50 protein-coding genes are annotated in these 57671 nt (G+C 64.3%); 30 read left to right on the top strand and 20 right to left on the bottom strand.

Annotated features, from left to right (window positions below):
- Window positions 1–1627: CoA-transferase (locus Q0L57_RS33320; RefSeq protein ID WP_296747389.1), on the top strand; the 1627-nt coding region annotated here is incomplete at its 5' end.
- 3 nt (window positions 1628–1630) lie between these two features.
- On the top strand, window positions 1631–2467 hold the full coding sequence (locus Q0L57_RS33325; protein WP_296747391.1) for an SMP-30/gluconolactonase/LRE family protein: 837 nt from the start codon (window positions 1631–1633) through the stop codon (window positions 2465–2467).
- A 108-nt stretch (window positions 2468–2575) separates the two neighbouring features.
- On the opposite strand, the gene Q0L57_RS33330 is transcribed toward Q0L57_RS33325, so the two are convergent.
- The 7 genes from Q0L57_RS33330 to Q0L57_RS33360 all read right to left on the bottom strand — a co-directional run bounded on the left by Q0L57_RS33330 (window position 2576) and on the right by Q0L57_RS33360 (window position 9485).
- Window positions 2576–3526: a DUF5996 family protein gene (locus Q0L57_RS33330; RefSeq protein WP_296747393.1), complete on the bottom strand. Its 951-nt coding sequence runs from the start codon at window positions 3524–3526 to the stop codon at window positions 2576–2578.
- Between the two features lie 260 nt (window positions 3527–3786).
- Window positions 3787–4722, bottom strand: coding sequence for a 3-hydroxyacyl-CoA dehydrogenase NAD-binding domain-containing protein (locus tag Q0L57_RS33335; RefSeq protein ID WP_296747395.1), 936 nt, complete (start codon window positions 4720–4722; stop codon window positions 3787–3789).
- Window positions 4723–5493, bottom strand: a complete 771-nt coding sequence (locus Q0L57_RS33340; RefSeq protein WP_296747397.1) for an SDR family oxidoreductase — start codon at window positions 5491–5493, stop codon at window positions 4723–4725.
- Between the two features lie 14 nt (window positions 5494–5507).
- A complete protein-coding gene (locus Q0L57_RS33345; RefSeq protein WP_296747399.1) occupies window positions 5508–6437 on the bottom strand; it encodes a 3-keto-5-aminohexanoate cleavage protein in 930 nt (309 codons plus the stop codon).
- 3 nt (window positions 6438–6440) lie between these two features.
- Window positions 6441–7241 (bottom strand): SDR family NAD(P)-dependent oxidoreductase, encoded by an 801-nt coding sequence (locus Q0L57_RS33350; protein WP_296747401.1) that lies wholly within the window; start codon window positions 7239–7241, stop codon window positions 6441–6443.
- On the bottom strand, window positions 7238–8377 hold the full coding sequence (locus tag Q0L57_RS33355) for a ring-hydroxylating oxygenase subunit alpha (protein ID WP_296747403.1): 1140 nt from the start codon (window positions 8375–8377) through the stop codon (window positions 7238–7240). Before Q0L57_RS33355 ends, Q0L57_RS33350 begins: the two co-directional genes overlap by 4 nt.
- Before the next feature lie 118 nt (window positions 8378–8495).
- Window positions 8496–9485 carry a GlxA family transcriptional regulator gene (locus tag Q0L57_RS33360; protein WP_296747405.1) on the bottom strand — a complete coding sequence of 330 codons (990 nt, stop codon included), beginning with the start codon at window positions 9483–9485 and terminating at the stop codon, window positions 8496–8498.
- A gap of 211 nt (window positions 9486–9696) precedes the next feature.
- Here Q0L57_RS33360 and Q0L57_RS33365 point away from each other — a divergent pair, with 211 nt between their 5' ends.
- The 3 genes from Q0L57_RS33365 to Q0L57_RS33375 all read left to right on the top strand — a co-directional run bounded on the left by Q0L57_RS33365 (window position 9697) and on the right by Q0L57_RS33375 (window position 12222).
- The gene (locus Q0L57_RS33365) at window positions 9697–10464 is read left to right on the top strand and encodes an SDR family NAD(P)-dependent oxidoreductase (protein ID WP_296747407.1); all 768 of its coding nucleotides are present in this window, start codon (window positions 9697–9699) and stop codon (window positions 10462–10464) included.
- An 8-nt stretch (window positions 10465–10472) separates the two neighbouring features.
- On the top strand, window positions 10473–11063 hold the full coding sequence (locus Q0L57_RS33370; RefSeq protein ID WP_296747409.1) for an SDR family oxidoreductase: 591 nt from the start codon (window positions 10473–10475) through the stop codon (window positions 11061–11063).
- Window positions 11064–11190: 127 nt separating this feature from the next.
- Window positions 11191–12222 (top strand): LacI family DNA-binding transcriptional regulator, encoded by a 1032-nt coding sequence (locus Q0L57_RS33375; protein WP_296747410.1) that lies wholly within the window; start codon window positions 11191–11193, stop codon window positions 12220–12222.
- Here the strand turns inward: Q0L57_RS33375 and Q0L57_RS33380 are convergent, their stop codons facing one another.
- From Q0L57_RS33380 to Q0L57_RS33395, 4 genes are read right to left on the bottom strand one after another with little or no spacing between them, the layout of a single operon-like run.
- On the bottom strand, window positions 12223–13407 hold the full coding sequence (locus Q0L57_RS33380; RefSeq protein WP_296747412.1) for a mandelate racemase/muconate lactonizing enzyme family protein: 1185 nt from the start codon (window positions 13405–13407) through the stop codon (window positions 12223–12225). It abuts the gene before it with no gap.
- 8 nt (window positions 13408–13415) lie between these two features.
- Window positions 13416–14405: a transketolase C-terminal domain-containing protein gene (locus Q0L57_RS33385; RefSeq protein ID WP_296747414.1), complete on the bottom strand. Its 990-nt coding sequence runs from the start codon at window positions 14403–14405 to the stop codon at window positions 13416–13418.
- Window positions 14402–15250, bottom strand: coding sequence for a transketolase (locus Q0L57_RS33390; RefSeq protein WP_296747416.1), 849 nt, complete (start codon window positions 15248–15250; stop codon window positions 14402–14404). Before Q0L57_RS33390 ends, Q0L57_RS33385 begins: the two co-directional genes overlap by 4 nt.
- 6 nt (window positions 15251–15256) lie before the next feature.
- The gene (locus tag Q0L57_RS33395; protein ID WP_296747418.1) at window positions 15257–16051 is read right to left on the bottom strand and encodes an SDR family oxidoreductase; all 795 of its coding nucleotides are present in this window, start codon (window positions 16049–16051) and stop codon (window positions 15257–15259) included.
- Window positions 16052–16169: 118 nt separating this feature from the next.
- Between Q0L57_RS33395 and Q0L57_RS33400 the strand changes: the two genes are divergently transcribed.
- The 12 genes from Q0L57_RS33400 (at window position 16170) to Q0L57_RS33455 (ending at window position 30591) form a co-directional block, all read left to right on the top strand.
- Window positions 16170–17390: a mandelate racemase/muconate lactonizing enzyme family protein gene (locus Q0L57_RS33400; protein WP_296747420.1), complete on the top strand. Its 1221-nt coding sequence runs from the start codon at window positions 16170–16172 to the stop codon at window positions 17388–17390.
- 129 nt (window positions 17391–17519) lie between these two features.
- Window positions 17520–19916 (top strand): thiamine pyrophosphate-dependent enzyme, encoded by a 2397-nt coding sequence (locus tag Q0L57_RS33405; protein ID WP_296747422.1) that lies wholly within the window; start codon window positions 17520–17522, stop codon window positions 19914–19916.
- A gap of 22 nt (window positions 19917–19938) precedes the next feature.
- The gene (locus Q0L57_RS33410) at window positions 19939–20949 is read left to right on the top strand and encodes a C-terminal binding protein (protein WP_296747423.1); all 1011 of its coding nucleotides are present in this window, start codon (window positions 19939–19941) and stop codon (window positions 20947–20949) included.
- Window positions 20946–21653, top strand: coding sequence for an E3 binding domain-containing protein (locus tag Q0L57_RS33415; RefSeq protein ID WP_296747426.1), 708 nt, complete (start codon window positions 20946–20948; stop codon window positions 21651–21653). Before Q0L57_RS33410 ends, Q0L57_RS33415 begins: the two co-directional genes overlap by 4 nt.
- An 81-nt stretch (window positions 21654–21734) precedes the next feature.
- Entirely contained in the window at window positions 21735–22505 is a 771-nt protein-coding gene (locus tag Q0L57_RS33420) for a GntR family transcriptional regulator (RefSeq protein WP_296747428.1), read from the top strand.
- A gap of 262 nt (window positions 22506–22767) precedes the next feature.
- A complete protein-coding gene (locus Q0L57_RS33425; RefSeq protein WP_296747430.1) occupies window positions 22768–23832 on the top strand; it encodes a substrate-binding domain-containing protein in 1065 nt (354 codons plus the stop codon).
- 67 nt (window positions 23833–23899) lie between these two features.
- Window positions 23900–24967, top strand: coding sequence for a substrate-binding domain-containing protein (locus tag Q0L57_RS33430; protein ID WP_296747432.1), 1068 nt, complete (start codon window positions 23900–23902; stop codon window positions 24965–24967).
- A gap of 68 nt (window positions 24968–25035) precedes the next feature.
- The gene (locus Q0L57_RS33435) at window positions 25036–26538 is read left to right on the top strand and encodes a sugar ABC transporter ATP-binding protein (protein WP_296747434.1); all 1503 of its coding nucleotides are present in this window, start codon (window positions 25036–25038) and stop codon (window positions 26536–26538) included.
- A gap of 3 nt (window positions 26539–26541) precedes the next feature.
- Window positions 26542–27573 carry an ABC transporter permease gene (locus Q0L57_RS33440; protein WP_296747436.1) on the top strand — a complete coding sequence of 344 codons (1032 nt, stop codon included), beginning with the start codon at window positions 26542–26544 and terminating at the stop codon, window positions 27571–27573.
- Entirely contained in the window at window positions 27570–28538 is a 969-nt protein-coding gene (locus Q0L57_RS33445) for an ABC transporter permease (protein WP_296747437.1), read from the top strand. The genes Q0L57_RS33440 and Q0L57_RS33445 overlap by 4 nt, the downstream gene beginning before the upstream one ends.
- 1 nt (window position 28539) lies before the next feature.
- Window positions 28540–29421, top strand: coding sequence for an SMP-30/gluconolactonase/LRE family protein (locus Q0L57_RS33450; protein WP_296747439.1), 882 nt, complete (start codon window positions 28540–28542; stop codon window positions 29419–29421).
- A gap of 426 nt (window positions 29422–29847) precedes the next feature.
- Window positions 29848–30591: a hypothetical protein gene (locus tag Q0L57_RS33455; protein WP_296747441.1), complete on the top strand. Its 744-nt coding sequence runs from the start codon at window positions 29848–29850 to the stop codon at window positions 30589–30591.
- 36 nt (window positions 30592–30627) lie between these two features.
- On the opposite strand, the gene Q0L57_RS33460 is transcribed toward Q0L57_RS33455, so the two are convergent.
- Genes Q0L57_RS33460 through Q0L57_RS33470 form a run of 3 tightly spaced genes read right to left on the bottom strand, consistent with a single transcriptional unit; the run spans window position 30628 to window position 35480 of the window.
- Window positions 30628–32133 carry a hypothetical protein gene (locus tag Q0L57_RS33460; RefSeq protein ID WP_296747443.1) on the bottom strand — a complete coding sequence of 502 codons (1506 nt, stop codon included), beginning with the start codon at window positions 32131–32133 and terminating at the stop codon, window positions 30628–30630.
- A 51-nt stretch (window positions 32134–32184) separates the two neighbouring features.
- On the bottom strand, window positions 32185–33342 hold the full coding sequence (locus Q0L57_RS33465) for a cellulase family glycosylhydrolase (RefSeq protein ID WP_296747445.1): 1158 nt from the start codon (window positions 33340–33342) through the stop codon (window positions 32185–32187).
- On the bottom strand, window positions 33315–35480 hold the full coding sequence (locus Q0L57_RS33470; protein WP_296747447.1) for a GumC family protein: 2166 nt from the start codon (window positions 35478–35480) through the stop codon (window positions 33315–33317). The genes Q0L57_RS33465 and Q0L57_RS33470 overlap by 28 nt, the downstream gene beginning before the upstream one ends.
- A 241-nt stretch (window positions 35481–35721) precedes the next feature.
- On the opposite strand from Q0L57_RS33470, the gene Q0L57_RS33475 reads away from it, so the two are divergent.
- Together Q0L57_RS33475 and Q0L57_RS33480 are read left to right on the top strand one after the other, a co-directional pair.
- On the top strand, window positions 35722–37131 hold the full coding sequence (locus Q0L57_RS33475; protein ID WP_296747449.1) for a lipopolysaccharide biosynthesis protein: 1410 nt from the start codon (window positions 35722–35724) through the stop codon (window positions 37129–37131).
- Window positions 37128–38222 (top strand): glycosyltransferase family 4 protein, encoded by a 1095-nt coding sequence (locus Q0L57_RS33480; protein ID WP_296747451.1) that lies wholly within the window; start codon window positions 37128–37130, stop codon window positions 38220–38222. The genes Q0L57_RS33475 and Q0L57_RS33480 overlap by 4 nt, the downstream gene beginning before the upstream one ends.
- 302 nt (window positions 38223–38524) lie before the next feature.
- Here the strand turns inward: Q0L57_RS33480 and Q0L57_RS34340 are convergent, their stop codons facing one another.
- Window positions 38525–38614 (bottom strand): MYXO-CTERM sorting domain-containing protein, encoded by a 90-nt coding sequence (locus Q0L57_RS34340; protein WP_366940975.1) that lies wholly within the window; start codon window positions 38612–38614, stop codon window positions 38525–38527.
- Window positions 38615–39959: 1345 nt separating this feature from the next.
- Between Q0L57_RS34340 and Q0L57_RS33490 the strand changes: the two genes are divergently transcribed.
- A complete protein-coding gene (locus Q0L57_RS33490) occupies window positions 39960–41117 on the top strand; it encodes a GNAT family N-acetyltransferase (RefSeq protein ID WP_296747455.1) in 1158 nt (385 codons plus the stop codon).
- Between the two features lie 50 nt (window positions 41118–41167).
- Here the strand turns inward: Q0L57_RS33490 and Q0L57_RS33495 are convergent, their stop codons facing one another.
- Together Q0L57_RS33495 and Q0L57_RS33500 are read right to left on the bottom strand one after the other, a co-directional pair.
- Entirely contained in the window at window positions 41168–42394 is a 1227-nt protein-coding gene (locus tag Q0L57_RS33495; RefSeq protein ID WP_296747457.1) for an NAD(P)/FAD-dependent oxidoreductase, read from the bottom strand.
- Complete coding sequence (locus Q0L57_RS33500) at window positions 42391–43353, bottom strand: WecB/TagA/CpsF family glycosyltransferase (protein WP_296747459.1); 963 nt, start codon at window positions 43351–43353, stop codon at window positions 42391–42393. Before Q0L57_RS33500 ends, Q0L57_RS33495 begins: the two co-directional genes overlap by 4 nt.
- A gap of 377 nt (window positions 43354–43730) precedes the next feature.
- Between Q0L57_RS33500 and Q0L57_RS33505 the strand changes: the two genes are divergently transcribed.
- Entirely contained in the window at window positions 43731–45182 is a 1452-nt protein-coding gene (locus Q0L57_RS33505; RefSeq protein ID WP_296747461.1) for a DHA2 family efflux MFS transporter permease subunit, read from the top strand.
- 18 nt (window positions 45183–45200) lie between these two features.
- Here the strand turns inward: Q0L57_RS33505 and Q0L57_RS33510 are convergent, their stop codons facing one another.
- Window positions 45201–46193, bottom strand: a complete 993-nt coding sequence (locus tag Q0L57_RS33510) for a dihydrodipicolinate synthase family protein (RefSeq protein ID WP_296747463.1) — start codon at window positions 46191–46193, stop codon at window positions 45201–45203.
- 175 nt (window positions 46194–46368) lie between these two features.
- On the opposite strand from Q0L57_RS33510, the gene dctP reads away from it, so the two are divergent.
- The 5 genes from dctP to Q0L57_RS33535 all read left to right on the top strand — a co-directional run bounded on the left by dctP (window position 46369) and on the right by Q0L57_RS33535 (window position 51823).
- Window positions 46369–47394, top strand: a complete 1026-nt coding sequence (gene dctP, locus Q0L57_RS33515) for a TRAP transporter substrate-binding protein DctP (protein WP_296747465.1) — start codon at window positions 46369–46371, stop codon at window positions 47392–47394.
- Between the two features lie 51 nt (window positions 47395–47445).
- Complete coding sequence (locus Q0L57_RS33520; RefSeq protein ID WP_296747467.1) at window positions 47446–47883, top strand: TRAP transporter small permease subunit; 438 nt, start codon at window positions 47446–47448, stop codon at window positions 47881–47883.
- 9 nt (window positions 47884–47892) lie between these two features.
- On the top strand, window positions 47893–49200 hold the full coding sequence (locus tag Q0L57_RS33525; RefSeq protein ID WP_296747469.1) for a TRAP transporter large permease: 1308 nt from the start codon (window positions 47893–47895) through the stop codon (window positions 49198–49200).
- Between the two features lie 25 nt (window positions 49201–49225).
- Window positions 49226–50695, top strand: a complete 1470-nt coding sequence (aldA, locus tag Q0L57_RS33530) for an aldehyde dehydrogenase (RefSeq protein WP_296747471.1) — start codon at window positions 49226–49228, stop codon at window positions 50693–50695.
- Between the two features lie 90 nt (window positions 50696–50785).
- Window positions 50786–51823, top strand: a complete 1038-nt coding sequence (locus Q0L57_RS33535) for a hypothetical protein (RefSeq protein ID WP_296747473.1) — start codon at window positions 50786–50788, stop codon at window positions 51821–51823.
- Window positions 51824–51856: 33 nt separating this feature from the next.
- Here the strand turns inward: Q0L57_RS33535 and Q0L57_RS33540 are convergent, their stop codons facing one another.
- Window positions 51857–52558 carry a GntR family transcriptional regulator gene (locus tag Q0L57_RS33540; RefSeq protein WP_296747474.1) on the bottom strand — a complete coding sequence of 234 codons (702 nt, stop codon included), beginning with the start codon at window positions 52556–52558 and terminating at the stop codon, window positions 51857–51859.
- A 201-nt stretch (window positions 52559–52759) separates the two neighbouring features.
- Here Q0L57_RS33540 and Q0L57_RS33545 point away from each other — a divergent pair, with 201 nt between their 5' ends.
- The 3 genes from Q0L57_RS33545 to Q0L57_RS33555 all read left to right on the top strand — a co-directional run bounded on the left by Q0L57_RS33545 (window position 52760) and on the right by Q0L57_RS33555 (window position 55485).
- Window positions 52760–54292: a UxaA family hydrolase gene (locus Q0L57_RS33545; RefSeq protein WP_296747476.1), complete on the top strand. Its 1533-nt coding sequence runs from the start codon at window positions 52760–52762 to the stop codon at window positions 54290–54292.
- Between the two features lie 15 nt (window positions 54293–54307).
- The gene (locus tag Q0L57_RS33550; protein WP_296747478.1) at window positions 54308–54493 is read left to right on the top strand and encodes a 4-oxalocrotonate tautomerase; all 186 of its coding nucleotides are present in this window, start codon (window positions 54308–54310) and stop codon (window positions 54491–54493) included.
- 98 nt (window positions 54494–54591) lie between these two features.
- Window positions 54592–55485, top strand: a complete 894-nt coding sequence (locus Q0L57_RS33555; RefSeq protein WP_296747480.1) for a dihydrodipicolinate synthase family protein — start codon at window positions 54592–54594, stop codon at window positions 55483–55485.
- Window positions 55486–55550: 65 nt separating this feature from the next.
- Here the strand turns inward: Q0L57_RS33555 and hutH are convergent, their stop codons facing one another.
- A complete protein-coding gene (gene hutH / locus Q0L57_RS33560) occupies window positions 55551–57047 on the bottom strand; it encodes a histidine ammonia-lyase (protein ID WP_296747482.1) in 1497 nt (498 codons plus the stop codon).
- Window positions 57048–57290: 243 nt separating this feature from the next.
- Between hutH and Q0L57_RS33565 the strand changes: the two genes are divergently transcribed.
- Window positions 57291–57563 carry a hypothetical protein gene (locus Q0L57_RS33565; RefSeq protein ID WP_296747483.1) on the top strand — a complete coding sequence of 91 codons (273 nt, stop codon included), beginning with the start codon at window positions 57291–57293 and terminating at the stop codon, window positions 57561–57563.
- Window positions 57564–57671 lie beyond the last annotated feature (108 nt).

Consider the following 57671-nt stretch of genomic DNA (forward strand, 5'->3'; position numbering starts at 1 on the left):
CGTCAAGAACCTGCGCTACGTCTGCTGGGCCGGCGGGCTGCCGCTCGAACTGTTGCTGGAGGCGGGCACGGTCGCCGAGATCGACCTCTGCTTTTCCAGCCTCGATATTTTCGGACTGCCGCCGAGATTCCGAGCCGCCGCCGAGAGCGGCGCAATCCCCGTTCGCGACTGGACGGCACTGGCCATGATCCAGGCGCTGCGGGCGGCGCAGCAGAACCTGCCCTCGATGCCGTTCCAGCTTCCTCAAGGGTCCGACATGCTGGCGCGCGTGCCAACTGTGGTCGCCAGGCCCGATCCGATTGCCGGGACCGACACCGGGTTTGTCCCGCCGCTCAGGCTGGATACATTCGTCGTCCACGCCCAGCGCGCCGATGAAAGCGGCAACGTGCAGATCATCGGACCACGCGCGCTGGACTTCGCCATGGCTGGCGCGGCGCGCCAGGCGCTGGTCACGGTCGAGGAAATCGTCCCGGTCGGCGCGCTTCGGCAAGATGGTCGCCAGGGCATCCTCACCCGCAACCAGGTGTCGGCCATAGCCCTGGCGCCGGGCGGCGCCTATCCGGCTTCCTGCCTGCCATTCTATGTCACGGACTACTGGAAATTGTCCGAGGCTTTCGCGAACCGCGAAACGCCGCTGGCGAACAGTCTGGGCCTGCCTTCCGAAGGCGTGCCGCCGCGACTGCGAAAAGCCGCCAATGTGCGCGCAGCGACGGTTGTCGCCATCCCTGCGATTTCGCGTGGCGAAGACAAGGCCTCGATCGATGAGATCATCGCCGCGCGCATCGCGGCCGAACTCGACAATGAGAGCTTCACCAGCGCCGGCGCGGTGTCGCCGCTTGCCAACGTCGCTTACCGGCTTGCCAAGGCAACGCACGCGCCGGACATGATCATCGCGACGATGAGCTGCGGCCATCTCGACATCGCCCCGAGCCCGATGGTCCTGTCGCTGATCGAAAGCCTGGACTGCGAGACCGCCGTCGCGCATGCCGGTGGTGACGATACTTACTCGACCTATTATCAGGCGGGGGCGGTGACGCACGAAATCGTCGGTGCCGCGCAGGTCGACCGGCGCGGCCGCGTCAACACCATCGCGCTGCGCAAGCCGAGTGGCGGCCTGATCCGGTTGCCGGGGCAGGGCGGCATGGCCGATGTCGCCAACATGCACCGCGACTACCTGCTCTATGTCCCGCGCCATTCCGTGCAGTCGCTGGTGGACGAGGTCGAGATCGTCAGCTCCGCTCGCGGGCTGCTGACGCCGGCCGAACGCGAGCCGATGGGCTACCGCACCGGCAAGGCGCTGGTATTCACCGACCTCTGTGTTTTCCGGCTAGATCAGACATCCAGCGAATTGATCGTCATCGAAACCATGCCGGGCGTTGCCCGGCAGCAGATCCGCGATGCGACAGGTTTTGCAGTGGCGTTCGACGCCGACTGTCGGGAGGTGTCGCTGCCTTCAGACGACACGCTCTCGGTGCTGCGCAATCGCATCGACCCGCTCGGCCTGCGCCGACTGGAATTCGTCAGCGCCAAGGAACGCGGCGCGCTCATTGCCGAGATACTCGCCGCCGACCGTGCCATGGTCGAGCGCTGCATCGCCGCGCAGGGACTGGACATCGCAAGGAGCTGATTCATGGCAAAGCCGTTGCTCGACATGTCCGCCGCCCGCGTCTTCTTCGACGGCATCTTCACCAATCCGCGCGTCGCGCATCCTGAGGGCGTGGCCGTCCACCGCGACGGATCGATCTGGTGCGGCACCGAAACCGGCGACCTCCTGAGGCTGGCCGCCGACGGCGGTTCGGTCGAGCGTATGGGCGGCACCGACGGCTTCTTGCTCGGCATTGCCTTCGACAGCGCCGGCAATTGCTTCGCCTGCGATCTCAGGCATGCCGCCATCTTCCGCTGGGACTTAGCGACAGGGCACATGCAGCGCTTCGCTTCGTCCGGCATCCGCGTGCCGAACTATCCGATCGTCGACGAGGCGAGGGGCTGGCTCTACGTGTCGGACAGCGTCGGCCAGGACAAGCGCTCGGGTATTTTCCGATACGACCTGAGGACGGGCGAGGGCGGCCTATGGTGCCGGGAAGCGATGTCCTTCGCCAACGGCATGGCCATGGCGCCGGACGGCAACGGGCTCTACGTTGTGGAGAGCGATGCGCCCTGCATTAGCTACGTGCCGATCCTGGCCGATGGTGCGGCCGGACCGCGCCAAGTCGTCATCGAAGGCGTGCAGAATGTTCCCGACGGCGTCGCCTTCGCGCCCGACGGCTCGCTGTTCATCTCATGCTATGAGCCAAGCCGCATCTATCGCTGGCGTCAGGATCGCGGTCTCGAAGTGCTGATCGAGGATCCGGCGGCCACGACGCTAGCCCACCCCACCAACATCGCCTTCAAGGGCGACAAGCTCTACACCGCCAATCTCGGTCGCTGGCACATTACCGAGATCGATTTGACGCTCGTCGCTCGATAAGGCGAGGAACGGTGTGAAATACGGATTGCGACGGCTGCAAACAGGGCACACCGTCCGCGCGGATTGTCGTGGCCCAGCGCCTTCTCAATGCCTTGATGGGCGGCTCGACTAAAAGGGCCGAGGCCGGCAAGGCGTTCCATAAGGGCATTCGAGCGTTGCGCGATCCCATTTGCCGAGATCAGCCGCCGCCGTGTAGGTGCTGTCCAGGAATGCCATGAGCATGGCTTCTGGGTCGCGCGCGGTGCGCACGGCTTCGTAAGGCAGAAGGAATTCTCCGAAGTCCTGCGAGAAGAATGCCTGTGACGGCTGGACGGGTGCCGAGGCAAACCCATCCGGTGTCGGATAGGCATAGGAATAGAAGGCCGCATAATCGATCGGCCCGCCGCCCGGCCAAAAACCAGCGCTGCTCACTTCATGCGAGTAGGCTTCGCGGGTTACCATGTCGGATAGCTGGGGAATGCCACCAGGGTGCAGCGGCGCGCGCCTGCCGGAAAAACGTGTCACCGCGAGGTCGAAGCCGCCCCAGAAGAAATGCACCGGGCTGACCTTGCCGAGAAAGCCCGTGCGGAACCGTGACAGCACCTCATGCGTCGACAGCAGGATGCGCCAGAAGCGATTGGCATGATCACGATCGTAGGAGCCGTGGAGCGTATCCTGGTCGAAGGGGATGCCACCGGCGATCTCTGACGGTAGCGCGGTGATTGGGGTTTCGAGCCCGAGTTCGACCAGTGCCTCCATCACCTCCCCATAGAATTCAGCCACTGTTTTCGGGGCTAGCAGAACCTGGCGGGAGTGGTCGTCACTCGTCTTCACCCAAAGCAGGTGGTCGATGAAGTCGAAATCGATCTGGAATGCCCGCCCGCCGGCTGGCATGGGCGACGTCGTCAGGCCGCGCGCGGTTACATAGAGCGGCACGTGCCAGGAATGGTTCAGCCAGGGTTCGCGCATGAGCCGGATCTTGCCGACGATCTGTGTCCATAAATGCAGGGTCTCATAGGTGGGCTTCCACGCGGCATAGGGCAGATCGGGCCAGCGTTGCGCATGAGAGGCAGACAACATTGTTTCCTCCAGTCACATAGCTTCGGACATATGGGCTTTGCCCAGCGAAGGGCATTATCGGGAGATGGTTCGACCGGTAGTATCGAGCTTGAAGTATCGCATAGCAAGGCGACGGTGGGTGCTTGCTGCTCGTTCGATGCCGAACCGCATGTCTGCGGATGTCCCGAAGGTCCGCAATTGGTTGAAGCGGCGAACCCCGTCTGTCCACACCGACGGAGCGGCACCTGTCTAGCCGAGCATTTACACCGGCGCCTGCCTGCTTAGCGCGCTCGCAGCGGAGCCATCGCCTTCAACGTAGCAGTGATCAAGGCATCGCGACGGTTCGACAGATCCGACACCGGCTTGCCTTGCGCTTCCTCGGTGACGCCATCGACCAGTTTCGCCGAGGTTTCCGGATCGAGATGGAGAACGCCGAGATCGTCCCACCAACGATTGAAGCTGTCTGTATAGCGTTGGCAGAAGGCGGCCAGGCCGCCTTCGCCCGCGCCGAGATGGAAGAGCATGGTCGGACCCATCGCAGCCCAGCGCAGGCCGGGCCCCGCCCACATGGCCTTGTCGACATCCTCGACGCTGGCGACGCCTGTCTTCATCAGGTGGATCGCCTCGCGCCACACCGCTGCCTGCAGCCGGTTGGCTACATGGCCGGGCACCTCGCGGTTGACGCGGATGGTGACTTTCCCGGCGCTGGCGTAGAAACGTTCGGCCAGCGTCACCACGCCGTCGGCCGTGCGCTCGTTTCCCATGACCTCCACCAGCGGGATGAGGTGAGGGGGATTGAAGGGATGTCCAAGTACGAACCGGCCAGGGTTCTTCCAGCCAGCCTGCATTTCGCTCAGCGTGAGGCCCGATGCCGATGACGCCACGACCGCGTCCGGAGCCAGCGCGGGCTCGATAGCGGCAAACAGCTCATGCTTTATGTTGAGCCGTTCCGGAACGCTTTCCTGGACGAAATGCGCACCGTCGACGGCTTCGGCGGGGGATTTGTGGAAGCTCACGCGATCGGGATTGCCTCTTTCAGTGAGGCCCAATTCCTTCAGAACCGGCCAAGCCTGCTCGACGTAGTTGCGGACCTGCGCTTCAGCCGCGTCGGAAACGTCGAACACCGAGACGCTGTAACCGGAGGCAAGGAACAGCGCCGTCCAACTCGCGCCGATGACGCCTGCGCCGAGCACAGCTGTGTGATTGACGTCCGTCATCTAGAACAATCCTGGTTGCAAGGGAGACGCGGCGGTCAGCCCGCCGTCGAGAACGAAACACTGGCCGGTCGCGAATGCCGCCTGGTCTGAGACCAGCCATGCGACGGCGTTGGCGATGTCGGCCGGCGCGCCGAGCCTGCCGATCGGGTGCCTGGCGATGGCGTCGGCCTTGGCGCGTGCCGGATCGTGGGCGAGGTCGAAGCCGTCCGACGCCATCTCGGTCATGATCCAGCCAGGGCAGATGGCGTTGCATCGAACCTTCGGTCCATGGTCGACCGCGATCGATCGCGTCAGGCCATGCACGAAGGCTTTCGAGGCATTGTAGATCGCCATTTTCGGATCGGCGACGTTGCCGGAGATCGAGCCGATATTGACGATGGTCCCGCCGTGCGCCGCCATGAGCGGCAGCACCTCGCGGCACATGTTGAACATGCCCTTGCAATTCGCTCCGACAACCAGATCCCAATCGTCGTCGGTGGTCTCCACGACGGTCTTTGTCAGCTGTACGCCCGCATTGTTCACGAGGATTGTAGGCTCGCCGAAAGCCTTGAGGGTCGAGTCCACGATGGCTCTGGCGTCGGCGGATATGCCGACATCGGCCTGAACCCAGACGACCTCGGCAGGAAGATTATCAGGCCGAGTGCTACGGCCGCAGGTTAGGACGCTCGCTCCGTCGGCGACGAGCCTGTCGACAATCGAGCGGCCAATGCCGCGCCCGCCGCCGGTGACGATCGCCGTTCGTCCTCGCAGGTAGTGCCCTCGGGAGACCACGCCTTTCCCCTCACTCAAAACGCGACACTGTTGGCGCCCTTGAGAGCCAGACGCGTGCGCGCCTCGTCGGGCGTGGCAATGGTGCGGCCGAGATTCTCGACGATCGAACGGATCTTCCTCACCTGCTCGGCGCTCGACGTCGCTTTCTGCCCAGGCCCGATATAGAGGCTGTCCTCCATGCCGACACGCAAGTTGCCGCCGAGCAGAGCCGCCTGGGTGGTGAACGGGAGTTGGTGCCGGCCAGCCGCGAGCACCGACCATTCATAATCGTTGCCGAACAGCTTCTCGGCGATCGTGTGCATGTGCACCAGATTGTCGAGGTCGGCGCCGACGCCGCCAAGAATGCCGAACACCATCTGGACGAAGAAGGGCGGCTTGACCCAGCCCTGGTCGACGACCCAGGCAAGGTTGTAGAGGTGCCCCAGATCGTAGCATTCGAACTCGAAGCGCGTCCCGTGCGCCTCGCCGAGCTCACGCAGCGAATACTCGATGTCGCCGAAGGTGTTGCGGAAGATGAAGTCCCGCGTCATCGCCAGGAACTCCGGCTCCCAGTCGTGTTTCCAGTTCGAGTATTTGTCGAGCATCGGGAAGATGCCGAAATTCATCGACCCCATGTTCATGGACGCCATTTCGGGACTGACGGCGCTGGCGGCGCGGAGCCGTTCCTCGCGGGTCATGCCGAGCCCTCCGCCGGTGGTGATGTTCAACACCGCGTTGCAGGATTGCTTGATGCGCGGAAGGAAGTCCTGGAACAGCTCCGGTCGCGGATCGGGCTTACCGGTCTCCGGGTTGCGGGCATGGAGATGGATGATCGCGGCGCCAGCTTCGGCCGCGTCGATGCTGGCCTTTGCAATCTCGCTCGGCGTGATCGGCAGGTGCTCCGACATTGTCGGCGTATGGATGCCGCCCGTCGGCGCGCATGTGATGATGACGGGTTTACTCATTCTCTAAAGTCTCATCTGTTGAACCTGGGCCGAAAGGCCGCCGTCGAGAATCCAGAGCTGGCCGCTCGCATAGCGCGCTTCGTCGCTCGCGAGCCAGTTGACCAGGTTGGCGACGTCAGCCGGAGTGCCGTAGTTGCGGATAGGGTGGACGTTGCGCACGGCATCGCGCAGCGTTTCGATCGTGCGGCCGCCGCCGCCCGATCCCGCGCCGGCAAAGAAGGACTGCAGCATCGGCGTGTCCACATAACCGGGGCAGATCGCGTTGACCCGGATGCCCTCGGGCCCGTGATCGCAGGCCATGGCGCGCGTCAGGGCATGCACCGCGCCCTTGCTTGCGCAATAGGCGGCCAGGCCCGGATCGGCGATGAAGCCGTCATAGCTGCCGAAATTGATGATCGAGGCGGTGTTGCCGCTGCTGACGGCGTTGCGCATCAGCGGCAGGGCGTATTTGCAGGTGAGGAACATGCCGGTGACGTTGACCGCGAAACAGCGGTTCCATTCCTCGAGCGTCGTGTGCTCGATGGTCTTCTCGATCTCGATCCCGGCTGCGTTCACCAACACATCGAGCCTGCCAATCGTCGCCTCGACCTTGGCCATGGCGGCTTTCACCTGGTTTTCCGAGGTCACGTCCAGTTCCACGAACACTGCCGACCCCTGAGGCGAGGAACCCAGACTGCCCGTGTCGCTCAGGTCGCCCGCGAAAACCGTTGCGCCTTCCGCGAGAAAGCGCTCGCAAATCGCGCGGCCGATCCCGCCGCGCCCGCCGGTCACCAGCGCTACCTTGCCCCGGAGTTTTCCAGTCATGCCGAGCATCGCGCGTAGGCGTCGAGGACCAGCCCGTGGAAGTGATGCACGGCATGCTCCGACTGCCCTGAACCGTCGGGATCGTTGACGATGCGCCCTTGGGTGAAGGCCGGAGTGTTCATGCCTTTCTGCACGCTCTCGACGATGTTGATATCTTCGACCTGCAGCACCTCGTCGAGATACTTGATCGATTGCAATTCCGTCTCGTCCGGCTCTTTGGATTCGAGGAAGAAATCATAGGTCTCGAAGGTCCGGTCCGGCCCCGCCGGGATGATGTTGAGGACGATCATCGAGGATCGTCCGGGGTAGCGCATCAGGCAGGTATTCGGCCAAAGCCACCACACGGCGTGGGTGCGGACGGTCGCGTTGGAGACGTCATAGGCCGAATTTGAGGATTTCCCGGCGTCCGCCATGTGGCTTGAATAGATGCCGTGGGTGGTCACCTTGTAGGTGCTCATGTCGACCAGCGTGCAGAAATCCTTGTGCGCTGTCGGGCAGTGGTAGCACTCGAGGAAATTGTCGACGACGTTCTTCCAGTTCGACTTGATGTCATAGGTCAGCCGATGCGCGAAGGTCAGCTGGTCGATATCGGGCGCCCAGTGCTTGATCTCGGTCGCGAGGTCGCCGGTCTGGGAAGCAAGCGACTGCGCCGAAGGATCGAGATTGACGTAGACGAAACCGCAGAACTCCTCGACCTTGACCTGGTCCAGGCAGATGTCCTGTGTGTGGAAATCCTCCAGCGTCTCGGTATGCGGCGCGCGCACCAACTGGCCGTCCAGCCGGTAGATCCACGCGTGGTAGGGGCACATGATCTTGTTCGAGTTGCCCTCACCGGAGAGCAGCGCGTGGGCCCGGTGCTTGCACACATTGTAGAAGGCGCGCAAAACGCCTTCGCGGTCCCGGACGACCGCAACAGGCCGCCCGGCGATCTCGACCGCGATGTAGTCGCCAGGCTGGCGGACCTTCTCGACATGGCAGACCCACTGCCAGGTTTTTGCGATGATCGCCGCCAGGTCGACATCGTACCAGCGCGAATCCGTGTAGGCGTCGCTCTTCAGCGACAGGGACCGCGATGGGTTTGCCGAATATCCCTCCCGGATTGCGGCGAACTCGTCTTTCGAAGGAAGCAGCGTCATCGGAGCACCTTTCGCCTCGCGTGCCGAAGGTCGGGCACGGCGCTTGAGATTGCCGCGCTAGGTTCGCGAAATCTATGCGCGGTTCGCCGCTGACTTAGCGATTTTCGCCAGAAGCCTCCTATGGTTTCCGATGCATCGGCCAGGCCCTGAACTCGAAAGGTATGCGACCCTCCACCCGGTCGGAGCGCGGCGAAAGGCCAAACCGATCCCGGTAGGCCCGGCTGAAATGGACCTGGCTGGAAAAGCCCGCCGCGATCGCGATTTCCGACATCAGCATGTCGGTCTGGGTCACCAGGCCACGCGCGCGGTCCAAGCGGATGTCACGGTAATAAAGCGCCGGCGGCTTGCCGACATAGTGTTTGAAGAGCCTGTCGAGTTGCCTTTGCGAAATATCCACCTTGCGGCAAAGCTCGGGGATGGTGAGCGTCTGCTCCAGATGCTGCTCCATGATCGAGATGGCCTGCCGGACGGTCTTGGGCGCGTTGCGGCCAAGCGGCTCGGCGTTGCCCGGGTTCTGCGACGTTCCAGCAGGCCTCAATGTCGGATGAAAAATATAGCGGGCCGCGGCGTTGGCCAGTGCGTCTCCGGCGCTTGCCCGAATGAGATGCAGCGCGACATCCGCTGAAGCGATCCCGCCACTGCAGGTGAAGCGCTTTCCGTCATGAACGAAGATGTCCTCCGACACGTCGATCGCGGCGTGCAGCTCCTTCAGCGCGTCGATATGCTCGTAATGCACGGTGGCGCGTCGTCCGTCGAGCAGTCCGGCGTCGGCCAGGATGAACGCGCCCGTGTCCAGCCCGCCGACAATCGACCCGTTGCGCGCCCATTTTCTGAGCAGCGCTCGCAGGTGAGGGGTGCTTGCCGCCTCGGGTGTCCAACTCGCCGAAACCAGGACGATTTCAAAGGCATGCTCTTCAACTGAGGTCAGTGTTTCCGTTTGGACGATCATCCCGTTGCTGGCCAGGCAGGGTCCGCCCTGGGCGGAAGCAAGCGTCCACCGGAAACGGGTCAGTCCCTCGAGATAATTCGTCGCCCGAAAGGGATCGATGAAAGCCGTGGTTGCCGCCAGATTGAAGCTTGGCGTGACCACGACGAGGATTCTGATCAACTGCGCGTTCGGAGCCACGTGTCCAAAGATCGAAAGTTGGCGTCCAGATTTGTTAAGTCGGCCGCCCGCATTGTGCAACTACCCTGTCGTGGCGGGGCCACAGGCAGGGCCTCTGGGTCACCTGAGAGCCACGATGCTAAATTGCGTTCTGATGGCGGTTGTGAGATTATATTATTATAATCATTGAAGGAGGGCGCCGTTGCGGTGTGACTTGTCGGACAAAGTCGCCTTGGTCACGGGGGCCGCCGGGGCGATCGGAAGCGCCATAGCCAGACGACTGGCGGACAATGGAGCGGCGGTGATCGTCGCCGACATCGACGGGGAAGGCGCGGAACGCGTTGCGGCCGGCCTTCGCAACGCAATGCCCTGCGCTGTCGATATTCGCGACGCCAAATCGGTCGACAGAGCGGTCGCAACGGTCACCGAACGCCATGGGCGACTCGACATCCTGGTCAACAATGCCGGCGTCAACACGCTGGCGCACCGCGTGACCATCGACGAATTCCCGCCCGAGGAATGGGATCGCATCACCGGTATAGACCTCGATGGCCTTTACATCGTGAGCCGCGCCGCGCTGGCGCCGATGCTTGCCGCGGGCAGGGGCGGGCGGATCGTCAACATCGCCTCGGTGGTCGGCCTTGCCGCGATGCGCCTGCAGAGCCCGTTCGTCGCCGCCAAGGCCGGCATCATCCATCTCACGCGGTCGATGGCGATCGAACTGGGCGGGAAGGGCATTCTCACCAATGCGATCGCGCCCGGCTCAGTGATGACGGCGCTGACCGCAAAGCTCTTCTATGGCGACGACGGCAAGTTCGCCGGGCGCACGCGGGAGTTCCTCGACCATGTCCCGCTTGGCCGTCCGGCTCAGCCGGAGGAGATTGCCGAGGCGGTACTCTTTTTTGCCTCTCCTGCTGCCAGCTACATCAACGGTCAAGTGCTGGCCGTCGATGGCGGCTGGACAGCCGGGTACATGATGTGAGCAGCGCCATGGAAATCGAACTCGATGGCGCAACGGTCGCGTTGGATGGCGAGGCCAATCCGATTGCCGAGGCAGCGCTGGCCGCCTTGCAAGCCAACGGTGCCCGCTTGGTCGAAACTGGGCAGGAAAGCACCGCCGACATTCTGTTGGTGTCCTGTCCGCTTCGTCCCGGACGGGTGACGGAAGACCCAAGGTCCGTTCATGGTGCCGCGCGCAAGGCTGCCATGGCCATGAGCGAGCGCGGCAAGGGACGTATCGTCTTCTTGCTTTCGGCAGTCGCCGGCATGCCCATGCGCCGCCATCCGCTGTTCTCCATGGAAAGCGCGGCGGTCCTTGCCGGCATGCGCGCCCTTGCCATGGAATTCGGCCCGAAGGTCCTGGTCAACGCCGTCGGCGTCGGCGTCGGCGCGATCGAGGACGAGGCCATCATCTCCGGCGACAAGGCGATGCTCAGCCACACGCCAGTCGGGCGTCCCGGCACCCTAGAGGAAGCGGTCGCGGCCGTCCTGTTCTTCTGCGATCCGCTGAACACCTATACGACCGGCCAGATGCTGGGCGTGGATGGTGGATGGACAGCGGGTTATGGCCGCAACTTCTGAAACACTGGAACCGAGGGGCGCTTGAGCGCGACGCTGGCAAGCGCCCGCCGCACCGGCTATGCATTGACATCGCTCGCGTGATCGCGATGACCTTGCATCGGTCGATCACGCTCCTTGGGAGTGCGTGATGATCGATAAACCGCCGGCAGATGAGAAGAAGCCGCGGCGTCTTGGCGTTCGCGAGATCGCCAAGCGCGTCGGTGTCGCGCCGATGACGGTGTCGCGCGCCCTGTCCAATCCCGACATGGTCTCACCGGAGACACGCGCCAAGGTTCTGGAAGCCATCGAGCAGGCTGGCTTCGTACCCAACCGACTGGCCTCCAGCATGCGCGGGAACGGCCGCATGATCGGCACCGTTGTGCCGCCGTTGATCAATTCGGGCATTGCCGAACAGGTGCAGGGCATGTCCGACGAGTGCCATGAGAGCGGCTATTCGATGCTTTTGGTGCAGGGCGAATTCACGCAGGAGGCCGAGGAGCAGGCGATCCGCAATCTGCTTGGATGGCGCCCGGTCGGCATGATCCTGCAGAGCTTCGTGCAAAGCGAGACGGCGCGCGCCTTGCTGAAGAGCAGCGGCGCGCCGGTCGTCGAGATTTCCGAAATCAAGGGCCGCAAGCCGATCGACATCGTCGTCGGCGTCTCCAACTTCGAGACCGCCTACGCCATGACCATGCATCTGGCCGCCAAGGGCTATAAACGGATCGGCTTCGTCTCGACGCCGATCCATGGCAACGACCGCCTGCAGCAGCGCCGCACCGGCTACCATGCGGCGCTGACCGAGCTTGGTTTCAAGAACCATGCCGACATGGAGGTCGAGGTGCCGATAACCGCGCAAGGCGGCGCAGAGGCGCTGGCGACGCTGACCTCCCGCCACAAGGACATCGACGCCATCTTCTTTTCCAGCGACACGCTGGCCGTGGGCGCAGTGCAGGAGTGCCATCGTCGGCGTTGGGCGGTTCCCGGTAAGATCGCCATCGCCGGCTACGGCGACATGGATCTGGCGGCGCAGCTCTTTCCGCCGCTGACCACGGTGAAGGTCAATCGCTACGAGATGGGCCGGCGGGCGGTCCGGCAGTTGCTGGCAAGGCTCGGCGGCGACACCAAGGTGCCGACCATCACCAGCCTCGGCTTCGAGATCGTCGACCGCGAAAGCGCCTGATCAGTTCTTCCGCTTGCCTGCTGTCTCTTCTTGGCGGCCGAGCCGCATTTCCCAGCCCTCGGCATGGACGTTGAGATAAGCGTTGGGATCGTAGGGGTGATCCTTGATCGCATCGATGTTGAGATCGATGCCAAGCCCCGGCGCGTCCGGCAGCGACAGATGGCCGTTGTCCGGATTGACCGTTGGATGCCAGGTCACCAGCTCGCGCGTCCAGGGGTCGTTGAAAGCGTCGAAATGCTCCTGGATCAGGAAGTTCGGCACCGCCGCCGCCAGTTGCAGGCACACCGCCGTCGCCACCGGCCCGCCGCTCTGATGCGGGGCGATGTAGCTGCCATGAGCAAATGCGAGATTGGCCACCTGCATCGACGGCACGATGCCGCCGAGCGACATCGGCTCAGGCTGGAAGATGTTGACGCCACCGCCGGCGGCCAACGTGTAGAATTGTCCGACCGTGTCGTACATCTCGCCGGTCGCTACTGGGATGGGCGAGCGATGCGCGACTTCGTGCACGGTCTCCTGGCGGTCGCGCGAGGTGGGTTCCTCCCACCAGTAGATGTCGAGGTCGGCGAATTTCTGCGCCGCCTGCAGCGCGGCGATTTCTGTGAAGCGGGCATGCACGTCGATGAGGATCAGCGTGTCCTTCGGCAGCTTGTCACGCAAGGTCCGGCAGATGGCGTAGGAAAGGTCCAGTTCCTCGCGCGAGATGAAGCCCTGCGCGGTGCCGAACGGGTCGAGCTTGAACGCCTTGAACCCTTTGGCCCGCACCGCCTTGGCGGCTTCCAGGAAGGTTTCCGGCGTGCGCTCGGTCCGGTACCAGCCATTGGCGTAGCCGAGCACGCTGTCGCGCACCTGGCCGCCCAGCAACTGGTGGATCGGCACGCCGAGGCTCTTGCCCAGTATGTCCCAGCAGGCGACTTCGATCGCCGCGATCACAGTACGGTGGATGTGGCCGCCGTCCAGCGAGACGCTGTCCAGCATGCGCTTGGCCAGCACGTTGATGTGGCGCGGATCCTGGCCGATGGCGAGATGCTTGAGCTCATGCACGCCGGCCTCGGTTGTCTTGATGAAGCCGTTCAGCGTGCCTTCGCCGACGCCGTGGATGCCTTCGTCGGTATGCACTTTGACGAACAGCCAGTTCTTCCAACCGGCGCCGACTGTGAAGGTCTCGATCTCGGTGATCTTCATTTTCGGAACTACCCTAATGCCGAGACGGTCGCGATGACCGCTTCCGTCGTCAGGCCGTATTTCGCCTGCAGGGTCGGCACTGCGCCGCACTCGATGTAGCGGTCGGGCAGGCCGATGCGCGTCACTTTCCTCGCAATGCCGGCGTCGAACAAGGTCTCGACGACAAGGCTCGCCAGCCCGCCGACCGCGACATGGTTTTCCGCCGTGACGACATGTCTGACGCCGGCCGCGAACTCAGCCACGGCACCCGCGTCGAAGGGTTTTATCGTCGGCACGTGCAACACGCCGACCGACATGCCCTTTCGCCCCAGGACCCCCGCTGCGTCCAGCGCACGCTCGGTCATGAAGCCGGTCGAGACGATGCCGACATCGGACCCTTCGCGCAGGTGCCGCGCCTTGCCGATCTCGAATTTCCAGCCGGGCTCGAACACGACCGGCACGCTGCCGCGCAACAGCCGCATGTAGACCGGCCCACGGTGCTCCGCGATCGCCTCGGTCGCCGCCTCGATCTCGGTTGCGTCGCACGGGTCGATGATGGTGAGGCCGGGGATCATGCGCATCAGGGCCAGGTCCTCGATCGCCTGATGCGTGCCGCCATAGCCGGTCGTCAGGCCAGGCAGGCCGGCGATGATCTTGACGTTGAGGTTGGAGTGGGCGAGCGCGATGGCGACGAAATCGAAAGCGCGCCGCGTCGCGAACACACCATAGGTGGTGGCGAACGGTATCTTTCCGGTGCGGGCCAGGCCGGCGGCGACGGCGACAAGATTCTGTTCCGCCATGCCGACGTTGAAGAAACGCTCGGGGAAGGCATCGCGGAACGGATGGATGTCGGTGTATTTGCCGAGATCGGCAGTCAATCCGACGATCTCCGGGTGGCTCCGGCCGAGCCTCGCCAAGGCCCTGCCGAACGGCGCCTCGACGCTTTGCCGCCCGCCGCCGACGGCCTCGTCCTGGCCCATGGCCAGCGTGCGCCCGGCCTCCATCGCAGCGCCGCTCATTGCGCCACTCCCACGCTTTGTTCGAACTCGGCGATGATGCCGTCCCACTGGGCCACATCGATGCGGAAGAAGTGCGATTTCTCGCTTCTCTCAATGCGCGGCACGCCCTTGCCGGGAAGCGTGCGCAGGACGATCGCCTTTGGCCTTCCGTTGCGCCGGCGGGCATCAGCCAGCGCGCCGACAACCGCGCTCATGTCGTTGCCGTCGATCTCGAATGTCTCCCAGCCGAAGGCCCGCCATTTGTCGGCCACCGGTTCCATGTCGAGCACGACCGCTCCGTCGGCCTGGATGCCGTTGCCGTCGATCAGCGCGACCAGGCCATCGAGCCTGAAGTGGCTGGCCGACATCGCCGCTTCCCAGGTCGACCCTTCCTGCATCTCGCCGTCGGAGAGCTCGACGAAGACGCGCGCGTCCGACCCGTCGAGACGCAGCCCGAGCGCCTGGCCGATGCCCTGGCCGAGACCATGTCCCAGCGAGCCGCCGATCACCTCGACGCCGGGAGTGCTGTCGAGGGTGGACATCTCCAGCCGGCTGTTGTCGGCGCCGTAAGTCGCGAGTTCCTCGACCGGAATAATGCCGGCTTCGGCAAGTGCTGCCCACAGGGCGATGGAGTAATGCCCTGTCGACAAAAGGAAGCGGTCGCGATCGGCCCATGCCAGGTTTTGCGGGTCATAGCGCAGCTCATGGAAATAGAGCGCGGCCAGCATGTCGGCGATGCCCAGGCCTTGGCCGATATAGCCCTGGCCCTGGCCGCGAGCCATGGTCAGCATGTGACGGCGCAGCGCTGTTGCCTTGTGCTCGAGCGCGCCGATATCGGCGGTGCCGGGGGGAGAGTTGCGCAGCATCAGTCCTCAGTCCTTGTCGAGCCCGCCCGACATATTGAGCCGCTCGGCGGTCATGTATTGCGGTGCGTCGAGGCAAAGCCAGACGACGGCTTCCGCGACTTCGGCGATTTCCGCGCGGCGGCCGAGGGGAACGCGGCGTGTGCGTTCGTCGAGGAAAGCCTGCAGGTCGCCGCGGCCATTGGCGCGGGCAAGGTCGATCTCCGTCGAGCGCTGCATTTCCGTATCCATCATGCCCGGCGCCAGACTGTTCACCAGCACTCCATAAGGCGCCAGCGCCACCGCGGCCGCCCGCGTGATGGAATCGACTCCGGCCTTGCTCGCGGTGTAGGCGGTGTAGTCGGGCAGGGCCATGCGTGAGCCGGGCGAGGTGATGTTGATGATACGCCCGGAGCGCTGGTCGCGCATCACCCGGCCCGCCGCTTTGCAAGCCATGGCCAGGGCAGTGACGTTTAGCGCGAGCGTGCGCGTCCAGGCCTCGTAGGTGGCGTCCAGAAACGGTTCGATGACGCCGTAGCCCGCATTGTTGACGAGGATGTCGATGCCATCCCAGCGCCCAACAACCTTCGCCGCGGCCGCTTCCGGCGCGCCTTCCTGCGTAAGATCGGCAACGATGATTTCGCACTCCGCGCCGGCCTCACCGATCCGGCGCGCGGTCTCGCCCAGGCCTTCCCCGTTGATGTCGGTGATCGCCACGCTGCATCCGCGCCGCGCCAGCTGGACCGCCACTTCGCGGCCGAGCCCTCCGGCGGCGCCGGTGACCAGGGCTCTCTTCGACAAGGCGTTTTGATTTTCGGCAGGCAAGCGAGCGCCCTCCCGGTGGCTGTCTTGACGCTTTTTGATACCGGTACCATAAATGGCTGTCAACAGCGATATGCTATTGTCAGCCGGCCGTGCGGTTGCTCGGAACAGGGAGGAAGATATGAAGGTCGTCGCGCTCGAAACGCTGCAGCTGGCGGAGTTCCCTTTCCTGTTCTGGCTGCGGGTCCACACCGACGCGGGCCTTGTCGGCACGGGCGAGACCTTCTGGGCGCCCGGGCCGGTTGCCGCCTACATCCATGACAATGTCGCGGCTTATCTCCTGGGCAAGGATCCGCGCGACATCGAGCTGCATGACCGCACGCTGGGCAGCGTTTATGTGGGCGCGCGCGATTCCGGCGCGGAGGTTCGCGGCAATTCCGCCGTCAACATCGCGCTGTGGGACATCTATGGTCAGGCGCTGGGCGAGCCTGTCTGGCGCCTGCTCGGCGGGCGCACGCACCGGACCGTGCCGATCTACAACACCTGCGCCGGCTACAAGCATGTCCGCGCCACAAAGAGGAACGCCCTGTTCGAGCGCGGCGAGGACTGGTCGCTGAAAGCCGGCGATTCGAACGAAGGCCCGTACGAGGATCTGCTGGCCTGGCGTTACAATGCCGGCGAGCTTGCCAAGAGCCTGAAGTCGGAAGGCATCGGGGCGATGAAGATCTGGCCCTTCGACATTGCCGCCGAGGCGTCGAACGGCACCCGTATTTCACTGGCCGATCTCGACAAGGCGCTGGAGCCGTTCCGCAAGATACGCGACGCCGTCGGCCGCGACATGGAAATCATGGTCGAGCTGCATGGTCTCTGGACCTTGCCGCCTGTGCTGCGCATCGCCGAGGCGCTGAAGCCCTACGACGTCGCCTGGCTGGAAGAGCCGGTGCGCTACAACGAGCTCGATGCGATGGCCGAGCTTGCCCGCCACACCTCGATCCCTATCGCCGCCAGCGAGCGCCTGGCTTCGCGCCAGATGTTCAAGCAGCTGATCGACAAGCGCGCCGCGTCGGTGATCATGATCGACCTCGCCTGGTGCGGTGGCCTCTCGGAAGCGCGCAAGATCGCCAACATGGCCGAGGCAAGCGAGCTGCCGGTGACCTTGCATGACTGCACCGGGCCAATCGTCTATGCCGCCAGCTGCGCGCTGTCGGCGACCTTGCCGAACGTCAACTACCAGGAAGCGGTGCGCGCCTATTTCACCGGTTGGTACACCGAGATCGTAGCCGATATTCCGCCGGTCGGTGACGGCCATGTCGCGCCGCTGGAAGGACCCGGGCTTGGGCTCAGCCTGCGGCCCGAGCTCTTCCAACGGCCGGATGCAACCGTCCGCATCACGAGAATCTAGCTTCGTCAGGCTCTCATCAGAGCCAGTAGACATTATGCTATTATAATCTATGATCTGCCGAAGCGAGCAATCGAAAAGCTTGCGGCCGGCGCTTTGCCGCTGGCACGGGACGGATCCAGGGAGGCTTTGGTGGCAAGTTCTGCGGCGCGCGCACGCTCGGATTTCAAGGGTCCGTCGAATCTGCCCGACCCGAAGATCCTGCTCGATCTGTTCGAGCGCATGGTGCTTCTGCGCCGCTTCGAGAGCATCGCCCAGATCGCCTGCCGCAAGGGCGAGACGCCCGGCTTCCTGCATCTCTATATCGGCGAGGAGGCGACAGGCGTCGGCGTCTGCGCGCATCTGCGCCAGACCGATTGGGTCACCTCCACCCATCGCGGCCACGGCCATGCGCTGGCGAAGGGCGCCCATCCCGGCCGGGTGATGGCCGAGCTTTTCGGCAAGGCAGACGGCATCTGCGGCGGCCGCGGCGGCACCATGCATCTGTATGACCGTTCGGTTGGCCTCTTCGGCACCAACGGCATTGTCGCCGCCGGCATCGGCCATGCGGTCGGCATCGGCATGAGCGCTCGCCTGCAAGGCCGCGACGATATCGGCGTCGCCTTCTTCGGCGATGGCGCTGCCAATCATGGCGGCTTCCACGAGGCGCTTAATTTCGCCGCGGTGCAGCGCGCGCCGGCGGTTTTCATCTGCGAGAACAACCTCTACGCCACCGCCACGCCGCTGAAGTCGATCACGCTCAATCCCGAGATCGCCACCAAGGCCGCCTCCTATGGCATGCCCGGCGTCGCCGTCGACGGCAACGACGTCTTCGCTGTCTGGCTGGCCATGAAGGAAGCGACCGAACGTGCCCGCGCCGGCAAGGGCCCGACGCTGATCGAGGCCAAGACCTATCGCACCGTCGGTCACCACGAGGGCGATCCGGTCATCGGCACCTATCGCACACAAGAGGAACTCGACGCCTGGATCAAGCGCGATCCGATCGACATGTTCCGCAAGAAGCTGATCGAGGACTATGGCGTCGCCGACGCCGAGGCGCTGGCCGCCATCGAGACGCGGGTCGAGAAGGTGGTCGAGGAAGCGCTGGCCTTCGCCCGCAATTCGCCCGAGCCGGACCCGGCGACCGTGCGCCAACATGTTTTCGCCGACCCGATCAATCCGCCCGCTGCCTTGCAGCCGCGTGTTGTCGGCGAGAGCCGCACACAAGGCTGGCTCGAAGCGGTGCGCGATGGCATCGCAGAGGAAATGCGCGCCAATCCGGCGATCCTCTATTTCGGCGAGGGCACCGGTGAGCGCGGCGGCAGCTTCGCCCACACCAAGAACCTCTGGCACGAATTCGGCCCCGATCGCATGGTCGACACGCCGATCTCCGAACAGGGCTTCACCGCGGCTGCCGTCGGGGCATCTGCCACCGGCGCGCGCACGGTTTCGGACCTGATGTTCGCCGACTTCGCTTTCGAGACCGCTGGGCAGATCTTCCTCCAGGCCGCGAAACTCCGCTACATGACCAGCGGCATCATGAGCGCGCCGATGGTGGTGCGCGTCGGCGCCGGCGCGCTGCGAAGCTCGGGTCCGCACCATAGCGGCATCTATCATCCGGTCTTCGCGCATATGCCTGGGCTCATCGTCTGCGTGCCTTCGACGCCGGCCGACGCCAAAGGCTTGATGAAGACGGCGCTTCGGGCGGGCGACCCGGTGATCATGCTCGAGCCCAAGGCGCTTTTCGCCTCCAAGGGTGAGGTGCCGGAGGGCGAGCATTTCGTTCCGTTCGGCGTCGCCCGCATCGCACGGGCCGGCAACGACATCACAATCGTCGCCGCCGGCCAGATGGTTCAGCGCGCGCTTGAGGCGGCGGATGCGCTGGCTGGCGAAGGCATCGAGACCGAGGTCATCGATCCGCGCACGATCATGCCGCTCGACATCGAGGCGATCGTCGCCAGCGTGCGCAAGACCCATCGCCTGCTGGTTGTCGACGAGGCCTGGGCGATGTGCGGCCTTGGCGGCGAGATCGGGCAAGCCGTCAACGAACTCGCCTTCGACGAACTCGATGCCCCGCCCGGAAGGCTGCATACCGCGCCGACCTCGCATCCTTTCGCACCGGTTCTGGAACGCGCCATGCTGGTCGACACGGCGCGCATCGCGCAAGGGGCGCGCGATGTCATCGCCGGCACGCCACCGGTTCCGGACCACTGGTACACGGTCGGCCTGAAAAGTGCCGCGCCAGCCAAGCCGGCTTCCGCGCCGGTCAAGCAGCAGCCGGCTGCGCCGGCGATTGCCGTTTCCGCGGCCAGCGACGACGAACCGGTGACGATGCCGTTCGGCGATCTCACCGTCAGCGAGGGCACCGTCGTCAAATGGCTGAAGGCGGTCGGCGACATCGTCAGGCAAGGCGAATTGATCGCCGAGATCGAGACCGACAAGGCCGTGGTCGAGATCGAGGCGCCGGTCGGCGGAACGCTCACCGCCATCGACCAGCCGGTCGGCGCCGTGGTGCCGATGGGCGGTCGCATCGGCGGCATCAAGAAGTAATCATCGAACGCGAAGGGCAAGCATGAAGATCCTGTGCGCCAACTGGCAAGCCGACGACGACGCCGAACTCGAGCGCAAGTACTATCCCGATGTCGAGTTCGTCCTGGCGCGGTCGACCAACGACAAGGCGGCCGACCTCGACCCTGCCGTCTGCGAGACGGTCGACGCCGTGATCAACTACTCGCCGACGCACAATGTCGCTTCGGCGCCGACGGCGTTTCCCAAAGTGCGGATAGCCGTGCGCTCCGGTGTAGGCTTCGACAACATCGACACGAAAGGCTGGGGCGCGCGCAGGATTCCTGCCTGCAACGTGCCGGATTACGGCACGACGGAAGTCGCCGACCATGCCATCGGTTTGATGCTGGCGCTGACGCGCGGCACTTCGGCTTATGGCCCGGAGCTATCCGGCAACGGCGCCGGGGGGTGGCATTTCTCCAAGGCGCCGCTGGTTCGCCGGCACAAGGGCGCCACCTTTGGCGTCGTCGGCCTTGGCCGCATCGGTCTGGCGGCCGCGCGCCGCGCCTCCGCCTTCGACATGAAGGTGGTGTTTTATGACCCGCATCTCCTGTCAGGCGTCGACCTGTCGACCGGTTACGAGCGGGTTCATTCGCTCACCGAGTTGATGGGGCGGGCGGATGTCGTCAGCATCCACACGCCGCTCAGCGAGGAAACCCGCAATCTGCTAGGTGCTTCCGCCTTTGCCGCGGCCAAGTCCGGCCTTGTCCTGATCAACACCGCGCGCGGACCCATCGTCGACCTCGATGCGCTCGAGGCGGCGATGCGCAACGGCAATATCGCGGGCGCCGGCCTGGACGTGCTGCCCAGCGAACCCGGCGATCTCGACCATCCGCTGCTGGCGGCATGGCGGCGGCGGGAGCCGTGGATCGCCAATCGGCTGATCGTCACCCCGCACGCAGCCTTCTACAGCCCGGCCGCGATGCGCGACCTGCGGCTGAAATCGATCGAGGTGGTGCATGCCTACCTCGCCGAGGGCCGGCTTACCAACTGCGTCAATGCCGAGTACCTGAAATGAATGTCGCGGTCGCGCAGCGGCGGCGTCTTGCGGCCTCGCCCTATGCCCGCCGCCTGGCGCGCGAGCGCTCACTTCCGCTCGAAGCACTTCACGGCAGTGGACCCGGCGGCCGTATCCTGGCCGCTGATGTGATCGGCTTCGTCCCGGCGGCCGGTCCCGTCGAGCAAACGGTGAACAGCCATCGCACCGTCAGTGCGCCACGCATCGCTGCCTTTGCCACATCGATCGCGCTCGGCGCGCTGCGCGACTTGCAGGAAGCTCTGAAGAGTGCGGGCAAGACGCTCGACCTGGATGATATGCTGCTGCGCGCGGCCGGTCGCGCGATCGCTGAAGCCGGCCGTTCGTCCGAGGGAGCAATCGCCCTCGAACTGCCCGGCCGGCAGATGGTGGTCGCGGCAGTTCCGGAGATGCCGCTGGCGTCGCTGCGGGCGACACGGCTTGCGGCCCTGACCAGCGACAGGGACGACGCTGCGGCGCCGGCGTTGCTGTCACTGCGATTGCTGCCGATGGCGGACATCCGGCCGGTCACGATGCCGCTTCTGCCAGGCCGCGCCATGCGCCTTACACTCTCAATCGGCACTCATGATGACGGCTGTGAGTGCCTATTGACCGCGGATGCCGCTCGCATCGAAGAAACGATCGCGGCGACATTTCTCGCCGCCGTCAAAGCGGCTGTCGAAAACCCGTTGAGGCTTTTGGTCTAAGGCGGTTGATGGCCTTCGGTGTTGCCTAGCCTCCGGCACGCTAAGCTATTATAAAAGCTTCGACGCAATGCGACGAGGCACATGGATAATTCGGCTCCTTCCATCGACAGTCTTCCCAGGCGCACGCTGGCCCGTGCGAACGGTCCGCTCTATCGCCAGCTCGCGGACCTGCTTCGCGAGCCCATCGGTAACGGCACTTTCCCGGTCGGCGGCGAGTTGCCGAAGGAGGCTGCCATAGCCGAGCACTTTGGCGTCAGCCTGATCACGGTGCGTCAGGCGCTGCGCGATCTCGAGGCTGACGGCTTGATCAAGAAACGTTCGGCCAAGCCTGCGGTCGTCGCCGCCCGCAATCCCGCGGTCAATTTGAGCTGGAAATTCAAGAATTTCGCCGACATGGCGGCCTTCACCAAGGATGCGCAGCTGGCTGTGAAATCCTACCGCAAGGAAGTCTCTCCGGTCCTTCAGCGCCATTTCGGCATGGGCAAGGACGAGGCGGGATATTGCCTGCGCAGCGTGCTGTCGATCGGCGAGCAGAGGAAGGCGCAGATCACCACCTATTTCCCGCCCGACATCGGCTCCAGATTGAAGCGTGAGGACTTTTCCGACGTTCTGATCTTCCGCTCGGTGCAGAAGCGTCTCGGCCTGCGGCTCGACGTGGCGCATATCACGGTGCGCGCGGAAATCGCCGACGAAGCGGTTGCCGCCGACCTCGGCATTGCGCTCGGTGGCCCCGTGCTGACGGTGGAAATGCTCTATCAGTCCGCCGACCAGCGCAGCATCGAGTTCTCCGTCGCCCGCCACCCGGCCGATATCTTCAGCATCACCTACGACGCGCTCAACGACCTGTCCTGAACGGGCTCGAGAGCGGCATTTTCTGATGCCGGCGGATAGACAGGCTCATAAAATTATAATAGCATGATAGCTAGGCTGGAGCGCTAAGCTCTGGAGGAGTCGCGGGGAGGAGACCCGGCGGATTTCAACGCGAATGCCGCTCGCATGCGAGCTTCACGAAAATTGACATCCGTCATTGGTACCGGTATCAATTTCGAGCCTGGATCCGGTCAAAGATGGCGCAGTTCATCGCCGACCGGGCAGGCGACAAAGGGAGGAGACCATGAAATTAAGGAGCTTGAGCGCCTGCTTTGTGGCGCTTGCCGGGTTCGCGGTCTCGATGTCCTCGATGCCCGGCCACACCGAAGCGAAGAAGCCTTACCTTATCTATCTCTCGAACAATTTCGTCGGCAATGACTGGCGCCAGCAGATGGAGCGCGTTGCCAAGGTTGCGGTCGACAAGGAGCCGTTGAAGGGCCGTGTCGATCTCAAGATCGAAAACGCCGAAGGCACCGTCCAAGCGCAGATCAATTCGCTGAACAACATCATCCGACAGAAGCCAGCCGCCATCCTGATCGACGCATCGTCGGCGGAGGCGCTGAACCCGACCATCAAGAAGGCCTGCGACGCCGGCATCATCGTGGTGAGCTTCGATCAGACCGTCACGGCGCAATGCGCTTATAAGGTGCATTCGGATTTCGACATCATGGCCAACAACCAGGCCGAATGGATGGCATCCATCCTTGGCGGCAAGGGCAAGGTGTTGATGGATCGAGGGCTCGCCGGCGCGCCGATTTCCGAACAGTTCGAGAAGAATTTCGGCGCGGTGCTGAAGAAGTATCCCGGCATCGAAATCGTCGGCTACTTCAACGGCAACTATGCGGCGGGTCCCGAGCAGGAAGGCGTCGCAAGCCTGCTCGCCGCTCATCCTGAGGTCGATGGCATCTTCTCGCAGGGCTACGGCACCGGCGCCATCAAGGCGCTGCAGAATGCCGACCGGCCGATGGTGCCGATCGTTGCCGCGGCCTTCAACGGGACCGGCGTCACCTGCGCCGAGACCAAGGGCGCCAAATGCTGGCTGGGCGCCAATCCGCCTTCGCTCTCCGCCGAGGCGATCAAGCTTGCCGTCGATATACTCGACACCGGCAAGAAGCCGGCCGACACGACCGTGCTGTTCAATTCGCCCGGCCTGACGACAGATCTCGTCGACGCGAAATACGCCCCGAACTCTTCAGCTGTGAAGATCGAGCTCGGCAAGACCGTATTCCCCGACCTTGCGCCCGGCCTTTCCTTGCCGGTGTCGCCGAGCTGGGTGGAGATCACGCCAAAGGAGGCTTCCGGAATCTGATCCCGGCGGACGCTGTCGCCGCCAATCGACATCGCAATTTAGAAGCAAAAAATGGGAGGAGAAATTCATGAAATCATTGAGCCGTTGCATTGGTCTCGCCGCGCTGGCCGCAACCATGATGTCCGTCGGCATTCAGGCCGGTCACGCCGAGGCCAAGAAGAGCTACACCATCTATCTGTCGAACAATTTCGTCGGCAATGACTGGCGCCAGCAGATGGAGCGCGTCGCCACTGTTTCGGTGAACAAAGGCCCGCTCAAGGGCCGCGTCGATCTCAAGATCGAGAACGTCGAAAACACCGTGCAGGCGCAGATCAACTCGCTGAACAACATCATCCGACAAAAGCCGGATGCCATCCTCGTCGATGCCGGCTCGGATTCCGCTCTCAATCCGACGATCAAGAAGGCCTGCGACGCCGGCATCGTCGTCATCAGCTTCGACCAGGTCGTGACCGAGCCCTGCGCGCTGGCCGTCGCCTCCGACTGGGATCGCATCCCCTCGGTCATGGCCGAGTGGATGGCCAAGCAGCTTGGCGGCAAGGGCAACATCATCCTCGACCGCGGGCTCGCCGGCGCGCCGATCTCGGCGCAGCTGCAAGGTGGCTACGAGAAGGTGCTGGCCAAGTATCCCGACATCAAGATCGTCGGCTACTATAACGGCAACTACGCGCTCGGGCCGGAGCAGTCCGGGGTTGCCGCGTTGCTTGCGGCCAATCCGAAGATCGACGGCATCATGACCCAGGGCTACGGCTCCGGCGCCATCCAGGCGCTCAAGGACGCCGGGCGGCCGATCGTCCCGGTCGTCGGCTTCTCCTACAATGTCGCCGCCGTCACCTGCGCCCAGACTCAAGGCGCAAAGTGTATCCTTGGCTCGAACCCGGCCTATCTTTCCTCGGAGGCGATCAAGCTGGCCGTCGACATCCTCGACACCGGCAAGAAGCCGGCCGAGCGCTCGGTTTCGGTCAAGGGCGACTTCGTCACCACCGATCCCTTCGAGTCGCAGCTCTATCCCGGCACCAAGATGATCAAGATCGCCATCGGCCATAATGCCTTCCCCGATCAGGCGCCCGGCTTGACGCTGCCGATCACACCCGATTGGGTCGAGATCACCGCTGCGGAAGCCGCCGGCACCAAGTAACATCCAGTGACCACGACCTTGTCTCCCGGCATCGCAAGATGCCGGGAGAGCTTTTCGAAGGCGCATACATGGACCTCGTCACCGTCACAGGCCTCTCCAAACGCTACGGCGGCATCGTTGCGCTGAACGAGGCGACGTTCAGCGCCCGCGCCGGCGAAGTGCATGCGCTGCTTGGCGAAAATGGCGCCGGCAAGAGCACCTTCATCCAGATACTGTCCGGGGCGGTCCAGCATGACGGCGGCTCGATCCTGGTCGACGGCCAGGATTATCGCCCGGCCAATCCCGATGCCGCGCAGGCGCGCGGCATCGCCGCCGTGTTTCAGGAGCTGTCGCTGATCCCGGACCTCAGCGTCGAACAGAACATCTGGTTCCGCCATGAACCGAGGACATGGGCGCGCACCGTCAATCGCGGCGAGATGCGCCGCAAGACGCTGGCTTTGCTCGACAAATACAATTTCCCTGCGCTGCGCCCCGAGCAGGAGCTGCGGCGGCTGACGCTCGCCGAGCGGCAGCTCGTCGAGATCGCCAAGGGCCTGGCCAAGGATCCGCGCATCCTCATCCTTGACGAGGCGACGTCGGCACTGCCAGCGCGGGAAGCGGAGTGGCTGCTCGGCTTGACCCGGCAGCTTGCAGCCGAGGGCCGGCTGGTGATCTTCATATCGCATCGCATGGCCGAGGTCCGCGCCATCGCCGACCGGCTGACCATCTTCCGCAATGGCAGCACCATCGCCGCGCATGAGGCCAATGCCGTGTCTGACGACGAGATCGTCGCCCAGATGATCGGCCGGCACCTCGATCGCCTCTATCCGGAACGCATCGCCACTGCGACTGACCGCATTGCGTTGAGGGTCAGGAATTTTTCGAGCGGCAGCCGGCTCACGGGCGTTGACTTCGCGTTGCGCGAAGGCGAGGTGCTTGGCGTCGGCGGCCTGCAGGGGCACGGCCAGCGCGAGCTTTTCCAGGCCCTGTTCGGAGCGACCAAAGCGACAGGCGCGATCGAGCTTTGGGGCAAACCCGCATCGATCGGCAATCCCCGCCAGGCGCTGACCGGCAAGGACGGCATCGCGCTGGTGCCCGAGGACAGGCGCGGGCAGGGCCTGCTGCTGACCAAGAGCGTGCGCGAGAACCTGACGCTCTCAGTCATCAAGCGCTTCACCGAAAGCGGCTTGCTCAGCCGGCAGAAGGAGGCCGCTCTGGTCAAGGAGATGGTCGACTTCCTGCGCATCAAGGCCGGCACGCCCGAACAGCTTGCCGGTACGCTGTCCGGCGGCAACCAGCAGAAGGTGATCTTCGGCAAGATGCTGCTCACCGAAGCACGCGTGCTGCTGCTCTATGATCCGACGCGCGGTGTCGATGTCGGCACCAAGGGTGAAATATTCCAGCTGATGCGCGACCTCGCGGCAAAGGGCTATGCGATCCTGTTCCATTCCAGCGACATGCCCGAACTCGTCCATGTCGCGGACCGCGTGATGGTCATGCGCAACGGCCGCATCGCCGCGACGCTCGAAGGTGAGCGCATCTCGGAGGCGGGTATTTTGCGCGCCGCCATGCTTGAAAGCGAGGCGGCCTGAGGCATGGTGGTGGCGATCGCGGAGCAACATGTGGAAACGGCGCAGCGTCCCGCCGAATTGAGACCCGCCCGGACAGGCGCCGACTGGCGTGGCCGCGTGCTCGACCGCGCGCCGTTCCTGGTCGCGTGCCTGATGCTGGCTCTCATCGTCGCCATCTATGGCAGCCTGCAGTCCGGCGTCTTTTCGGTGGACGAGCTCAACCTCGACACGGCCGCGGCGATGACGCTGATGCTGGCCGCCACCGGCCAGACCATCGTGCTCGTGCGCGGCGGCATCGACCTGTCGATCGGCGGCATGATCAGCCTAGGCACGGTGATCGCCGCGACGCGCTTCACCGATGACCCGTCGACCACCGCTGCTTGGGCGCTGGCCATCCTTGCGCTCGGCCTTGCGATCGGCGCGCTCAACGGCCTGCTGATCTCACTGCTCAAGCTGCAGCCCTTCCTGGTCACGCTTGCCACCTGGTCGATCCTCAACGGCGTCGCCATGATCATCCTGCCGACGGACGGCGGCAGCGTGCCGACCTGGTGGGTCGGTTTCGCTTCCGCGCAGCTTTTCGGCCTGACCAGTCCGGTATGGATGCTTTTGGCATTGCTTTTGTTCTGGTGGTGGTTCCGCGCCACACGCACCGGCGTCATTATCCAGGCGACGGGATCGAACGAGAAGTCGGCCTTCCTGTCCGGAGTCTCGATCACCTGGGTCAATGTCATCACCTATGGCCTGTCCGGCCTGTTTGCGGCGGGAGCGGCTTTGTTCCTGACGACCCAGACAGGCGCCGGATCGCCGACCATCGGCAAGGACTACATCCTGCCCTCGGTCGCGGCGGCGGTCATCGGCGGCGTCAGCCTGTTCGGCGGCCGTGGCCATCTCGCCGGCACTTTGATCGGCGCCTTCGTGCTCACGCTCATCGGCAACCTCGTCTTCGTCCTGCACGTGTCGAGCTACTGGCAGCCGGTCGCGTCCGGCGTCATCCTGCTGCTCTCGGTGCTGGCGAGTTCGGTGGCCGAAAAGCTCGCAAGGAGCCGCGTCCAATGAGCGCCTTTCTTGCCCGCAACCGGCTCATCGTGCTCGCCTATGCGGGCATGGTCGTGCTGCTCCTGGTCACGGCGCTGTTCTCGCCGGGCTTCCTGTCCGTCTCCAACATGCGCTCGACGGTCGTGCTGGCGGCGTTCGTCGGCATCGTCGCGCTCGGCCAGACCTTCGTCATCATCGGCGGCGGCATCGACCTGTCCGTGCCCTGGGTGCTGAACTCGGCCGCCATCATCATGGCGCTGCTGTGCGGCGGTCAGGATCTGCCGCTGGTCTGGGTCATGCCGCTGCTGCTCGCCGGCGGCGCCTTCGTCGGCCTGGTCAATGGCGTCGGCGTCGCCCAGTTCGGCGTGCCGCCGATCATCATGACTTTGGCCACCAACGTCATCCTGCAAGGGCTGATCCTTGTACTGACGGGGGGCTCGCCGACGCCGTCCGCGCCGGCGCTGATCCAGTTCCTGTCGGTCGGTCGCGTCGGCGGCTTCCCGGTCATCGCGCTGATCTGGCTCGCTCTGACGCTGGTGGCTACGGTGCTGCTTTCCAAGGCCGCGTTCGGTCGCCATCTCTATGCGCTGGGGACCAGTGCCACCGTTGCCGAGTTTTCCGGCGTGCCGACGGCGCGCACCACCATCCTCACCTATGTCACGTCGGGCATTACCGCCGCTTTCGCCGGCATGCTTTTGACCGGCTACTCGGGCCAGGCCTATCTCGGTATGGGCGATGCCTATCTGTTCACATCGATAGCCGCGGTCGCCATCGGCGGCGCCTCGATCCTCGGCGGCAGCGGGCACTATCTCGGCACGGTCGCCGGAGCGATGGTGCTCACCATCCTCACTGGCCTGCTGCCGGCGCTGAATCTGTCGAGCGGCGCACTGCTTGTCGTTTACGGCGCGGTGATCCTGCTTACCGTGTCGATAGGCAGCGAAACATTCGCGGGCCTGGGCAGCAGGTTCCGGGGAAGGGGTGTCTGAAATGGTCGAGATCACTTGTGTCGTCGATGCCAAAGCCGAGCTCGGTGAAGGCACGCTCTGGGACCCGAAGGCCGGCGTGCTTTGGTGGATCGACATCTGGCAGAAGCTGATTCACCGCTACGATCCTGCCACCGGCAAGGACGAGGTCTTCGAGACGCCGGAATATCTTGGCTGCCTTGGCCTGCGCGAGAAGGGCGGCCTTGTCCTGACCATGGCGGACGGCTTCCATTTTTTCGATCCGTCGACCGGCAAGTTCGAGGCGATCGTCGATCCGGAAGCGCATATGCCGACGACCCGCTTCAATGACGGCAAGCCGGATCGGCAAGGCCGTTTTTGGTCGGGCACGATGTTCGAGGTGCCGGGAAAACCGATCGAGTTCATCGGCGCGCTCTACCGCCTCGATCCCGATCTCTCCGTGCACAGGATGATTGAGGGCATCGGCTGCTCCAACGGGCTGGCCTGGAGCCCGGATTCGAAGACCATGTATTTTTCCGACAGCCATGCTGGCGCGGTCTGGGCCTATGATTTCGACCCGGTCACCGGCGACATCGAGAACCGCCGGACTTTCATCGACATGACGGTGACGGGCGGCGTCGCCGACGGCGCCACGGTGGATGCGGAAGGTTGCTATTGGGTGACCATCCCGGTGACCAGCAAGGTCTGCCGCTACGATCCCGATGGCAAGCTGATGCAGACCGTGCTGCTGCCGACCGATCTGCCGACCTGCTGTGAATTCGGCGGCAGGGATCTCGACGTCCTCTACGTCACCTCGGCCGTCCTCAAACGACCGGCCAGCCACTTCGCCGGCCAGCAGAACCCGGGCGGATTGTTCGCGCTCGATGTCGGGGTCAAGGGCCTGACGCTGCCGGCCTTCAAAGGCTGACGGCGGCGGGGGGCATTTACCCAAGGGCGGCAAGCAGTTTCAGGGGGGCAAAGGACGGAGCGGCGCTGGCGCATGCTACGCGTCAAGCGACGCGTTTGCGCGTTGCTCTCGCTTTGTTGATCGGGATGTCTGGCCCGCTGTAGTGTGCAGCGGCCCACCGCGGTCGTATTGTTCCTCCGAGACGGCAAATCCTCTGCAAATCCGGCAAGCTTTGTTAATGGTTGCTCCCTACTGTAGATTGCAAGTGAAACATCTTGGTCGGGACTGTCAGTATTACCGAGTTCTACAATGGCAATGCTTGGTCCTCTACCTCCCGACCTTCAGTGTCGACCTATTAGGGACGATGATTGGGAAGGCGTAGCCGACTGCCTGTACCGGGGATTCCCCCAGCGTCGGCGCAGCTACTGGATGCGGGCGCTGACCCGCATGTCACAACGCCCGGCCATCGGTGATTACCCGCGCTACGGCATGGCCCTTGAAAATTCAGGCCGGATCGTCGGCGTCATCCTCACCCTCTATGCCGGCTACAAGGGGCAGCAGGACGAAGAGGTTCGCTGCAATCTTTCGAGCTGGTCCGTCGACGCAGAATTTCGACCCTACGCCATGAAATTGATCATGCCGGTCCTTCGGCAAAAGAACGTGACCTTCGTCAACATCTCGCCGGCGCCGACGACGCTGAATGCGAACAAGGCAATGGGCTTTCGCCCGTTTTCCAATGGGCAGGTCGCTTTTCTGCCGGCGATCCACCCGACGAGGCCTAGCCGAGTGCTCGACGTCCGCACCGATCCGGCCGAAATGGCGATGCTGTCCGAAAGGGACAGGTACATCCTGTCAGAACATTCGGCGCTGGGCTGCCTGTCGCTGATCTGCGTGAGCGACGGTCAGGCCTTTCCCTTCGTGCTGATGCCGCGCCGGATCATGCACGGCCTCGTGCCTTGCTGCCAGGTGGTCTACTGCCATTCCCTCGCGGAGCTGACCCAGTGGGCCGGCGCGCTCGGGCGCCTGCTGCTGAGAAGCGGTATACTGCTCTGCGTCGTCGACGCCATGGAGCCGGTCCCGGGCCTGCGCGGCCACTACTTCCCCAGGAAAGGGCTGAAATACTTCAAGGGCCCGAAACCGCCCGCGGCCGGGGACCTCACATTCACCGAGCTGGTGCTTTTCGGCCCCTGAGCGAAATGACGTCTGTGAGGAGCAGTCGGGCTGCTCTCAAACCCTCGCCGCCGCCGCTTCCCGCCAGCGCGTTCCGAGCGTGATGCCGACAAGCAGCAGGCAGAAACCCAGCGCCAGCGGCGAATAGAATGCCTCTTCCTGCAGCACCGCATTGGCCGAGATAGTGACGACACCGACGAAAGCGAACAGAAAATCGGGATCGCCGGTTTCGATCAGTTGCCGGCGCGCCGTCACGGCAAGCGCGGCCAGGAAGCCGAAGAAGACGAGGCTGCCAACGCCCATCTGGTAGAGCATGACGCCGACCGCGCTCTCGACCGGAACGGAGGCGATACCCTCGGCTTGCGCATTTGCCCAGCTGAGATTGACGCTCGTGCTCGACAGGTTGCCGCCGAGGCCCAGCCCCTGGCCAAGCGGATCGGTCAGGAAATCGCGTAGGCCGGCATAAAGGCCGAGCACATGGTAGTCGCCATGGGTCGCGCCATAGGCGATCGCGGCGCTCGTCCAGATGAAAGCCAGCGCCAGGGCGATCAGCACGGTGAAGCCGCCGCGTGAGGGTGCGTATATGAGGCGCACGGCGATCGCCACGAGCAGCATGAAGGTGGCACCCTTGGAGCCGATGACGAGCAGCAGCGGCAGGGCGGCGACCGGCAGCAGCCACCGACCCCTGAAGAGGAGCCAGGCCGATATGATGCTCAGCGCGTAGGCATAGCTGATCGGATGAAAATTCGGGCCGCCGATGCGGAAGACGCTCGGCAAGATGTCGTTGAAGAACGGCGTGTTGAAGAAGGTCGTCGTCATGACGTCCTGAAGCCCGCGGAAGACGAAACCCGTCTCCTTCAGCGCCTGCTCCCAAACACCTGTCTCCACCTGCCGCGATATGCTGCGCTCGATGTAGAGGTCGCCATGGAAGAGGCCGAGGAAGTCCATCGTGAAAATGAGCTCCACATAGCCGTAGACGATCGCGCCGGCGCCGAGCCAGAGCATGCTCTTGCGCAGGTCGACGGGATACAGGCTGGCGGCAAGGACCGCGACGTGAAAGCAGGCGAGCGGCGTGATCGTATTGCGGAAATAGACGACGGCGTCCTTGGGGCCGCCATGCACGACGCCAAGGGCGAAATAGAAACAAACCGTCCCGCACAGCACCATGCTCAGCAGCAACCAGGGCCGCAATTCGGTGAGCGCGCGCACGCGGTATTGGAACGACGCCGCCAGGAAGATGCAGAACGCCGTCATCAGGATGATGAAGTTCGTGCCGCGAAGTGCGTCGAACGTGTCGTTGTCGGGAATGTAGGGCGTGTACCAGGCGACAACGAGGTTCTGGTAGAGGAAGGCGCAGATGATCAGCACGGGAACGCCAGACGGCATGGCGTTCGCGACGATCAGCGTCAGCACGAAGGTCGCGGCGATCCCGAACGGCGTCCACACCGCAAAGGCGGATACCGAGAGCGCGACCACAATGAAGGCCACGCCGACATGCAGCAGTGCCTCCGGCACGCCTCGGCTGGGCAGTCCGACATGCGGATATGCCTGCGTGACGCTCATCGCTGGTCGGCTCCGGTCATTCCATGCAATCCGTCGTCCATGTCCGTCCGCTCAGTCACCCAGGAGGGAGGCAATCATCGAGCCGTCGAATCCCTCGGAGCTCTGCCTGCTCTTGATGAAGCCGAAACCCTGGTCGAGCTCCCAATAGGTCCATGCCACGCGGTTGGTCTCCGCCGCCATCCGCACGGCGCGAACCCAGGCCGCGCGGCTTTCGGCATCGACGCAGAAATTGAGCACGCCGAATTCATTCAGCATGACCGGGCAGCCATGGGTCGCGGACCAGCGCGCAAGCCCGGCAAAGTCGTCGCCGATCCGCGTCGCCGTCCAGGGCTCCGACAATTCGTCCTCCACAAGCTTGGCCGCCTGCTCGTCGTTCGCCTCGCGGAGCTTGGAGAGAAGCTGGCGGACCTGCGCCATGTCCTTGGTCGCAGGAAAGGGGAGGTTCGAGATTCGCGCGACCGGCGAGGCATCCCAGGTCTCGCATTGATGGGTGAACGCCATCGGCGCGTAGTAGTGGACGGCGGCAATCTGGTTGTCGTCGGCCAAAGGCGGCGTGTCGGCGATTTCCCAGATGCCCTGGAACCGGGCCGGCCCCCAGACCAGCGTGTGGCGCGGGCATTTGGCTCGCAGGCTTGCCGCGATCTTTTCCCGCAACGCCAGCCATTCAGCTCGCTCCATGGGCGGCTCGTTCAGCAGTTCCGGATAGACCTGGCCCGCCGGCAGATCGGCGATCACCACGCGCAGCGCCGTCCAGGCCTGAAGCACTCGCTCGGCAGCAGCCTTGGCGTCGCTGCGAAACGCCGCGACGAGCTCGCCCGAGGGATGCATGTCGACAAGAACGGAGAAGCCCGACCCGACGAGGTCCCTGACCCCGTTCTGGATGCGGCGAAGCGTAGCCGGGTTCCCGCTGGAAATGAGATCGCCGTTGACCGGCAGCCGGATCGTTTCGAATCCCGACTGGCGAAGCTTGTCGAGCGTGGCCGCGGCGGGCGCAGGCCCATCGTCGCGGTCGAGCCATCCCGGCAGGTTGAAGCCGCGCGACGGCACGCGGATGCCGGCCGTCGCCAGCGCCGCCGACCTTGGCAGGGGGGAAACCGCGAGGAGCGCTCCGGCGGCGAGCGCAAGCGCATGTCGCCGCGAGACCCATAGCGGCGATGTCATCGGTCCGGCGCCTTCGCCGCTTATCTTTGAGCGGAGCTGCGGCGCCATTCGCCGACCTCTTGCGGAACATCGCGGATCGTCTCGCCACCGGCCGGTCGCGCGCTGTCCGGCGCGATGACGAGGGTGGCGCTGCGGCCGATCTGGTCGGCGCCGAAACGTTGCGCCAGCAACGCGGCCGCCTCCGAAGCCTGCTCGGAAGGGCCGAGCGCCAGGAGCGCGAGATCGGCTTTGCCGAAAAGTTCTGGGTTCCAGCCGTTTTCGTTGAGCGAAGGCGCGATCACCAGAACGAAATCGAATGCGCTTCCGGCATTGGCCAGGATGCCGCGGAAGGAGTTGCGGTCAGGGACCTCGGAGCCGTTCTCGGTCACGGAGCTGCAGACGACGGTCTGCAGGCCGGTCGCGCCGTCGATGAACAGTCCGGCTCCGTTCGCTGTCGAATCGGACAGATGATCGCCAATTTCCACCACCAGCACATTCTGATCGGCCCGTTGCATGCCGATGCCCACCATCGCACCGGCGATCCGCGCCTCGAAGCTGCTGCGGATCGAGGAAACGACGATGACGAAAGGTTTGTCGTGGTCGCTCAGGTGCAGGATCATTTGGCGCATGATCTTGAGGACACCGAGCGAGAGCGTTTCATTTCCGGTCTGGAACAGAAGCTTCCTGATCGCCCTGATGTTGGAATAGGCCGTGCCGCCGGCGACGCCTGGCAGGCGGTATTCGCCGAAATTGGCCGGCATGGGCAACGGCCGCGGGGCGACGGGCGTGCTGTCCTTCCGCTCCGCGACAGGTGCAGGCGCGACGTCCGCCGGAGCTTCAGGTTCGTCGTCCGGACGCCGGACCGGCCCAAGCGCCAGCGCCAGGCCGCAACCGGCGAGAAGACCGAGGACGGCGCTGACCGGCAGGAGCAGGGCCGGCTTCGGCCAGGTTGGCTGTACCGGCGGCGAGGCCGCGCCGATCTTGCGCGCCTCGGAAGTTTGCGCGCCCTGCATTTGTGATGTCTCCTGGGCGCGCTTGAGAAAATCGTCGAGCACGGCACGTGCGGCCTGCGCCTTGGATTCGAGCTGCCGCAGCTGCACCTGGGCGATGTTCGAGTTCGTCGACTGCTGGCGCAGGGCCTCCAGCTTGTCCTGCAGCTTACCGACATTCTGCACGGAGAGGTCGTAGTTGGCCTTCAGCTGCTGCCTTATGCGGTCCGCCTCGGCGGCCATGAGCTTCTTCAAGCGGTCCAGTTCGGACTGCAGCCGCCCGATGGTCGGGTGGCGGGGTCCGTACATCATCTGGAGGCTGGCGAGCTCGGTGGCGCGCTGGTTGTAGTCGTCACGCAGCTTGATGGCCGAGGTCGAGGTGAGGATGTCCGCGAGCTGGGACAACCCGGCCGGCGAGTTGCCCGCCGCCAGCGCCTGGTTGTACCTGTCCTTGGCCTGGTCGGCGTCGCCCTGGGCGGCGATCAACTGCGTCGTCAGCTGATCGACCTGCGACTGCAGCGTGCCGCCATCCGTCGAATTCAGGATGTTGTGCTTCGATTTGAAATCCTCGACCGACCGCTCGGCGTCGCTGACGTCCTTCTGCAGGCCGGAGATCCTGTCCGTGAGCAGCGAGTTCACATCGCTGTTGGCGGTTTCGCGTTCTCCCACCAGGCTTGCGCGGTACTGGTCGACGATCGCGTTGGCGATGCGCGCCGCCTTTTCCGGCGACGGCGAGGAGAAGCTAACATTGATGACATAAGTGAGCCCCTCGCGCTCCACCGTCACCTTGCTCTGAAAGCGCTTGAAGGCGGTGTCTTGCGAGGCGGTCGCGCCGGCGCCGAACACCGACAGAAGACGCGACATCAGGCCGACGCCGGCAAAATCCGGATCGTTTTCAAGCCCCTGGCCTTTGAAGACGGAGCCCAGTAGGTCTGGCGACTGGATGACGAAGACCTGGCTGGCGATCGCGGCGCTATCGGAGCCGATCCCGGGCAGAACGTTGTTGAAGTTGGTCGCGCGCGTATCGCGCGGATCGATCAGTATCGAGGCGGTCGCCGTGTAGCTCGGCTTGGTCACCGCGATGTAGGCGAACGCCAGCAGCAAGGTAGCGCCGGCGATGGCGGCAACCATCACGCGACGCGCCCACAGGATCGCCCAGACGGCTCCTATGTTGAACAACGGCGCGAGAGTGGGCTCGTCGATTCTGGCTGGCCTCATCATCTTCCTCGTGCTGAGCCGTGGCCTCGCGACCTCACTCGTCTCCACATTATTAAGGATTATCGTTAGCCATCCGTTAAGGTCGCGCTGTGACGATAGGGGCAGCGCAAGCCGCGCCGGTAACCATGCCCGGCGTTCGCGCTGGCGCGAATGCGGGGTTTTGCTCTATTCAGGGCCGGGTTTTGAGCGGCGGCGTGCGGGCCAGGGGACAGGTCACAGCCGGTCGTCTCAGGAGGCGAAGGTGGACGACGACACAGGTAACCGCGAAGCTGGCTTGGCCGGGCGGGCCAAACCTGCGATCGACATGCGCATGTCGGTCTCGGCGCTTGCCAGGAGCGGCGCCGTGGCCGGCGTCATCAAGCTTGCCAGCGCGGGCCTTTCCTTCCTGATGTTCGTGGCGGTGGCCATGGTCATGGATGAAAGGCAGTTCGGCCTCTACAGCGCCACCTATGCGGGCGCCAGCCTGGTTTCCTTCTTTGCCTCTGTCGGGCAGCAGAGCACGGTGCTCAGGTTCTGGCCGCAATATGCCGGACTGGGCGATCTCGCGTCGGCTCACGGGCTGATGGCCCGCGCCATTCGCGTGGCGCTGGCCGGCCTGGCGGCAACCAGCCTGCTCATAGTCGTGGTGGGATTCCTGCCGTTTATCGGCAGGGACACGCCGGAATGGTTCGATCTGTGCGTTGCGGCGGCGGTGCTGTCGTTCTCGCTCGGCTGGTCGGAATTCACTTCGGGTGCTTTCCGGGCCAAGAACGCGCTCATATCCGGCCTGCTGCCGCGCGACATCATCTGGCGCGCGGCCACCATTGCCGGCGTCCTTGCCCTGCATCTTTCGCACGTCAAGATCGGCGCCGTGGCGGCGACGTATCTGACGGCGCTGCTCCTCTTGCTCGCGGTCGTTCCGCAGTCCGTGCGTCTCATGCGCGACACGGCGCGCGCCGATCGCGGTCCGCTGACGGAAGGGCAAAAGCGGGAGTTCAAGACCGTGACGCTCGGCCTGTGGGGGGTCACCTCGCTGCCGCCTGCGCTCGGCCAGGTCAGCACCCTGCTGGTTGCGCTGATCCTGGGACCCGAGGCCGCGGGCGCAATTTTCGTGGCGGACCGCACCACGCGTTTCGTGACGCTGGCGCTCAACGGCATCAACCAGGCGCTGGCGCCGCAGATATCGGCTGCCTTCTACAGCGGCGACAAGGCCCATGTTCAGCGCATCACCAGTCTCGCCGCGCTTGGTGGCTCGGCCATTGCGCTCTGCGTGCTGGCGGCATTCTGGATCTTCGGTGACTTCATTCTGTCCATCTTCAATCCGGACTACGCGACGCCGACCATGCGGGCGACGCTCGTCATCTTCGGCATCGGGGCGGCATTCGGCACCGCCTGTGGCCCGGTCGAAGTCCTGATGCAGTTGACCGGCCTCCAGCATGCCTTGTTCAAGGTTCTCGTCGTCACCAACGTCGTGGGGCTCTGCGTGACGGCTGTAACGACCTACTACCTCGGCCCGATAGGCGCGGCGCTCAGCATCGCCGGAACGGTCATTGCGTGGACTGCCATCGCGGTGGCGACCGCGCGGAGAAGAATTGGCATAAATCCCTCCGTGCTCGGCCTCCCGCTCGACAGGATCGCGCTCCTTCCCCGGGCGCTGGGGGGCCGGACGTGAAAATCGTCCAGGTCCAGACGCAGGCGGAGGCCGCTGGCGCGCAACGCATTTCCGACATGGTGGGCGAAGGACTGAGGGCGCGCGGCCACGACGTGCGCACAGTCTTCATGTACCGCAAGACGGACGCCTATGATCGCGACGCCCATGCGGATTTCGTCCTCAGCGGCCGCCCGAAGGGACTGCCCGGGCAGATCTGGGCAACCGTCGGCCTCGTGAAGTATCTTCGCAAGGCCAAGCCGGATGCCGTCATCACTTACCAGCACTATGGCAACATCTTCGGCACGCTCGGCGCCAGGCTCGCCGGCGTCAGGCACATCATCGCCAATCAGAGCGGAGCTCCGCACACGAGCGGCGTCATGGGCCTTCTATCCCGGATCGACAAACTGATGGGCATGATCGGCCTCTACCAGGCCAACGTTGTCAATTCCGGCTGGACCGAAACGCAGTTCGACCGCTACCCGCGGGCCTATCGGCGTCGCATGCACCGCATCGATCACGGCGTTCCGGCACCCGACAGGGAATTCGACAAGGCCGCGGCGCGCGCTTCCTTCGGCTTGCCGCAGAACGCTTGGCTCGCGGTCTCGTCCGGGCGGCTCACGCGCTTCAAGAACCAGATTGCGCTTGTCGGCGCTATGGAATTCCTGCCGGACATCCACGTGGCGCTCGCCGGAGTGGGACCGGAGCAGGACGCGCTTGTGGCCTTTGCCGAAAGCCGTGGCATGGCTGACCGCCTGCATCTGGTCGGCGAGGTTCCGCCGGCTCGCATCTTCGAGTTCCTCGCCACCGGCGACAGCTACGCATTTCCATCCACCAACGAGACCTTTGGAATGGCTTGCGTCGAAGCGGCGGCCTCGGGTCTGCCCATCGTCGCGAACGACCTTGCGGTAATGCGCGAAGTGCTGACCGCCGATGACGGCGAGCCGGCGGCGCTGTTCGTCCATGCGGACGCCACGGGCATGGCCAGGGGGCTTGCCGATATGATTGCCGGGCCGGAACTGAGGGAAAGGCTCTCGGCGGCTGGGCGCCGCCTCGGGGAGAAGTATTCGCCTGCCAGGATGTGCGCGGCTTACGAGGCGCTACTGACGTCCTGACCGTTTCCGTACCGCCGCTATGCCGTCGATCACCTCAAGTCGACCCGACCGGTTGAGCGTGTGGATTTGCGGATAGGGCCAGTCGCCGTCGGTCGCGATCGGCCGGGGTTCGGAGATACGCACGATGTTCTGGTTGAGCTCCAGCAGTTCGGAAAGGCCCAGTCCGCCGCCGTAGCCCAGCGTGCCGTCCTGCACCGGGAGGAGGACGCGGCCCTTACCGTCATACGCGAAAGCGCCGCCCGGTCGGGCCATGCGGCGGTCGATCAGGATCGGGTTCATGCGATGCGCCCGCCACGGACCAGTCAACTCCGGCGCGTGGAAGACCACCAGAGTATCGGAAGTGCTGCCATGGCCGTCGCGATCGGTGGCGAACAGCCAGAGCATCCCGTCATGCTCCAGCAGCGTCGCGTCGGAAATCTCGCCCTCGATCAGCACCGCCTCCGCGGACCAGCGATCCGGGAAGGCCGTGGCGCGGTAGAGCGTCAGCCTGCCGCTGGCGCTTGCCTCCGGCAGCATCCAGATCGCGCCGTCGCGCTCGAAGACTTGCGGATAGGAGAGGTGATGCGGCTCCTCCAGCACGACACGCGGCTCTTCCGGATTGCCCTCTGCGTCGAACGGGATCAGGGAAATGACGGCCTTGCCGGTGGCGTGAGGATAATCCTCGACGAACAGGAACGAGCGGTCCCGCCATTGGAAGGCAAAAGGATCGGCATAGAAGTGGTCGCCGGGGTCTGGAAGCACCGACCAGCCGTTTCCGAGGGCTCCGGTCGCGGCAACGCCCGCCGCGTCGATGAATCGGTAGCCGACCCGCCAGTGCGCGTGGCGGAAGCGGGCGCGCCGCATCGCCTCACGGCCGAGCCTGGGCAGCGCGCGCCCGAGATAGGCTGAGGCGAATTGCAGCGTGCCGGCGCGTCCAGTCAACTCGGCTGCGTGTTTCGTCGCCGCCAGCCGGCCTTGGGCAAACGCCTGGACAACCGAAAGGACCAGCGTGACCGCGCGGGCGAGAACGTCCTCGGTGCCGAGCGCGGCCGATTCCCGTTTGTCCACCATCGGCTGTGCCGAACCCACGGTCTCTCCGCCGAGGATGGCCTCGATCCGTGGCAGCCGCCCGGCCGCAACCGCCGTCGCCGCCGCCAGATCCGATGCGGAGCCGTCGAATAGCACCCCGATGGTCGGAACGTCGGAGGCACCGGCGCCGCCGGCCAGGTCGACCCGCAGCGCGACCGGCTGGCCGCCGGGCCGCGCGGGGATTTCCGGCAGCGCGGTGCTCAGTCGCGGCCCGTGGCGGCGAAAGAGGCGCTGCTCGAATGCGAAGGCGGCGGTTGTCGCGGGCGGCCAGGGAGCGGCTCCGGACTGATGCCGGACCGCGACGTCGTGCCCCTCGGCCTGAAGGCGTTCAATGGCGACTTTCTGCCAGTATCGGGGTGCCGACTGCGGAACGATGACCTCGATAGCCAGCATGTCATTTCCGCCCGCGGTGCATCCAGGCCTGGTTTCAGAGGGGCAAACTTGATGGAAAAAGCTTACCTTGCGGTTACGCAGCTCCCGCTCTGCCTGTTTTTTAGGCAGAACCCTTCAATGACGGCGTCGCGGAGCCAGCGCAAAACTATAATCGGCCTGTGCACCTTAGATTAGCACTTTCCGTATATACCAAGACTTGAACAATGCTCGCGAGCGATCTTGACGGGAAACCCAAGACGTCGTCGATAGGCCCGCTGTCCTGCCGGTTCGGATCACATGTTTGAGGTCACTGTCGAAGAGTCGTTCGATTTCCGCTCGCGGGAATATGCCGAGCTGTTTGACCGCTCCGCGGCGACCGCTTTCCAGCATCCGATATGGCTCGCTCTTCTTTACGAGAAAATCGTCGGCCGCAGCGCCGCCACGCCGTTCGTCATCGTCGTGCGCCATCAGGCGAACGGCAGGCTGGCAATGGTGCTGCCGCTTGTCAGACGTCGATATATGCGGCTGAAGGTGGTGGAATTCGCCGACATGTTGGTTTCGGACTACGTGTCCCCTGTCACCGACGAGCAGACCTTTTCGAACATACTGGCCGACGGCCGTACGGTGGCCGCCATCCGCAAGCGCCTCAAACCTTATGATCTGCTGCGCATCGGCAAGCTCGGGGATGGGTCGCTGCCGCTCGAGCGCCTGCTTGGCATAGGCAAGCGCGACAGCATGGGGATGAGCGCCTATTCCAGCAAGCTGGAAGCGACGTTTGAAAGTTGGCGGGAGCATCAGCTCGACCGCTCCTACCGCAAGGAACTCGACAAGAAAGCCCGCCAGCTCGGGCGCATGGGGGAAGCGCGTTTCGAATGCGCCGATAACCCCGTCGCCATCCGTACGACCTTCGATGCGCTGAAACTCTATCGCGGCAAGCGTTTCGATGGGAGCGATGGTCCGGCCGATCTGCTGCAGCAAGCATCCTACTTCGACTTCTATCTGGCCGTGGCGACGGAAGGATGTGGCGGGTTCGCGCGCACCTACGCCTTCTGGATGAATGGAAGGCCGATCGCCGCCGCGCTGGGTCTCGCGCACCGTGGCTCGCTGCTGGTCATTCTCGGCGGTTTCGATGAAGCGGGTTACCGCAAGCAGTCGATCGGCAGCCTGACCTTCGAGCAAGTCGCCCGCGACTGCATCGAACGCAAGGACCACTCGCTGGACTTCACGATTGGCGACGAGCCCTACAAGCTTATTTTCGGCGGGCGGCCCACGCCGATGTGGCAGATATTCAGGGCCGGCAGCCCGCTGGGCTATGCGGCGCACCTGACGGTGGAAAAACTGCCGGCGGCCAAGGCTCTGGCGCGCCGGATTTTCCGAAGCGCGCACGGAAAACCAACCAAGTCGACCGCGGCGATCGCATCGACCGAGCCGACGGACGAGCCGGCCGGATCCTGAGCGTTCCTTCAAGATAGAGCGGCCCGTCGTCCCGCCAGCGAAGAACCGGACTAGGTGGCCGGCTCGGCCCTCGGCTTCCCAATGCCGCGCAACGTGGCCGCGAAGGCGGGGCTGACCTTGTTGATCTCATGCAGGATGCGGCGGCGGCTGAAATGAATCTGTCGCCGCGCGCGCCATTGCAGGTCGGTGTCTATGGTCAGGCTGCGCCGGAAACTCGCCAGATTGAGCCCGTGCCGGTCCATCGCCTCCTTGACCGTGTCGTCGTAGAATTGAGCGATCTTTGCGGCTGCCATGCCGGGGGACGCCATCCACTGCGGCACATGCACCGTGCACAGGCGCTCGATATCCGTGAGCAGCCGGCTGACGCCCGTGCCGGCGGCGGGACACGAGGTCTGGTAGGCGTCGCCGATCAGCGCGACTCCATCCCGCTTGCAATTCTCGGCCACCGTTATGTCGGTGAGCCAGTTCTCGACGCGGTCGATCACTTCGAAGTCGCCGAATGCCTTGACGAGCCCGGGCAGCGTTTCAACGAGCGTTTCCTTGGGCCGCTCGCGCATCGCCTTGACCCATGGATCGCGATGCTCGCGGAAAACGAAGAGATTGGCGCGCGTGACGTCTGCCGCGGGGAACAGGTTGAGGTAGTCGATGCCGTCGGAAACCCGCCCGCCATAATAGGTCAGGGCCGGGTGCCTGAAAGCTTCGCTCCCCTGTGGGCGAAGGTTGAAGCCGAAGGTCAAGGACTGACGCTGGTGGACGAATTTGCGCTCGATGCCGAGATCGCGCTTCAGTATGTCGCCCATCCCGGTGGCAAGCACGAGAAGCCGAGCGGTCACCTCGCTTTGTCCGACGATGGATACACGCTGGCGTTCGGGGCCGGCCTCGACGCCGCTCACCCGACCGGCGACGAAGCGCACGGTCTTGGGCAGTTGCGCGCGCATGGCCCCGACGAGGTCGTCGTAGAAGATGCCGTAGTGGCGCGCGTGCGTGCGGTCGAGGACGCGCCCCCTGCGCACGTTGACGATCTCGTCGAACGCCACTGCCGCCTTCTCGAGCGCTTCGAGAAGGCCAAGCCGCCGCAGCTTTTCGATCTGGTCGCCGGCGATCTTCTCGACACGGAACTCCCGTGGAAAGACAGGGTAACGGTCGATCAGCGTGACCTGGTAGCCTGCCCGCCCGAGCACGATCGCGGCGATCGTGCCGGAGAGCCCGCCGCCGACGATGGCGATTTCCGTGTCGGTTCCTGCAGGCAGCGGGCGCGGCGGGTTTTCGGCCGTCATTTCGAATACCTCAGGATGGCGTAGAAGGCTCGGGGATTGGTGGTGAAATAGCGCCAGAAAAGCCGGCGCGGCTCCATCAGCATGCGCCACGCCCACTCGAACCCGGCCTTCTGGACCCAGAGCGGGGCGCGACGGACCTTGCCGGCGAGATGGTCGAAAAGACCGCCTGCCGTCTTGATCACGCCGACATTGGGGAGGCGCGAGGCAAAGTCGCGCACGAAGATCTGCTCGCGCGGAACGCCAAGGCCCAGCCACAATATGTCCGGTGCTAGCGCGTTGATTTCGTCGAGCTTCCGGGCGAGCGCGTCGCCGGAAAGGTATCCATGACAATGTCCCACGACGCTCAAGCCCGGGTAGCGCCGCTTGATCGCGTCGAGAGCCTTGCCGTTCTCGGTCTCCGTCGATCCCAGCAGATAGAAGGTCACGTCCTTCTGTTCGGCCATTTCCGCCACGTCGTGGAAGAGGTCGGTGGTGGCCACGCGCTCGGGAAGTTGTGTGCTGCACAGCAGGCGCGAGGCCAGGACAAGGGGCTGGCCGTCAGCGAATATCTGGTCAGCGTCGCGAAACAGCGCCGCGATCTCCGGATTTGCCCGTGCCTGTGCAATGACCTCGCCATTGGCGGAAGTGAAGTAATAGGGCCGGCTGCCCGGGCGGTGTTCTCGCGCCGCCGCGATCATCAGGCTGGCGGCGCTCTGCCGGTCGATCACGGTGATTGGCAACCCGCCGATCTGCACGGCTGGGAACGCGGGCAGGTCCTCCGCATGAGGAATCGCCTCGCGTTGCGTCACGACTGTCACGCCCGCATCTCCCGACACTCGTAGCTGCCGGCTGGAATGCTCAAGACTCTCATGTGGTGCGGTCGCTATTCTTTGATTGGCAAATGGCGGGCGTGTACCGTCACCATTGGTAGTCTTTTCTTCTTGGGAATCTCTTTGAGAACTCTCTAAAACTGTCCGCATTGGAGAAGTCGCCCCCGCTCTCCGTTATCCAATCACCCCCTTGCCCGCGCAGTATAAGCAAAAGAGGATAAATGTTAAGTTGAGCCTTAATAGGTAGTTAATATGTAAAATTTGAATAAAATTCGCGCGCTTCGCCGGGAGTTTATTTGAGGACTTCTGGAGACGTTTCCGCGTCGGGTGCAGCTCCCGCCTGGGCAAGGGTCCTGATCGGATCCTTGACGCCTGCCCGGGCAGTAGGCTCGCGGTCAACTATTGGTGACCTCGATCCCCTCGGAATTGACCTCGGCTTCCTTTTCGTCGGAGCATTTCGGCGTAAAACGCGTTATCGGAATCCACGGGCCGGGAGCGCGACCGCTCGGCCGAACGCAACCGCCTGAATGACAGAATTGGCCAAAGCATTGGAACCGCCGCAATTTGCGACCGAGCGCGATCCGAGGCTGAGGCTGATCATCCCTATCACCGTCGCGGTCGCCTTTCTGATGGAGCAGCTCGACTCCACCATAATCACCACCGCTATCCCGGCCATCGCGCAAAGCCTGGACACGACGCCGGTCCGGCTCAACCTCGCGATCACTACCTACATCCTGACGCTCGCCGTCTTCATTCCCGTCAGCGGCTGGTTTGCCGACAGGTTCGGCGCGCGCAGGATATTCGCTCTGGCGCTCTTCACCTTCACGCTCGGCTCCGCGCTGTGCGGAATAGCGGACAACATCGGCATGCTGCTGGCGATGCGCGCGCTGCAGGGCCTGGGCGGCGCCATGATGACGCCGGTGGGGCGGCTGATCCTGTTGCGCAGCTTTCCGCGCAGCGGGCTGATCACCGCCATGACCTACACGACCTTCCCGGCCATCATCGGCCCGGTCATCGGGCCATTGCTGGGCGGCCTGCTGACCACCTATGCGTCCTGGCGCTGGATATTCTATGTCAACGTGCCTTTCGGCTTGCTTGGCATTTTCGCTGCGCTGCGCTTCGTCGACGATTTCCGCGGCGAGGCCCTGCAACGCTTCGACTTTGCCGGTTTTCTCATGGTCGGAGGCGGTGCCGCGCTGCTGCAGTTCGGGTTGGAGAACATCGGCCGGCCGACGATTTCGACGCTGGCGACGGTGCTGGTGCTTGTCGCCGCCGTCCTGCTGCTCCTGGCTTTCGGGCGCTACGCGCGCCGCGTTGCCGCGCCGGCCGTCGACCTGACGCTCTTTCGATTTCGTTCCTTCTGGATCGGCACGCTCGCAGGCGGCCTCTGCCGCGTCGGCTTGAACGGCGTGCCCTTCCTCCTGCCACTGATGCTGCAGCTCGGCTTTGGCATGAGCCCGGTCGCCTCCGGTTCGCTGACATTCGTCGGCAGCTTCGGCGCCCTGCTGATGCGGCCGTTGCTGTCGCCTGTCCTGCGCCGTTTCGGCTTCAAGGTCGTGCTGACGGGCAGCGCGCTCCTCGGTTCGGCCGCCGTGGCGGGCTTCGCGCTGATGCGCGCCGACACGCCGCATTGGCTGATCGGGCTTTACATCTTCCTGTTCGGTATCGTCCGTTCCGCCCAGTTTATGACGTCCAACACTCTGTCTTACGCCGATCTGCCGGCGGAGAAGCTCAGCCGCGCCACCAGCCTTGGCGGCGTCCTGCAGCAGCTCAGCGTTTCACTCGGCGTTTCGATTGCCGCCATGGTGCTGGGCCTGGTGTCCGGGCAGGTCCATACCCCAACGCCGCAACAATTCCATTGGGTGTTCCTGCTGACGGCGATCGTGCCGCTGCTTCCCATTCCCGGGTTCCTGTTGCTGCATCCCGACGATGGCGCGCAGGTCAGCGGTCACAGGCGGGCAGTGGCTTCTCCCAAGTGATGGTACATCAAAACGCCATCAGGCCCGTCGCATGGCCACGACCTTCTGCTCGGCCGCGGGCACATTCGAACCGAAGCTGCGCCATGCGGGAGGAAGGCTTGCCTCCCAGCGCATGAAGTCCCGCAGCATCCAGCCGCGCTCAGGCATCGGCACTTCCGACATCGGCGGCAGCACGCGGTTCCAGCCTGGCTCGTCATTGACCGAGGCAAGCACTGCTTTCACCGAGGCAGGGAAGGGACGTCGCGACAGGATGAGATCGCCGGAAATCAAGGCGGGCACCAGCTTGCGGCGATCGAAAGCCGTCGGCGCGTCGAACATTGCCCGCATCAGCCGCGGCATCGCGTTGCCGAGGCCGCATATGGTGCCGCGCGCTCCCGCTGCCAGGGCCTGCGGCAGGTGGGTCTCCGAGCCGGTATAGATGGAAAGGTGGGCGAAGCGGCGGATCAGCGCTTCGGTGAAATCGAGATCGCCGCCGCTGTCCTTCACGCCGCTGATGATGCCCGGATAGGCTTCGTCCAGGCGCCGGATGACGCGCGGCGTCAGCGGAACGCCGCAAATATCCGGGAAATGATAGAGGCAAAGCTTCAGGTCGTTCCGTCCGATGCGGTCGATCACGGTCGCGTAGAAGCGGAAGGTGCCTTCCTCGGTAATGCCGCCCCGGTAAACGCAGGGCGGCATCAGCAGCAGGCTGTCGACCTTGCGATCGGTGGCATGATGCGCCAGCCGCACGATGTCGGGAACGGACAGTGCGCCGACCGAGACGATGAGCTGGGCCGGCGCGATGCCGCCTGCGATCGCGCCATCCAGCCCCTCCATCCGGTCCTCGGTAGAGAATTCCGTGCCTTCGCCGGTGGTTCCGAAAAGCGCGACGCCGTCGCAGCCTGCGCCGAGCAGCATGGAGATATGCCGGACCAGCATGCCGATGTCGGGGTGGAGATCCGCGGTCAACGGCGTCGCCGCCGCAACCATCAGGCAATCGGTCCTCGGCAGGGCAGGCACTTGGGTCTTCATGTCTGCGTTCACTCGCGATCTCGGGAGCAGGCAGGCTCCATCGATCAAACAAATGATGATTGATTGCCTATTGTCAACATTCAGCTTGACGATTTGTGGCGACGGTGAAAACATCCTCACGTCAGGTCGCGCGCCGCCCGAACGGCCAACAGCGACGCAGGAGGAGGGGAAGAACATGAACAAGCAGAAGTCGTCATTTCTCGATCGAGCCGTCGGCCGCCGGACCGTGATTGCCGGCGCCCTGGGCGTCCTGGCGGCGCCCTTCGTCTCGCGTCTCGCCTTCGCGGCAGGCAAGGTCATCCGCGCTTCGACGCCCGGCCCCGACACCGAGTGGCAGTCGAAGGCGCTGCAAGCCTTCAAGGCCGAGCTCGACAAGTCCATGCCCGGCGCCTTTGATGTGCAGTTGCACTATAACGGCACGCTGTTCGCCCAGGGCTCGGAGATCGAGGCCATGCAGCGCGGAAATCTGGAAGTGGCGCTGACCTCGCCTTCGGACATTGCCGAACTGATCCCGGAATATTCGATCTTCACCACCGGTTATCTGTTCCGCGACGCCAAGCATCTAGATGCGGTCTATGACGGCGACGTCGGCAAGGAATTCAAGGAAAAGGTCGCCGGCGACCTCAACCTGCAGATCGTCAAGAGCCAGTATCTCGGCACCCGCCACGTCATCCTGCGCACGCCGCGCACCGTCAACGTGCCGGCCGACCTCAAGGGTGTGAAGCTCCGCATGCCTGGCTCGGCCGCTTGGCAATTCCTCGGCAACGCGCTTGGCGCCAGCGCCACGCCGCTGGCCTTCGAGGAAGTCTATCTTGCCATGCAGACAGGCACGATCGACGGCCTGGAAAACCCGCTGCCGGACGCCATAGCGTCGAAATTCTACGAAGTGTCGAAGCAGATCGTGCTGACCGGCCATCAGGTCGCGAATGTCTTCTTCACCATGCCGAAGAAGTTCTGGGACGGTCTCAGCGACGACGAAAAGAAGGCGGTTCTCGCGGCCGAGGACGCGGCCAAGAAGGTGAACGACGATGGTGTGATCGCCACCGAGAATGACGGCAAGGCCTTCTTCGAGAAGCACGGCAACACGGTGACGACCCCGGACGTGGCGGCGTTCCGAAAACACGTGCTGGATGCTTTCGTCAATTCCGATTTCTCGAAGAACTGGCCGAAGGGCATGCTTGATCGCATTGGCGCGGCCTAAGTCAGAGCAATGCAGAACTTCGCAGTTCTCTGGAGGCGATTTGCGGAGTCGGTGAGCGTCGTGGCCTTTGCCGTGATGTTCGCCGGCTTCGTGATCGGCATCGGCGCCCGCTACATTTTCAATTCCCCGATCTCATGGACGAACGAGCTCTGCGTCATCGGCTATGTCTGGATCGTCTTCTGGACCAGCGACATCCTGCTCAAGGAGCGGCAGCATATCGTTTTCGACGTCATCTACGGCTGGTTTCCGCCGGGGGCACGTCGCGTCGTCGCGATCTTCATCAGCTTGTCGCTGGCGCTGGTCTTCCTGGCGGCGATTCCGGGGACCTACGATTATATTTCCTTCCTCGGCCGCCGCCGGTCGATGCTTTTGCATGTGCCCATGCAACTGGTCTTCGGCTGCTTTCTCATCTTCGTCGTCGCGGTCGTCGTCAATGCCGTACGCCGGCTCTGGCAGCTTTTTCGGCCAGGCTGGGAACAGCATCTCTAGGAAAAGCATATGTCTTTCGCCGCAGAAGTGATGTTCGTCCTCTTCTTCGTCTGGACGTTCATCGGAATGCCGCTCGGCTACGCCATGCTCGCTTCGGGCATCGTCTATTTTCTGATCACCGGCAACGATATCGGGCTGGTGGCGAGCCAGAGCCTCAACGGCATCTACGGCAATTTCGTCATGCTGGCCGTTCCGCTATTCATCTTCTCGGCGGAGCTGATGAACGCCGGCGAGATGACCGACAAGATGTTCGGTTTCGCCAGCCTGCTGGTCGGCCGGTTCCGAGGCGGGTTGGCCCATGTCAACATCATCGCCAGCGTCATCTTCGCGGGCATGAGCGGCAGCGCGCTGGCCGACGCCGCCGGACCGGGCAAGATCTCGATCGACATGATGATCAAGGCCGGCTACCGGCCAGGCTTTGCGGGCGCATTGACGTCGACATCGGCCATCCTCGGCCCGATCATTCCACCCTCGATTCCGATGGTCCTCTACGGCGTCGTCACCAACACCTCGATCGGCTACCTCTTCCTGGGAGGCGTGCTGCCCGGCCTGTTCCTCGCGGCGGTGATGATGGGGGTCGTGGCGATCCAGGCGCGGCTGCAGAATTTCCCGACGCAACCCAAGCCGACGCGCAGCGAAGCCATATCCGTGGTGCGCGACGCCGGCCCCACGCTGCTGCTCCCCGTCATCCTGTTGGGCGGTATCTATTCGGGCGCGGTGACGCCGACCGAAGCGGCTGCGGTAGCAGCTTTCGTGGCCTTGATGCTGGCGCTGTTCTGGTATCGCACCATGACGCCGCGCAAGCTGTTCGAGGTGCTGCGGGAATCCTCCAAGTCGACGGCGATCGTCGCCATCACGATCGCCGGCGCGGTGGTGATGAACTACATCGTGGCGGCCGAGCAACTACCCGAGCTCCTCGGCGCATGGATCGCGTCGCTCGACATGGGCCCGACCATGTTCATGTTCGCGGTGACCTTGCTGTTCATCGTGCTCGGCGCGCTGTTCGATACGCTGCTCCTGTTGCTGATCGTCATACCGATCCTGATGCCCACCGTTCGCGAGCTTGGCATCGATCCGGTCTATTTCGGCGTCGTCTCGACGGTGAACATGATGATCGGCCTCATCCATCCGCCGATGGGGCAGGTGCTGTATCTGGTCTCGGGCATAACCGGCATCAAGGTCGGCGTCATCCTGCGGGAGATCTGGATCCTGCTCGGCATGATGATCGTGGCGCTCTTCGTCCTCGTCTTCGTTCCCCACATCACCCTCTGGCTGCCCGAGATGGCGGGCTACGTGCCGGAAGGAGTGTTCCGTTGATGTTTCCCAAGTTCAGGATTTTTACATGCCGGCCATGAAGGAGCTCGTTAAGGGCACAGACCGCTATCGCCATTACATCAACGGCGAGTGGGTCGATTCCACCGTCAAGGAATGGATCGACGTCGAGAATCCGGCGACGCAGGCGGTCATCGCCTCCGTGCCGAAGGGCGGCGAGGACGACGCCGACCGCGCGCTCGTCGCAGCCCGCGCCGCCCAGCCGGCGTGGGAGGCATTGCCGCCCGCGACGCGCGGACAATTGCTGAAGGATCTGGCGCGGTTGATCCTCGAAAATCGCGAGCGCCTCGCGCGCCTCGTCGTCGCCGAGCAGGGCAAGCCGATCCAGGAGGCGCGCGGCGAGATCGAAGGCGCGGCGCTCTATCTGACCTACGCCGCCGAGGAGGCCCGTCGCATCACCGGCGACATCATTCCATCCGACATGCCGGACGAGCAGATCTGGATCCAGCGCGTCGCCCATGGCGTGGTCATCGGTCTGACTGCCTGGAACTATCCGGCGGCGCTGATGTGCCGCAAGATGGGACCGGCGCTGCTTGCCGGAAACACCATCGTCATCAAGTCGCATGAGGGCACGCCGATCTCGGCGCTGGAGATCGCGCAACTCTCCTCCCAGCTAGACTTTCCGCCGGGCGTCATCAACGTGGTCAGCGGCACGGGCGAGGGGATTGGCGCGGCGCTAGTGCGGCACCCCATCCCGCGCCTGATAACGCTCACCGGTTCGGTGCGCGCCGGCAAGGAGATCTTCCGTGCCGCGGCCGACGACCTGAAGCTGCTACGGCTCGAGCTCGGCGGCAAGGCGCCGTTCGTCGTGGCCGAGGATGCCGATATCGGCGCCGCGGTCCGCGCGGCGGTGCTTTCGCGCTTCGAGAATTGCGGCCAGATCTGCATCTGCAACGAACGCATGTACGTGCACCGGCGCGTCGCCGACGAATTCCTCGAAAAGTTCACCCGCGCGGTGAAGGCTCTGAAGGTCGGCGATCCCACGACGATGGTCGATGTCGGGCCCAAATTCAGCAGCATGGAGCTGGACAAGGTCGAGCGCATGGTCGACGCGGCGCGCGGTGCTGGCGCGCAGGTTCTGACCGGTGGGCGCCGGTTGACCGAGGGCGAGTTTGCGCGCGGACACTGGTACGAGCCGACGGTGATGACCGTCGCCGACAACCAGATGCGCATCATGCAGGACGAGGTCTTCGGACCCGTCGTGCCGGTGATGACCGTTGGCGATTTCGACGAGGGCCTGCGGCTTGCCAATGAATCGAACTATGGTCTGTCGGCTTACGTCTTCACCAAGGACATGCGCCGGGTGATGCGGCTCGTGCGCGAGCTGAAATTCGGCGAGATCTACGTCAACCGTCCAGGCGGCGACGCGGTGCATGCCCATCATGCCGGCATCCGCGACAGCGGCATCGGCGGCGAGGACGGCAAGTATGGGCTCGACGCCTACTTCCAGAAGAAGACCGTCTACATCAATTACGCCTGATTTCCGTGGGGTCGACGCGGTTCCGTCGGCAAGGCATTGCGCCTTGGCCGGCGGAACCGTACTTCTGGCCGCAACGGCGCGGGCGGTGCGATGAATTTTGCCGATCAATTGCAGCGGTTCGGGCTGCTTCTGCCGCAAGGCCGCCCGACCGTCGTGCTTGCCGGGACGGCGGGCGAGATAGGTCGGCTCTATCCGACAGTGGACGCCGCGCTCAGGCTGCGTCCCGAGCATCGGCTGGTGCTGGCCGCACCATCTGGCGAAGTTGGCGGTCTGCGCAGGCGCTTCCCGCACGAGGTGGTGCTGCCTCTCCCGCATTCGGCTGCCGGTCGATACTGGCTGCTGCGCCTGCAGGCCGTTCTGGTCATCGATCCAGCCGGCTCTGTCGGACCGGGGGCGCAAGGTTTTCCCGGAGCCAGCCCGCCAGCGACGCCCGAGGCGTTGGCGACGATGCTGCCGCCGTTCGATTCGCCGAAACGTCAGGCTCCCGCCCGCGCGTTCCTTGTCGATCTGCTGGGCGGGCGGCGGACCGCTTCGCTGACCGGCCTCAAGGCAAGGCTCCGCGATCCACGAACGATCATTTGCCTCGGCAATGGACCCTCTTCGGAGGATCCAGGGCTGGCGGACCATCGCGACGCCGTGCTGTTTCGCGTCAACTGGAACTGGCGCGGGCGGGGCTGGCTGGACAAGCCGGACGTGGTCTTCACCGCCGATCCCGACCTTCCGCCCTTCGGGCAACGGCCTGTCATCGTGTTTCCGACAGCGGCTGCGGGCCGGCCGATCCTGACACGCCACGCCATGGCGATGCGCCCGCCATCGTCCGGGTACGTCTTTCTCGATGAATTCGACCCGGCTCTGGCCGATCTTTCCGGGCCGATGATCCCGACCAATGGCGCGCTGATGATCGCGGTTGCGGCCGCGCTCAAGCCCGATCGCATCGTGATCGCAGGGATGGACCTCTACCGGCATCCGGAAGGCCGCTATCCTGGCGATGCCTCGGCGCAGGATGGTTACTCGCGCGAGCACAGCGCCGAAATCGATCTGGGCCTGATCCGCGCGGCGCTCGATGGCTTTGCCGGAGAAACGGTCATCCTCAGCGACAATCTGCGCGCAGCGCTGGCGGCGCGGTGATCGGCTGAAAATGGAGGGAGAGGGTGCCTGGCCTCAGGATGCCGCTTCGCGAACGCGTTTGACGCCACTGCCCTGTTTCAGCAACTTCGCAAGAAGCTTCACTTCGGCCTCGTTGTGATTGCGCGCCAGCTTTTCGGCGCGGTCGGCGTCGCCGGCGATCACGGCTTCGATCAGCGCCTTGTGCTCGGCGATGAGTTCTTCATAGTCGTTGGGCAGGAAGCCCGACTGGACCATGTGAAAGCGCACCTGCTGGACGATGAAACGATGCTGCTCGGCCAGGCGCCGGTGTCTTGCGAGCTCGATGATCGCCGTATGCAGGTCGAAATCGATGCCGGTGGCGTCCTGGAAGCGCCCTTCGCGAATAGCGTGCAGGAGATCGTCGGCGAGGCCGCGCAGGCGCTTGCCGTCCTCGTCGGTGACGTTGGCGGCGGCAAGGCGTGCGCCCAACCCTTCCAGCGCGCCGCGCAGCGTGTAGATTTCCCAGGCGTCGACCGTCGAGGTACCGGAAACCTCCCAGCGCGTGAAGGCGACCTGCTGGACCAGCCCTTCATTCGCCAATTGCGCGAGCGCCGAACGCACCGTGCCGCGGCTGACTTCAAGTTCCTCGGAAAGCTGGGTCTCCAGCAGACGTTCGCCGGCCGGAAGCACGCCCTCCAGTATATGCGAGCGTATCTGGTCCGCGGCTCTGCGATCCAGCAGCCGCTTCTCCGACTTGAGACTTGTAAGCTTTGTCATCAACCGACTCATGGCCACGGATGCAATCTACATATTCCGGCGCTCATGGTCGCGCAACCGGCATTGCTGACAATTAACGATCATGCTTGATGCCCATGCGGGATCGCTCGATACGGCGCCTTCGAAGCGAAAAATTTGTGTTTGCTGATTGCTGACAATCAAGCCAAACTGTGTTTGATTGGCGCCGAAAAGGAGCGGGCGATGGCTGAACTGAAAAGCGCGGTGCTGCAGCTGAAGCCGGGCGACGAGGTCGCGATTGCGCTGCGCGATATCTTCGCCGGCGAGGTGCTGGCCCCGTTCGACCTGCGGGCCGCCACCGCCGTCCCGTTCGGCCACAAGGTGGCGCTACGCCCTATGGAGCAGGGCGGTGTCATCCATCGGCTCGGCCAGCCGATCGGTCTCGCGACCGCTCCGATCGCCGCCGGCTCGCATATCCATCTCCACAATATGGGTTTCGAGGCGTCCATCGCGGGGCGGGCGATCGGCACCCGGCTATCGAACGCGCCGGTCCGCGTCCCTACGGATATCCCGACCTTCGAAGGCTATCCGCGCGCCGACGGCAAGGTCGGCACGCGCAACTATGTCGGCGTGCTCACCTCGGTGAATTGTTCGGCGCTGGTGGCGCGCATGATTGCCGATCATTTCCGCGATCCCGCCCGCCTGCTGCCCTATCCGGGTGTCGACGGCGTGGTGGCATTGACCCACAAGTCGGGTTGCAGCGTCGCCGACGGCTCGATGTCAATGAAGATGCTGCGCCGGACGCTCGCCGGCTACGCAAGGCACCCGAATTTCTCCGGCGTGCTGCTCGTCGGGTTGGGCTGCGAGGATAACCAGATCGACCAACTGATCGAGGAGGAGCAGCTTGAGCTTGGCGACGATCTGGCCAAGCTGGTGATGCAGGAGACCGGCGGCACCCGATCCAGCATTTCTCGCGGCATCGAGATGGTCGAGGCGATGCTGGAGAAGGCTGCCGCAAGACGGCGCCGCACGGTTCCGGCAAGCGAGATCACCGTCGGACTGCAATGCGGTGGCTCCGACAGTTTTTCCGGCATTTCCGCGAATCCGGCGCTGGGCGCGGCCGTCGACCGTCTCGTTGCCTGCGGCGGAACGGCGATCCTGTCCGAGACGCCGGAAATCTATGGCGCCGAGAACCTGCTGCTCGAACGCGCCATCAGCAGCGAGGTCGGCGATAGGCTGATCGGCCTGCTCGAATGGTGGGAGGATTACACCCGCAACGAGCCGCAGGGCTTCGACAACAATCCTTCTCCCGGTAACAGGGCTGGCGGTCTGACGACGATCCTCGAGAAATCGCTGGGCGCGGTGGCCAAGGGCGGCACCACCAACCTTGTCGAGGTCTACGGTTATGGACGGCCAGTCGACAAACGCGGACTGGTGTTCATGGACTCACCCGGCTTCGACCCGATGTCGGCGACCGGGCAGGTGGCGAGCGGCGCAAATCTCATCGCCTTCACCACCGGGCGGGGCTCATGCTTCGGCTGCCGCCCGGCGCCGTCGATCAAGCTGGCGACCAATTCCGGGATGTTTGCCCGCATGGAAGAGGACATGGACCTCAACTGCGGGACGATCCTCGACGGCAACAGCTCCATTGACGACATGGGTGAGGTGATTTTTCGCGAGATGATCGCCACTGCTTCGGGTAAGCCCACCAAGAGCGAGCTGCTCGGCTATGGCGACGACGAGTTCGCGCCGTGGCACGTCAATGCGTGGCTATAGGATCAGAGGAAAATCATGCCGATAATCACCGTCAGGATGTTCAAGGGTCGCAGCGTCGACCAGAAGCGGGAGTTCGTCGAGGTGGTGACCCGCGAGACCACCCGCATCCTGCAATGCGGGCCCGAGGCGGTCGAAATCGTGTTCGAGGATATCGAGAAGCACGATTGGGGCATCGGCGGGAAACTGATGGCCGACAAGTAGTTGGCGCCGGCGGACGACACGGTGCCTACGAGCAATTCTCTCGCCACCCAACCAGCTTCAACCCGGCGGACACCGCCACCAACAGGGAGATCAGGACTATGACATGGAGCGGTGTTTTTCCCGCGGTTACCACCAAGATGCTGAAATCGGGAGCCATTGACCTGGAGGCCACCCAGGCGAGCATCGATCGCCTGGTCGCGAATGGCGTTTCGGGTGTGATCGTCCTGCCGATGCTCGGCGAAAACGCCATCCTCACCCAGGCCGAACGCGACACCGTCGTCACGGCGGCGCGCGAGGTTGTGGCCGGCCGTGTGCCGCTGCTGTCGGGTCTGGCTGAATTGTCGACCGACAATGCCGTTGCCGCGGCGCGCAACTATCAGAAGCTGGGCGCCGAGGGCCTGATGACCTTTCCGAGCCTTGGTTATCGCACGGACCGCCGCGAAACGGTCGAATGGTACAAGGCGGTTGCGCAGGCGAGCGACCTGCCGGTGATGATCTACAACAACCCGATAGCCTACAAGGTGGACGTCGATGTCGAGACGCTGAAGGCGCTGGTCGATGTGCCCGGCGTCGTCGCCATCAAGGAAGAGACGGGCGATATCCGGCGGGTGACCGACCTGTTCAACGCCTTCGGCGATCGCTTCGACATCTTCTGCGGCGTCGACGATCTCATTCTTGAAAGCCTGGCGCTCGGCGTCGTCGGCTGGGTTTCGGGCATGACCAATGCATGGCCGGCGGAATGCGTCGAGCTCTTCAACGCGGCGAGGTCCGGGGACTTCAAGAGCGCGCTGCCGCTCTACAGGCTGCTGACGCCGGCCTTCCACCTCGACACCGACGTGAAGCTTGTCCAGTACATCAAGCTCGCGGAACATTTCGTCTACGGCGCACCCGAATTCGTGCGCAAGCCGCGCCTGCCGATCGAGGGCGACGAGCGCGCGATGGTCGAGAAAATCATCAGAGCCGCGATCGCGGGCCTCGCCAAACGAGGCTGATCCCGTCGCGCGCTTCCCGTTCGAGGCTGGTCATTAGGTCGGCGCTCCAAGAACGCCGGCCTGCGCTAAAAGCGTGGCCCCGCCACCATGTGCGCGACACGCGCCATGTCGGCGCTCATTTCGCGGTCGTCGTCGAGCGGGGCGACGAGCGCGCGCACGGCGGCATAGGTGCGTCGCGGCCCTTCGCCCATTGTGTCGAGGACACCGCGCAGCTCTACTCCGGTCGCCGCGAAGATCAGCTCCATCGCCACCAGATAACGCAGGCGCTCGATGATCCCGGCGGTCTTGGCCACCACGCGCGGCGCCATCGAGGACTGGTCCTCGACGCCGTCCGAAACCGCGAGCGGGCTGAGCGACATCGGGTTTGCAAGATGCCGGATCTCGGCCTCCAGCGCGGCAACCGGCTTCTGCAATTCCGCATAGCCCTGGCGGCTGCCGCCCCTGGCCGACAGGAAGCGCGGCAGTTCCGCCACCGTCGGCGACATCAGCTTCAGCGAGCGGTTGGCTGTGCCGACGGCGCAATGGGCGAGCGCCTGGCCGAGTTGCTCCCAGGCCAGCGTGAATGCCGTGAGGTCGAAATTGCCGTTGGAGACTACCTGTTCGACCGCCGGCAGGATCACCGGATTATCGCCCGAATGGCTGAGCTCGATCTCGGTCGCCAGCCTGGCCTGTTCGAAGGCATGCAGCGAACCGCCCCAGACCTGCGGCACGCAGCGGAAGCTCAGCGGGTCCTGGATGCGCCGCGCCGCGTTCTCTTTCCACAGGCCACTGCCGGCTAGCTCCGTCCGCAGCCGCGCGCCGATCTCGCACTGGCCGGATGCCGGCCGCGCCGCCAGGGCATCCTCGTCGATGGCCTTGAGCGACGCGCGGAACGCTTCGTAGTTGAGCGCGACCGCCGCCAGCGACCAGTCGATCAGGCAAGCGACATCCTCCAGCGCCAGGCATGCGGTTCCCGTCGAAAGGCTGTTCGCGACGATGATGGCATGGCCGTCCTTCTCGCGCAGGTCGAGCGGCTCTAGCCCGGCAAGCGCAAGCGCCTCGGCCGAGTGCATGACCTTGCCCTGATATTCGGTCTCGCCCTCGCCGCGCAGCGCCCTCGCCAGATGGCCGAGCGGGGCAAGGTCAGCCGCCCCGATCGACCCCCAACTGGGGATCACTGGATGAACGCCGGCGTTGAGCGCCGCCAGCAGGCCCAGGATGACGCGCTCGGAGGCGCCGGTACCGCCGGCGGCCATGCCCGAAATGCGCGCCGTCATCAACGCTCGTACCGCCTCGACGGGCAGAGCCGGCCCGGCGCCCATGCTGTGGCTGAGAGGCACGCTGTGCTGGAACGCGATCAGGTCGGCCTCCGCGAGCGGGGTGTCGACGCACGCGCCAAGGCCGGTGGTGACGCCGTAGAGCGGTTTGCCAAGCTGGGTCAGGTGCTCGATCAGGGCGCGGCTTGCCCGGATGCGCTGCATGGCTGTCTCGCCGAGCACCAGACGGGCATCGCGCCGTGCTATGTCGGCGACATCGGCTGTGCCGAGAGGGTTGGCGTCGAGGACTACAACTCTTGCTGTCATTTTCTGCGTCCATTCCATGATCGGCGTCACGGCATTTCGCCCGGAGACTGGCGGGTGCAGCATAATCGCGATCCGGTCCGGGCACTGTCGTGAATCCGTCTGATCGCTGCGGGTGCCCTGTTTCCGCAGCTCCTTCCGATGTCAGTTCAATTGGTAGGGCTCCCGACATGTTGGAACCTTTGTCACGCCGCCAGCTTTGCTTATATTCTCAAAATATCGACAGCCAGAAAGGCAGTGCCCATCATGACGAAATACCTCACGTTCCTTGCGCTCGTTCTTGGCGTGGCCTTCGGCATGTCCGCCCCGGCATCCGCGGCGGAGCGATATCGCGATCGTAGCATCGAGCAGGAACGCTACGTTCCAGCGAGTGACGACATCATCGATTTCCTGTTCGGCGGCCCGCGCTACTACGACCAGCAGCTGTTCACCACTGCCGCTGGTCCCTGCGCCTACGACCGGACAGGCCCAGATGGGAACGCCGCCAATATGATCAATGGTCATTATTGCGGAAAATAGCCGGCGTCCCTGCAGCTTCTTCTGCCGAGCATGCCGCAAGGCGGAGGGTCGCACACGTTCTACGAAATTATTGTATACAATAAATCAGAAAGATGTTGACAATCTGTC

Origin of the sequence: Mesorhizobium sp. (assembly GCF_024509055.1) — a bacterium.
Classification (GTDB): domain Bacteria; phylum Pseudomonadota; class Alphaproteobacteria; order Rhizobiales; family Rhizobiaceae; genus Mesorhizobium.

Coding starts and splice junctions, on each gene's coding strand:
- Q0L57_RS33325 (WP_296747391.1), top strand. CDS start 1,631: ATGGCAAAGCCGTTGCTCGACATGTCCGCCGCCCGCGTCTTCTTCGAC.
- Q0L57_RS33330 (WP_296747393.1), bottom strand. CDS start 3,526: ATGTTGTCTGCCTCTCATGCGCAACGCTGGCCCGATCTGCCCTATGCC.
- Q0L57_RS33335 (WP_296747395.1), bottom strand. CDS start 4,722: ATGACGGACGTCAATCACACAGCTGTGCTCGGCGCAGGCGTCATCGGC.
- Q0L57_RS33345 (WP_296747399.1), bottom strand. CDS start 6,437: ATGAGTAAACCCGTCATCATCACATGCGCGCCGACGGGCGGCATCCAT.
- Q0L57_RS33350 (WP_296747401.1), bottom strand. CDS start 7,241: ATGACTGGAAAACTCCGGGGCAAGGTAGCGCTGGTGACCGGCGGGCGC.
- Q0L57_RS33355 (WP_296747403.1), bottom strand. CDS start 8,377: ATGACGCTGCTTCCTTCGAAAGACGAGTTCGCCGCAATCCGGGAGGGA.
- Q0L57_RS33370 (WP_296747409.1), top strand. CDS start 10,473: ATGGAAATCGAACTCGATGGCGCAACGGTCGCGTTGGATGGCGAGGCC.
- Q0L57_RS33375 (WP_296747410.1), top strand. CDS start 11,191: ATGATCGATAAACCGCCGGCAGATGAGAAGAAGCCGCGGCGTCTTGGC.
- Q0L57_RS33380 (WP_296747412.1), bottom strand. CDS start 13,407: ATGAAGATCACCGAGATCGAGACCTTCACAGTCGGCGCCGGTTGGAAG.
- Q0L57_RS33385 (WP_296747414.1), bottom strand. CDS start 14,405: ATGAGCGGCGCTGCGATGGAGGCCGGGCGCACGCTGGCCATGGGCCAG.
- Q0L57_RS33390 (WP_296747416.1), bottom strand. CDS start 15,250: ATGCTGCGCAACTCTCCCCCCGGCACCGCCGATATCGGCGCGCTCGAG.
- Q0L57_RS33400 (WP_296747420.1), top strand. CDS start 16,170: ATGAAGGTCGTCGCGCTCGAAACGCTGCAGCTGGCGGAGTTCCCTTTC.
- Q0L57_RS33410 (WP_296747423.1), top strand. CDS start 19,939: ATGAAGATCCTGTGCGCCAACTGGCAAGCCGACGACGACGCCGAACTC.
- Q0L57_RS33415 (WP_296747426.1), top strand. CDS start 20,946: ATGAATGTCGCGGTCGCGCAGCGGCGGCGTCTTGCGGCCTCGCCCTAT.
- Q0L57_RS33420 (WP_296747428.1), top strand. CDS start 21,735: ATGGATAATTCGGCTCCTTCCATCGACAGTCTTCCCAGGCGCACGCTG.
- Q0L57_RS33425 (WP_296747430.1), top strand. CDS start 22,768: ATGAAATTAAGGAGCTTGAGCGCCTGCTTTGTGGCGCTTGCCGGGTTC.
- Q0L57_RS33430 (WP_296747432.1), top strand. CDS start 23,900: ATGAAATCATTGAGCCGTTGCATTGGTCTCGCCGCGCTGGCCGCAACC.
- Q0L57_RS33435 (WP_296747434.1), top strand. CDS start 25,036: ATGGACCTCGTCACCGTCACAGGCCTCTCCAAACGCTACGGCGGCATC.
- Q0L57_RS33440 (WP_296747436.1), top strand. CDS start 26,542: ATGGTGGTGGCGATCGCGGAGCAACATGTGGAAACGGCGCAGCGTCCC.
- Q0L57_RS33445 (WP_296747437.1), top strand. CDS start 27,570: ATGAGCGCCTTTCTTGCCCGCAACCGGCTCATCGTGCTCGCCTATGCG.
- Q0L57_RS33450 (WP_296747439.1), top strand. CDS start 28,540: ATGGTCGAGATCACTTGTGTCGTCGATGCCAAAGCCGAGCTCGGTGAA.
- Q0L57_RS33455 (WP_296747441.1), top strand. CDS start 29,848: ATGTCACAACGCCCGGCCATCGGTGATTACCCGCGCTACGGCATGGCC.
- Q0L57_RS33460 (WP_296747443.1), bottom strand. CDS start 32,133: ATGAGCGTCACGCAGGCATATCCGCATGTCGGACTGCCCAGCCGAGGC.
- Q0L57_RS33465 (WP_296747445.1), bottom strand. CDS start 33,342: ATGGCGCCGCAGCTCCGCTCAAAGATAAGCGGCGAAGGCGCCGGACCG.
- Q0L57_RS33470 (WP_296747447.1), bottom strand. CDS start 35,480: ATGAGGCCAGCCAGAATCGACGAGCCCACTCTCGCGCCGTTGTTCAAC.
- Q0L57_RS34340 (WP_366940975.1), bottom strand. CDS start 38,614: ATGACGGGATGCTCTGGCTGTTCGCCACCGATCGCGACGGCCATGGCA.
- Q0L57_RS33490 (WP_296747455.1), top strand. CDS start 39,960: ATGTTTGAGGTCACTGTCGAAGAGTCGTTCGATTTCCGCTCGCGGGAA.
- Q0L57_RS33495 (WP_296747457.1), bottom strand. CDS start 42,394: ATGACGGCCGAAAACCCGCCGCGCCCGCTGCCTGCAGGAACCGACACG.
- Q0L57_RS33500 (WP_296747459.1), bottom strand. CDS start 43,353: ATGCGGACAGTTTTAGAGAGTTCTCAAAGAGATTCCCAAGAAGAAAAG.
- Q0L57_RS33505 (WP_296747461.1), top strand. CDS start 43,731: ATGACAGAATTGGCCAAAGCATTGGAACCGCCGCAATTTGCGACCGAG.
- Q0L57_RS33510 (WP_296747463.1), bottom strand. CDS start 46,193: ATGAAGACCCAAGTGCCTGCCCTGCCGAGGACCGATTGCCTGATGGTT.
- dctP (WP_296747465.1), top strand. CDS start 46,369: ATGAACAAGCAGAAGTCGTCATTTCTCGATCGAGCCGTCGGCCGCCGG.
- Q0L57_RS33525 (WP_296747469.1), top strand. CDS start 47,893: ATGTCTTTCGCCGCAGAAGTGATGTTCGTCCTCTTCTTCGTCTGGACG.
- aldA (WP_296747471.1), top strand. CDS start 49,226: ATGCCGGCCATGAAGGAGCTCGTTAAGGGCACAGACCGCTATCGCCAT.
- Q0L57_RS33535 (WP_296747473.1), top strand. CDS start 50,786: ATGAATTTTGCCGATCAATTGCAGCGGTTCGGGCTGCTTCTGCCGCAA.
- Q0L57_RS33540 (WP_296747474.1), bottom strand. CDS start 52,558: ATGACAAAGCTTACAAGTCTCAAGTCGGAGAAGCGGCTGCTGGATCGC.
- Q0L57_RS33545 (WP_296747476.1), top strand. CDS start 52,760: ATGGCTGAACTGAAAAGCGCGGTGCTGCAGCTGAAGCCGGGCGACGAG.
- Q0L57_RS33550 (WP_296747478.1), top strand. CDS start 54,308: ATGCCGATAATCACCGTCAGGATGTTCAAGGGTCGCAGCGTCGACCAG.
- Q0L57_RS33555 (WP_296747480.1), top strand. CDS start 54,592: ATGACATGGAGCGGTGTTTTTCCCGCGGTTACCACCAAGATGCTGAAA.
- hutH (WP_296747482.1), bottom strand. CDS start 57,047: ATGACAGCAAGAGTTGTAGTCCTCGACGCCAACCCTCTCGGCACAGCC.
- Q0L57_RS33565 (WP_296747483.1), top strand. CDS start 57,291: ATGACGAAATACCTCACGTTCCTTGCGCTCGTTCTTGGCGTGGCCTTC.